Source organism: Lyngbya confervoides BDU141951, assembly GCF_000817775.3.
Lineage (GTDB): Bacteria > Cyanobacteriota > Cyanobacteriia > Thermosynechococcales > Thermosynechococcaceae > Lyngbya > Lyngbya confervoides.
Genome location: NZ_JTHE03000100.1, coordinates 1 through 57,671, shown reverse-complemented (window position 1 = coordinate 57,671; position 57,671 = coordinate 1). Strand labels below are relative to the sequence as shown.

At 54.3% G+C, this 57,671-nt stretch carries 45 protein-coding genes and 1 pseudogene (1 of these 46 running past the window's edge); 25 read left to right on the top strand and 21 right to left on the bottom strand.

The features are described 5' to 3' along the window. The 3 genes from QQ91_RS17085 to QQ91_RS17075 all read left to right on the top strand — a co-directional run. Nucleotides 1-247 carry the 3' portion of a glycoside hydrolase family 13 protein gene (locus QQ91_RS17085; RefSeq protein ID WP_166276442.1) on the top strand. The gene continues 1,250 nt to the left of window position 1, outside the view, so only the last 247 of its 1,497 coding nucleotides appear in the window; the start codon falls outside the window, past its left edge; the stop codon is at nt 245-247. A gap of 140 nt (nt 248-387) precedes the next feature. Further along, complete coding sequence (locus tag QQ91_RS17080) at nt 388-2,004, top strand: CHAT domain-containing protein (RefSeq protein WP_166276439.1); 1,617 nt, start codon at nt 388-390, stop codon at nt 2,002-2,004. Nucleotides 2,005-2,208: 204 nt separating this feature from the next. Next, nucleotides 2,209-7,458 (top strand): DUF7379 domain-containing protein, encoded by a 5,250-nt coding sequence (locus QQ91_RS17075; protein WP_201277160.1) that lies wholly within the window; start codon nt 2,209-2,211, stop codon nt 7,456-7,458. Here QQ91_RS17075 and QQ91_RS17070 read toward each other — a convergent pair. After that, nucleotides 7,448-8,056 carry a LysE family translocator gene (locus tag QQ91_RS17070; protein ID WP_201277159.1) on the bottom strand — a complete coding sequence of 203 codons (609 nt, stop codon included), beginning with the start codon at nt 8,054-8,056 and terminating at the stop codon, nt 7,448-7,450. The genes QQ91_RS17075 and QQ91_RS17070 overlap by 11 nt on opposite strands. A 157-nt stretch (nt 8,057-8,213) precedes the next feature. Here QQ91_RS17070 and QQ91_RS17065 point away from each other — a divergent pair, with 157 nt between their 5' ends. Further along, the gene (locus QQ91_RS17065) at nt 8,214-10,307 is read left to right on the top strand and encodes an FAD-dependent oxidoreductase (RefSeq protein ID WP_166276430.1); all 2,094 of its coding nucleotides are present in this window, start codon (nt 8,214-8,216) and stop codon (nt 10,305-10,307) included. Nucleotides 10,308-10,487: 180 nt separating this feature from the next. Here the strand turns inward: QQ91_RS17065 and QQ91_RS17060 are convergent, their stop codons facing one another. Then, nucleotides 10,488-10,925 carry an RrF2 family transcriptional regulator gene (locus QQ91_RS17060; RefSeq protein WP_166276426.1) on the bottom strand — a complete coding sequence of 146 codons (438 nt, stop codon included), beginning with the start codon at nt 10,923-10,925 and terminating at the stop codon, nt 10,488-10,490. A 116-nt stretch (nt 10,926-11,041) separates the two neighbouring features. On the opposite strand from QQ91_RS17060, the gene pyk reads away from it, so the two are divergent. After that, nucleotides 11,042-12,811, top strand: a complete 1,770-nt coding sequence (pyk, locus tag QQ91_RS17055) for a pyruvate kinase (RefSeq protein WP_166276423.1) — start codon at nt 11,042-11,044, stop codon at nt 12,809-12,811. A 108-nt stretch (nt 12,812-12,919) separates the two neighbouring features. Beyond that, the gene (gene leuC / locus QQ91_RS17050) at nt 12,920-14,323 is read left to right on the top strand and encodes a 3-isopropylmalate dehydratase large subunit (protein WP_166276420.1); all 1,404 of its coding nucleotides are present in this window, start codon (nt 12,920-12,922) and stop codon (nt 14,321-14,323) included. A gap of 70 nt (nt 14,324-14,393) precedes the next feature. On the opposite strand, the gene QQ91_RS17045 is transcribed toward leuC, so the two are convergent. Both QQ91_RS17045 and QQ91_RS17040 read right to left on the bottom strand, forming a co-directional pair. Continuing rightward, the gene (locus QQ91_RS17045) at nt 14,394-15,911 is read right to left on the bottom strand and encodes a family 10 glycosylhydrolase (protein WP_166276417.1); all 1,518 of its coding nucleotides are present in this window, start codon (nt 15,909-15,911) and stop codon (nt 14,394-14,396) included. Between the two features lie 319 nt (nt 15,912-16,230). Next, entirely contained in the window at nt 16,231-16,608 is a 378-nt protein-coding gene (locus QQ91_RS17040) for a tetratricopeptide repeat protein (RefSeq protein WP_166276414.1), read from the bottom strand. A gap of 180 nt (nt 16,609-16,788) precedes the next feature. On the opposite strand from QQ91_RS17040, the gene fghA reads away from it, so the two are divergent. Further along, complete coding sequence (fghA, locus tag QQ91_RS17035) at nt 16,789-17,664, top strand: S-formylglutathione hydrolase (RefSeq protein ID WP_166276411.1); 876 nt, start codon at nt 16,789-16,791, stop codon at nt 17,662-17,664. A 142-nt stretch (nt 17,665-17,806) separates the two neighbouring features. Beyond that, entirely contained in the window at nt 17,807-18,409 is a 603-nt protein-coding gene (locus QQ91_RS17030; RefSeq protein WP_166276408.1) for a phycobiliprotein lyase, read from the top strand. A 6-nt stretch (nt 18,410-18,415) separates the two neighbouring features. On the opposite strand, the gene QQ91_RS17025 is transcribed toward QQ91_RS17030, so the two are convergent. The 4 genes from QQ91_RS17025 to QQ91_RS17010 all read right to left on the bottom strand — a co-directional run bounded on the left by QQ91_RS17025 (nt 18,416) and on the right by QQ91_RS17010 (nt 22,290). After that, on the bottom strand, nt 18,416-19,378 hold the full coding sequence (locus tag QQ91_RS17025; RefSeq protein ID WP_166276405.1) for a cation diffusion facilitator family transporter: 963 nt from the start codon (nt 19,376-19,378) through the stop codon (nt 18,416-18,418). A 22-nt stretch (nt 19,379-19,400) separates the two neighbouring features. Continuing rightward, the gene (locus QQ91_RS17020) at nt 19,401-20,294 is read right to left on the bottom strand and encodes a hypothetical protein (protein WP_166276403.1); all 894 of its coding nucleotides are present in this window, start codon (nt 20,292-20,294) and stop codon (nt 19,401-19,403) included. 283 nt (nt 20,295-20,577) lie between these two features. Continuing rightward, nucleotides 20,578-20,694: a photosystem II reaction center protein I gene (locus QQ91_RS17015; RefSeq protein WP_166276400.1), complete on the bottom strand. Its 117-nt coding sequence runs from the start codon at nt 20,692-20,694 to the stop codon at nt 20,578-20,580. A 138-nt stretch (nt 20,695-20,832) separates the two neighbouring features. Continuing rightward, complete coding sequence (locus tag QQ91_RS17010; RefSeq protein ID WP_166276397.1) at nt 20,833-22,290, bottom strand: hypothetical protein; 1,458 nt, start codon at nt 22,288-22,290, stop codon at nt 20,833-20,835. A 131-nt stretch (nt 22,291-22,421) separates the two neighbouring features. Here QQ91_RS17010 and QQ91_RS17005 point away from each other — a divergent pair, with 131 nt between their 5' ends. After that, nucleotides 22,422-22,841, top strand: a complete 420-nt coding sequence (locus QQ91_RS17005) for a secondary thiamine-phosphate synthase enzyme YjbQ (RefSeq protein WP_166276394.1) — start codon at nt 22,422-22,424, stop codon at nt 22,839-22,841. A 69-nt stretch (nt 22,842-22,910) separates the two neighbouring features. Here the strand turns inward: QQ91_RS17005 and QQ91_RS17000 are convergent, their stop codons facing one another. Next, nucleotides 22,911-23,372 (bottom strand): universal stress protein, encoded by a 462-nt coding sequence (locus QQ91_RS17000; RefSeq protein WP_166276391.1) that lies wholly within the window; start codon nt 23,370-23,372, stop codon nt 22,911-22,913. 9 nt (nt 23,373-23,381) lie between these two features. Further along, nucleotides 23,382-24,683 (bottom strand): histidinol dehydrogenase, encoded by a 1,302-nt coding sequence (hisD, locus tag QQ91_RS16995; RefSeq protein WP_166276388.1) that lies wholly within the window; start codon nt 24,681-24,683, stop codon nt 23,382-23,384. A 294-nt stretch (nt 24,684-24,977) separates the two neighbouring features. On the opposite strand from hisD, the gene rpsT reads away from it, so the two are divergent. From rpsT to trmFO, 6 genes are all read left to right on the top strand, one after another. Beyond that, nucleotides 24,978-25,274: a 30S ribosomal protein S20 gene (rpsT, locus tag QQ91_RS16990; protein WP_166276385.1), complete on the top strand. Its 297-nt coding sequence runs from the start codon at nt 24,978-24,980 to the stop codon at nt 25,272-25,274. A gap of 11 nt (nt 25,275-25,285) precedes the next feature. Further along, nucleotides 25,286-26,071 (top strand): TatD family hydrolase, encoded by a 786-nt coding sequence (locus tag QQ91_RS16985; protein ID WP_166276382.1) that lies wholly within the window; start codon nt 25,286-25,288, stop codon nt 26,069-26,071. 160 nt (nt 26,072-26,231) lie between these two features. Further along, nucleotides 26,232-29,531: a DNA-directed RNA polymerase subunit beta gene (gene rpoB / locus QQ91_RS16980; RefSeq protein ID WP_166276379.1), complete on the top strand. Its 3,300-nt coding sequence runs from the start codon at nt 26,232-26,234 to the stop codon at nt 29,529-29,531. Nucleotides 29,532-29,674: 143 nt separating this feature from the next. Then, nucleotides 29,675-31,546, top strand: a complete 1,872-nt coding sequence (locus QQ91_RS16975) for a DNA-directed RNA polymerase subunit gamma (protein WP_166276376.1) — start codon at nt 29,675-29,677, stop codon at nt 31,544-31,546. A 22-nt stretch (nt 31,547-31,568) separates the two neighbouring features. Beyond that, nucleotides 31,569-35,690, top strand: coding sequence for a DNA-directed RNA polymerase subunit beta' (locus QQ91_RS16970; protein WP_166276373.1), 4,122 nt, complete (start codon nt 31,569-31,571; stop codon nt 35,688-35,690). A gap of 228 nt (nt 35,691-35,918) precedes the next feature. Beyond that, nucleotides 35,919-37,301, top strand: a complete 1,383-nt coding sequence (gene trmFO, locus QQ91_RS16965; RefSeq protein WP_166276370.1) for an FADH(2)-oxidizing methylenetetrahydrofolate--tRNA-(uracil(54)-C(5))-methyltransferase TrmFO — start codon at nt 35,919-35,921, stop codon at nt 37,299-37,301. Between the two features lie 126 nt (nt 37,302-37,427). On the opposite strand, the gene QQ91_RS16960 is transcribed toward trmFO, so the two are convergent. Then, nucleotides 37,428-37,610 (bottom strand): RNA-binding protein, encoded by a 183-nt coding sequence (locus QQ91_RS16960; RefSeq protein ID WP_166276367.1) that lies wholly within the window; start codon nt 37,608-37,610, stop codon nt 37,428-37,430. Nucleotides 37,611-37,682: 72 nt separating this feature from the next. Here QQ91_RS16960 and QQ91_RS16955 point away from each other — a divergent pair, with 72 nt between their 5' ends. Continuing rightward, nucleotides 37,683-37,823, top strand: a complete 141-nt coding sequence (locus QQ91_RS16955; protein ID WP_166276364.1) for a hypothetical protein — start codon at nt 37,683-37,685, stop codon at nt 37,821-37,823. Between the two features lie 16 nt (nt 37,824-37,839). Beyond that, the gene (locus tag QQ91_RS16950) at nt 37,840-38,286 is read left to right on the top strand and encodes a YraN family protein (protein WP_166276361.1); all 447 of its coding nucleotides are present in this window, start codon (nt 37,840-37,842) and stop codon (nt 38,284-38,286) included. Nucleotides 38,287-38,425: 139 nt separating this feature from the next. On the opposite strand, the gene QQ91_RS16945 is transcribed toward QQ91_RS16950, so the two are convergent. After that, nucleotides 38,426-38,806 (bottom strand): hypothetical protein, encoded by a 381-nt coding sequence (locus QQ91_RS16945; protein ID WP_166276358.1) that lies wholly within the window; start codon nt 38,804-38,806, stop codon nt 38,426-38,428. A gap of 149 nt (nt 38,807-38,955) precedes the next feature. Beyond that, on the bottom strand, nt 38,956-40,431 hold the full coding sequence (glgA, locus tag QQ91_RS16940) for a glycogen synthase GlgA (RefSeq protein ID WP_166276355.1): 1,476 nt from the start codon (nt 40,429-40,431) through the stop codon (nt 38,956-38,958). A 386-nt stretch (nt 40,432-40,817) separates the two neighbouring features. Here glgA and rpmF point away from each other — a divergent pair, with 386 nt between their 5' ends. The 3 genes from rpmF to QQ91_RS16925 all read left to right on the top strand — a co-directional run bounded on the left by rpmF (nt 40,818) and on the right by QQ91_RS16925 (nt 43,204). Then, nucleotides 40,818-40,994 (top strand): 50S ribosomal protein L32, encoded by a 177-nt coding sequence (gene rpmF, locus QQ91_RS16935; RefSeq protein WP_166276352.1) that lies wholly within the window; start codon nt 40,818-40,820, stop codon nt 40,992-40,994. A 157-nt stretch (nt 40,995-41,151) separates the two neighbouring features. Then, nucleotides 41,152-42,618: an FAD-linked oxidase C-terminal domain-containing protein gene (locus QQ91_RS16930; RefSeq protein WP_166276349.1), complete on the top strand. Its 1,467-nt coding sequence runs from the start codon at nt 41,152-41,154 to the stop codon at nt 42,616-42,618. Between the two features lie 325 nt (nt 42,619-42,943). Further along, a complete protein-coding gene (locus QQ91_RS16925; RefSeq protein WP_166276346.1) occupies nt 42,944-43,204 on the top strand; it encodes an acetyltransferase in 261 nt (86 codons plus the stop codon). A gap of 34 nt (nt 43,205-43,238) precedes the next feature. Here the strand turns inward: QQ91_RS16925 and QQ91_RS16920 are convergent, their stop codons facing one another. The 3 genes from QQ91_RS16920 to QQ91_RS16910 form a co-directional block, all read right to left on the bottom strand. Then, nucleotides 43,239-43,682, bottom strand: a complete 444-nt coding sequence (locus QQ91_RS16920) for a cupin domain-containing protein (RefSeq protein WP_166276343.1) — start codon at nt 43,680-43,682, stop codon at nt 43,239-43,241. 148 nt (nt 43,683-43,830) lie between these two features. Next, entirely contained in the window at nt 43,831-44,850 is a 1,020-nt protein-coding gene (cydB, locus tag QQ91_RS16915; RefSeq protein ID WP_166276340.1) for a cytochrome d ubiquinol oxidase subunit II, read from the bottom strand. A gap of 26 nt (nt 44,851-44,876) precedes the next feature. Then, nucleotides 44,877-46,313 carry a cytochrome ubiquinol oxidase subunit I gene (locus tag QQ91_RS16910; protein WP_166276337.1) on the bottom strand — a complete coding sequence of 479 codons (1,437 nt, stop codon included), beginning with the start codon at nt 46,311-46,313 and terminating at the stop codon, nt 44,877-44,879. A gap of 380 nt (nt 46,314-46,693) precedes the next feature. Here QQ91_RS16910 and ureG point away from each other — a divergent pair, with 380 nt between their 5' ends. The 5 genes from ureG (at nt 46,694) to urtD (ending at nt 51,998) form a co-directional block, all read left to right on the top strand. Further along, nucleotides 46,694-47,296 carry an urease accessory protein UreG gene (ureG, locus tag QQ91_RS16905; protein WP_166276334.1) on the top strand — a complete coding sequence of 201 codons (603 nt, stop codon included), beginning with the start codon at nt 46,694-46,696 and terminating at the stop codon, nt 47,294-47,296. A gap of 225 nt (nt 47,297-47,521) precedes the next feature. Continuing rightward, entirely contained in the window at nt 47,522-48,832 is a 1,311-nt protein-coding gene (gene urtA / locus QQ91_RS16900) for an urea ABC transporter substrate-binding protein (protein WP_166276331.1), read from the top strand. A gap of 78 nt (nt 48,833-48,910) precedes the next feature. Beyond that, nucleotides 48,911-50,065 (top strand): urea ABC transporter permease subunit UrtB, encoded by a 1,155-nt coding sequence (urtB, locus tag QQ91_RS16895; protein ID WP_166276328.1) that lies wholly within the window; start codon nt 48,911-48,913, stop codon nt 50,063-50,065. A gap of 15 nt (nt 50,066-50,080) precedes the next feature. Beyond that, on the top strand, nt 50,081-51,277 hold the full coding sequence (gene urtC / locus QQ91_RS16890) for an urea ABC transporter permease subunit UrtC (protein WP_166276326.1): 1,197 nt from the start codon (nt 50,081-50,083) through the stop codon (nt 51,275-51,277). Continuing rightward, nucleotides 51,237-51,998, top strand: coding sequence for an urea ABC transporter ATP-binding protein UrtD (gene urtD / locus QQ91_RS16885; RefSeq protein ID WP_166276323.1), 762 nt, complete (start codon nt 51,237-51,239; stop codon nt 51,996-51,998). Before urtC ends, urtD begins: the two co-directional genes overlap by 41 nt. A 501-nt stretch (nt 51,999-52,499) precedes the next feature. Here the strand turns inward: urtD and QQ91_RS16880 are convergent. The 5 genes and pseudogenes from QQ91_RS16880 to ccmP all read right to left on the bottom strand — a co-directional run bounded on the left by QQ91_RS16880 (nt 52,500) and on the right by ccmP (nt 57,452). Then, a pseudogene (locus tag QQ91_RS16880) lies at nt 52,500-53,741 on the bottom strand (RNA-guided endonuclease InsQ/TnpB family protein). Nucleotides 53,742-53,818: 77 nt separating this feature from the next. Then, nucleotides 53,819-54,547: a Crp/Fnr family transcriptional regulator gene (locus QQ91_RS16875; RefSeq protein ID WP_166276320.1), complete on the bottom strand. Its 729-nt coding sequence runs from the start codon at nt 54,545-54,547 to the stop codon at nt 53,819-53,821. 272 nt (nt 54,548-54,819) lie between these two features. Beyond that, entirely contained in the window at nt 54,820-55,758 is a 939-nt protein-coding gene (locus QQ91_RS16870) for an NAD-dependent epimerase/dehydratase family protein (RefSeq protein WP_166276317.1), read from the bottom strand. Nucleotides 55,759-55,960: 202 nt separating this feature from the next. Beyond that, entirely contained in the window at nt 55,961-56,806 is an 846-nt protein-coding gene (locus tag QQ91_RS16865) for a pentapeptide repeat-containing protein (protein WP_166276314.1), read from the bottom strand. Between the two features lie 4 nt (nt 56,807-56,810). Further along, the gene (ccmP, locus tag QQ91_RS16860) at nt 56,811-57,452 is read right to left on the bottom strand and encodes a beta-carboxysome protein CcmP (protein ID WP_166276311.1); all 642 of its coding nucleotides are present in this window, start codon (nt 57,450-57,452) and stop codon (nt 56,811-56,813) included. Nucleotides 57,453-57,671: the final 219 nt, after the last annotated feature.

Sequence of the window (57,671 nt, the reverse complement as noted above, 5' to 3'; positions counted from 1 at the left end):
GCAAGAGGCTGGAGCCTACGGGTTTGTGCGACACCAGGGCGATCAACGACTGCTGGTGCTGGTCAATAGCGCTCTCCAGCCCCATCAGGGGATCTGCCTTCTAAGCCTGGGGATCGAGATTCATGAGGTGAAGATTCTGTGGGGTCATGTTGATTTCACGTTGCAGGAGAATGCACTGCATTTCCACCTGCCCGCCAGATCTGGAGCGGTTTTGGTCCTGATCTGGACAGACTGTGCAGACACTTAGCCTCGCTCTCGCCTGGGGCCTGATCGTAATCACCCTCTCTGAGGGATCTAGATCATCGTTGGTGCGACTTGTTTGCCCTATTCTCCTCCTAGAGACTAGACCCGTGCGGCAATTTTGAGAATCGCGATCGCAGGTGAGTTATGAGAAAAGTAGGGCAATTACTGACCTTTGGTTTAATCCTGGCAATGATGCCATCCTCCATCGCTCAGGCTCAGTTTGGCTTTGGTCTTTTTGGGCCTTCTCGATCTCCTAACAATCCCTCGGGGGGGCGCAATTCCGTAGGCCAAACCACCAGGACGGATCCAAACGAGCGATCGCGACCCAATGGGGTCAACCCCTTTGGGATCTTTCAAACCATCCTTGAGGCTCAGCCAAACCAGGGGCCTCGCCAGCTTTCTCCCCGAGAGGACTTTGAACAGGCCTTCTATGGGGGAACGCCCGCTCAAGCGGTGGAAAAATTTGAGCAATTACAGCGCCGTACCTTTGCCGATCAGCTTGAAATCCAGATTCCAGATGGATTTTTGTCCGCTGAATCCATTGCCCGACAGCTGGGGATTTTATCCCGGCTAACCGGTCGTCGCACCGCCGTATTGTACCTGGCCAACCTGGAGCGCACCGACCAGATTGGCCGAATGCTGGTGCTTCCCCAAACCCAACCCTTGGCAGGCACAGGGACGCCCGTGGCCTCTCGGGGCACAATTCCTTTCTCCCTTGCCCAGTCGACTCAATCTCCCGTTATTCGTCAGATTGCCGCAGACGTGAATCCTAAGCAGTTTCATACCGTGGCTGCGCAGTTCCGCCGTCAGATTAGCGATCCCACCCTGGTGGAGTCCCTGGGCTATCGCTCCTCGGCCCAGCAGCTCTATGGCTGGCTGGTGGCTCCCCTGGCTTCGCAGCTGCGCGCCCATCAAATAGATACCGTGTTATTTTCCCTTGATGATGGTTTGCGGTCCTTACCTGTGGCGGCGCTGCACGATGGTCAGAGGTTTTTGATTGAGACCCACAGCGTAGCCCTGATTCCAAGTTTTGGACTAACCGACTCGGGTCTGAGATCCCACCTGATCCAGAAGCCGCTCCTGGCCATGGGAATTTCCAAGGAGCATCAGGGGCTCTCGGCGCTACCCGCGGTGCCCCTGGAACTCTCAGCGCTATCTCAGCGTTGGCAGGCCCATCAAGCGATTACTCTCGATGAGTCCTCCACCGTGAAAAACCTGCGAGATCTGAATCGGCAACGACATTATGGCGTGATTCATTTGGCTACCCATGCGCAGTTCAATCCCGGCGATATTAATAACTCCTATATTCAACTGTGGAATGAACGTCTAAAGCTGAAGAAGCTCAATCAGCTTGCCCGAGAGTTGTCCTGGGGTCAAGCTCCTGCGGTGGAACTGCTGGTGATGAGTGCCTGCGAAACCGCCTTAGGCAGTCGCGAGGCAGAACTTGGCTTTGCAGGCGCGGCGCTACTTGCTGAGGTGAAATCCACTGCTGCCAGTCTTTGGCGAGTGAATGATCAAGGTACCCTGGGGCTGATGAATGAATTTTATGCAGCCCTGCAGACCTCTCCCACTAAGGCGGAAGCGTTGCGGACTGCTCAGCTAGCCATGCTCAGGGAAGAAATTTTTATCCAGGCAGGTCAGCTGCGATCGCGGGGAACTCAGGGAATGGATCTGCCCTTGGAGGCGGGTCTGGCGGGTGATTTGAACTTCCGCCACCCCTACTACTGGTCGGGTTATACCATCGTGGGAAACTGGAATTAATCTTGGTTTTCTCTGAAGTGGTAATGAATCTATCCTTCGAGCCAGGGAGGACCCATCGGCAACGAAAAAAAGCGATCTGTTCGGTTTAAACAATCGTTAAGGCGCAGATGTCTGCCGTGAAATCGTGGTCTGATGACTGTGAGTTCATGGTGCCTTGATCTGGCCTGGGTGCCGTTGCTGGGGGGTAGGGTTTACGAGATGTCGATGCAACACATTAGAATTCCTGGGGGTCTCCTCATGGATGCGGTGCTGTCGGCACCGTTGGGCGCCCTAGTCGGGAACGTGATAGAAGGAGAGATAACCACAGTCGCAGTCAGCGCAACTCGTCAAGATGCTGCTGTCACAATCCAGGCTGAACCTGATGCGGTGCTAGAGCTGCACTGGTCTGGAGATATTGTGGAGCTGGTGCGAGTTGATCAGCTAGCGCAGCGTTATCCTAAGCTTCGCCGTGCCGATAATACCTTATTGTTGCCGCTGTACAGGACCACGCAGCCCACTCGCGGCAGTCGAGAAATTACCCTGGAGCGGGTTCAGAAAATTCGGGTGGCCGAGCGAATCCGCCGCACGATGACTGAACCCTCAGCCGGTCCATCTGTCCGGTCCTTGATGACTGAGGTGATTCAGCCCCTTGAATTTGCAAGTATGCCCGCCCCAGGATTGGTCCATTTAGATCCCGACGGCAATGTTGCGGCCAGGGTCAAGGACGCTGAGTTGCAAGCGGACTCTCCTTACCTCATTTTTATTCATGGCCCCTTCAGCTCCACCGCTGGATCTTTTCAGCACCTATTTTCCTCTGAAGATTGGCCAAGGCTTAGGGCGCAATACTCCCTGGATCATCTATTAGCCTTAGATCACCATACCCTCTCCCAAAGTCCTGCTGCCAATGCGGTCCAGCTTGCCGCTGCCCTTCCTCCCGGCGCAGCGGTGCATTTGTTGACCTATTCCCGTGGCGGATTAATTGGAGATCTCCTCTGTCGCTATCCCTGGTCAAGTCCGCAAGAAAGTCGCGAAATACAGGAGTTTTTTGCTGATCCGGCCTATCAAACCGTGCGTGAAGAGCTGGAGCAGTTGCGCCAGATCCTTGATCGAAAACAGATTCAAATTAAGCGCTATGTGCGTGTTGCGGCTCCTGCTGCTGGAACAATGTTAGCGTCAAAGCCCTTAGATCTTTATCTCAATATAATGCTGAGCGCGGTGGGAAAGCTTTCGGGGCCTGCGGCGCCTGGATATGATTTTCTCAAGGCGATCGCCCTGGCCGTCATTGCCACAGGCACCCAAGCCGAAATGTTGCCTGGGCTTGAGGCCATGATGCCCCACGGAAAAAAAGGGTTTGCTCCGTTTCTGAACTGCGCCGATCCTCGTGGAAATGAACTGGCGGTGATTGCGGGAGAGTTGCAGGGGAGTGGCCTATTGACCCCGGTGAAGGATTTTTTCTCCGGGCTATACTCCTGGCAAGAGAACGATTTATTGGTCGACAGTCGGTCCATGTTTCGTGGCGTTCCCCGAAATGCTGCCTGGGGATACTATGCCCGCGGACCGCAGGCTGATCATTTCCACTATTTCGCAGAACCAGAGACCCGCAGACCGATGCTGGACTGGCTGATCTTAAAGGACTCGTCCCGGTTTGAGACGCTTCAGCCGATCAAGACCTTGGAGGCCGATGGGGGGGTACCGGTGATTGCTGCTCCAGACTGTCAGCCCCTGGATAATTTGCCGGTTGTGTTTCTGCTACCGGGAATGATGGGAACTCATCTGGCGATCGCCCATCGGCGGCAATGGCTTCATCTTCCCAGTTTAGCCTGGGGAGGCTTGGCCTTAAACCTGGCCCTAGACCGGACCGGCATTGAGCCAGAGGGGTTGGTAGAAGGCGTTTACGATCAGCTAGAGGCCAGACTGATCCGGGAATACGAGGTGATTCGCTTTGGATTTGACTGGCGATTATCCATGCGGCACGCCGCCCATCACCTTGCCCAGCAGATTCAGGCGCAGTTCTGCTCTCACCCTCGTCCCGTTTACCTTTTGGCCCACTCCATGGGAGGACTGATTGCCCGCACCCTCTGGGTGGACCATGCGCCAGTGTGGCATGAACTGATCCGGCGAGGGGGGCGCTTGGTCCTCTTGGGCACGCCTAATTATGGATCCTATGTTCCTGCCCAGCTGTTCACTGCCCAGCACCCCATGATGCATCTCCTCGCCGCGACGGATCTCAAAAATTCCCGGAAAGAGCTGACGCAGGTGCTGCGATCCTTTCCTGGCTTGGTGGAACTGTTGCCTTACAAGGATGACCACGATCTTTTAAACACGGCTCGATGGCAGGAACTGGCGGCTGATTATGCCCCGGAGGAGTCGCTGCTCCAACAGGCCCGAGACTTTCGGCAACGGCTTAATGAGGCCGTTGATCCAGATCATATGGTTTATGTGGCTGGGATTGCCCCTACAACCCCCTGTCGGATGGATCACAGGGCAACCTTAGTGATCTTTGGCTCCACCAGACTGGGGGACGGAACGGTGCCCTGGTCCCTAGGTCTGATCGAGGGAGTGCAGACCTATTATGTTGATGCCGAACATGGACAGATTCCTAATTATCTGGCTGCCCATGGGGGGGTGTTGGATCTACTGGCCCAGGGCAAAACTCGGCAGTTGACCACAGATCCTCCTCCCCTAAGGCGAGAAACCCGCGATATTTTGGCCCCGCTGGAGTTGGAGAACCCGGCGGTAGAATTACGTCTCTATCCCAATCCCCAGGACTTAATGGAGACCCTGGTGGGACATCCGTCTACCCCCCAGCCTGTCCCGCCGACCCTAGCCCTGGAGATCACTAATGCCGATGTCTGCGATGCTAAACATGCAGTAATCGTGGGCCATTATATTGGTGACCCCATTGTCAGCGTAGAATCTGTTCTCGATCAGGCAATGGAGGGAACGCTGTCGCGAGATTTAAGATTGGGCTGTTATCCGGGTGCCCACGGAACGGTCCGGATTTATCCGCCTTCTCCTCGCCTCCCGAGGGGGGTGATTGTGATTGGTTTGGGAGAGGTGGGCGACTTGCAGCGACTGGAATTGGAGGGGAACTTGACCCGATCCCTGCTGGACTATGCCCTACAGCAGTTGCCCTCCGAGGGGGAACCCCTGCAGGAGGTTAGGGTGAGTTCATTATTAATCGGGAGTTATGGGGGATCGAAAATTACGCTAGAAGATAGCGTGATGGCGCTGGTGGAGGCGGCTTTGGCGGCTAACCAGGCCCTGGAAACCCAGCACCTGGGCGATCGCGTCCGGATTGCAGGAATTGAAATTATGGAGCTGTTTCGAGACATTGCCACTGCGGCCTGTCACTTCGCCCAAACCCTTCCCCAACGCTATGAAGGCCGAGTGAGCGTCGCGTCTGAATTGCGGATTAGAGCGAGCTCTCGCCGGAGCCGACCCTATTCTCCCTACGCCATGGGCTGGAGCCGACGCATTCGCATTAAAAAAAATGGAACGGGGCTGCATTTTGAAGTCACGACGGATGTGGCCCGCAGTGAGCCCTTTGTGCGTCCGATTCAGTGGTCACTGCTGGACGGAATGTTGGAGAAGGCCATTCAGAATGATCGAGAGGCTTCTTCAGTGCTTTATCAGTATCTCTTACCCTATCAGCTCATTGAAAACGTTCAGCAAACCTCCGATCTGGTGTTGGGCCTAGATCCTGACGTTGCCCATATTCCCTGGGAACTTCTCAATCCTGCTGAGAATGCGCCCCGTCGTGCCTCGCCCTTGGGCGTTAAGGTGGGGATTTTACGATCGCTGACTACCCAAAATCGGCGGATAAATCCTCGTCGATCCGCAGGACGACGCGCCCTCGTCATTGGTAATCCTGCCCAGGTGGACCCGACGTTGCCGGGAGCGCGGAAGGAAGCCGTCGCGGTTTCCAAGCAGCTTTTGGCCTGTGATTTACAAGTGGAATCACTGATTGACGCCCCCTCAGATGAGATTTTTCGGGCCCTGTATCGCCATGAGTACGACATTATTCACATTGCCGCCCATGGTCAGTTTAGTGACGACGGGTCTCGCTCAGGTGTGCTGTTGGAGAAAGGACGCTTTCTGACTGCCAGCGAATTTGAGAATCTGAGGGCTGTGCCGTCCCTTGTTTTTTTAAACTGCTGTCACCTGGGACAAATGGAGACCGCCAGTGGATCTCCGCGCTTGGGGACAATCGGCCGATTGGCGGCCAGCGTTGCCGAGCAGTTGATTCGCATGGGTGTAGGTGTGGTGGTGGCTGCGGGTTGGGCCATTGGCGATGATGCTGCGATCCGTTTTGCAACGGTGCTCTATCAACGGCTGCTAGAGGGGGATAACTTGATGGCTGCGGTGCGCGACGCCAGGGCACAAACCCATAAGGCTGGCGGCGTTGAGGACTTGACCTGGGGAGCGTATCAGGTGTATGGCGATCCGGGCTATACCCTCTACTGGGTGGACCGTCGCCAGGGTGCTGGTCCGGCAGATGCACGTTCCTTCGTGTCTCGCCATGAATTTGCAGAGTATCTGCTTGATTTTGTGCCGCAGTCAGGCAGAATGATGCAGGCCGATCGTCACGCCTGGCAAGAGCGGCTTGGATCCCTGGGAGATAGCCTGTCTGAGTCCTGGAAACAGGATGGGGCCATTGCCGGTGCCTTTGGCCGTGCCTACGGGGAGTTAGGTGACTACGCGGAGGCCATTGACTGGTATGAGCAGGCTCTCAAATGTTCAAATGCTCCGCTGGGCGCGATTGAACAGCTGGCTCACCTGGAGATCTGCCTGGCAGAGCAGCAGTGGGCCAACTTGACCCCAGAGGATCGAAGGCAGCGGTTGCAAACTCCGGATGCGGGGCCTTTCTCCCTATTTTTGCGCGCGATCCAGCGCTTAGAAGCCATCCTTGAAATTCAGCCCTCTGCAGAGCGCTACAGCCTCGTGGGGGCCATTCATCGACGCTGGGCAAGGGTCACGGAAGCATCGGCGCGAAAATCTCACCTTGAAGCGGCCCTTGCGGCCTATCAATTGGCCTGCGATCAGCATCCGCTTCATCTCTACGATCCCCTGCTTCACAAGGTGGGTTTAGAACTATGTCTGGGGAAGCCCAGTGAAGGATTTTTTGAGGAATTAGACCAAATTACAGAAAGTGCAGCGGCTTGCAATGAGGATGGTGTCCCAGTCGTCCTAGCGCAGGTGCAGCTGTTTCGATATTTAAAGACCTCAAGGATAGATAGGATGCCTGACTCAGAGGTGGATGCCGCGGCCCAAGCCTATTTCCAGGCTTGGGTGAGGGGTTCAGGAATGAACTCACGCCTTCAAGAAGATGCCATGGAGAGCCCGGTGGAGGCGCTGGCCATGGTGATGATTGATCCCGAAATGCAGGGAAAAATGCAGAGGTTCCGCCGGTCTCTTGGAACCTTGATTGGCTCAGGAGGACTCGTTGTTCAGTCTTCTTCAATTAAGCCTTGAAGAAGAGCACGACCCCCGTGGCGATCATTAGACTTCCGGCTATCCGCTGCAGGACCTGAGTGAACTGGGAATTTTGACACAGCTGCTGGGCTTTGTTTCCCAGATAGGCATAGATCAGCTTAACGCTACCCACGGCAAGGGCCGCCGTTGCCATCAGAAGGAGGGTATCCAAGGGGGAGACTTGAGTCAGATTGATATAGGCAGGTAAAAACCCAACGTAAAACAGAATGGCCTTTTGATCTGCCAGGGTGAGGAATAAACCACTGCAGAAGCTGGCAAGCCCCTGAGTGTTGATGTCCTTCCCCAATTTTGGGAGAGGGGCCTTTTTTTTCCAGAGGCTGGCGCCAAGGCCGATTAAATAGATGCCCCCGAGATATCGAACCCAGGTGAATTCTGAACCCAAGGTGAGGGCGATCGCCGATAGGCCATACACTGCAACGGAGATCAGGCACAGATCCCCCACAACAATCCCCAAGGTGGTGAGGAGCCCTTGCTTGAATCCCGCCACCGATGCGTGAGCAACCACCAGCAGCACACTCACACTGGGAATGGCCGACAGGATAGCCATGGCGATGAACAGGGCAAGAAGATTTGTCAAGGTTAGACTCATGGGACCGTCACCGGGGGATAACCTGCCAGGGGGAATGACGTAAAAGCTTAAGCCTTACCTTAACTTTGAGATTTGTTTTCGCCAAGCATAGGATAATCGAGAATGCGAATCTTGAACGCTGCTAACCCACAAGAGGGAAAGACCCATGCCAGATGCCCATGGCCTTTGGAACGAAGCGGAGCTGCTTCGCCCATTGGATCAACAAACCTTGAGCGTTCCGGTTTTGGTGGTGGGTGGATCCACCGCAGCCTATGCGGCGACCCTAAGTGCTCTCACCGCCCATGCAACGGTGTGCTGGGTGATGCCAACCCCAGTGGTGGGGGGACAATACACCGCTCAGGGACTGCCTGCTAGCGATGATTCTCCCCTGATGGCACCGGCTTCCCAGCTTCAGGCGCGCTACCGGGATCCAAAGCAACTCCATGACGGAGAACTATTCTGTATTTCTCAAGCTCAGCGGGCTTTCCGCCATCGTCAGCGGCAGATCCAGCCCGTGCAGGGACAGGCGCTGGACAATCCTGGGGGGGGATGGGTGAGCCATTTTGCTGTGACGCCGGTGACAGCGGCAATTGCCCTGAACGAAGCCATTGCCCCCTACGTGCAGTCGAATCAACTAGTGCTAATTGCAGAGGCTGACCCCATTGACCTGCTCATTGAGCAGTTTGGAACGACGCGGCGGCGGGTGAGGGGGGTGGTCTTTCGTAGCCGCCAGACCTCCGCTGAATTTACGGTTCAGGCCGAGGTGGTGATTGAGGGGACCGATCTGGGCGATTTGCTGGAGATCGGAAATATTGAGTCCCGCGTTGGTCAAGAGTCGCGTCAGGAGACCCAGGAAGCGGTTTTGCCTGAGGATCCGCGTCCCCTGTGCCAGCAGGCCTTTACCTTTTGCGCGGTGGTGGAGCGATCGCATCACCGCGCCGCCATTGGAGCGCCGCCAGGCTACGATCAGAGTCCCTGGTTGCAAAGTTCCGAATTCACCGGCACCTTTTGGGCCAACGGAGTCGCCCGGCCCTTCTACCACCCCTATGGCATCTTTCGCTACCGTCGCTTGGGGCGTCTAATCCCGGATTCGCAGGTGCATGTGGGTGATGTGGCCGTACTGAACTGGGGCATGAGTCCGGTTTCGGCCCAGGGGCCGCTGGGCTGCGGCAATGACTTTAAAGATGGGGTGCTGGTGGGGCAAACCCGACAAGATCGGGGGGTGATCTGGCAGCGGGGGCGCGATCGCGCCCAGGCCTATGTACACTACCTTCAAACCCACGATGCTCCTGATCTGGTGGGCCGCGGCGATCTCACCTGGACCGCCGATGGTATTGCCCTGGAGCCCTATATTCGAGAATCGCGTCGTGCCATTGCCCGCACCACCATTCGTCATGAGGATGTTGCCGCTAAATTTTTCCCTGCGCAGGCGCGATCGCGAATCTTTTCAGATAGTGTGGGGATTGGTCATTACCACTACCTAGACTTTCATCCCAACCAATCCCCCGGCCATGTGGATCTAGGGACCGACGGGCAAGATTGTGCCCCCTTCAGTATTCCCCTAGGGGCCTTGATCCCGATTCAAACCGAGGGGCTCATCCTATCGGCGAAAAATATTGGCACCACCCACATTACAAATGCCGCCTATCGGATGCATCCGGTGGAATGGGCCATTGGTGAAGCCGGTGGGTATCTGGCGGCCCTGCTCACCCACTCTGCCGTGGGTGCCCATGAAGTGGCGGATTCGGTTCGCCTGACCCGGCAGCTGCAGGGGCAGCTCACGCGGCAGGGAGTTCCCATCATCTGGTTTAATGATGTGGGCCACGATGATCCCGATTTTGAGGCGATTCAAGTGCTGGCCGCCGCTGGAATTGTTCGCACTGAAAACTATGGCCACTTAAACTTCAATCCTGCCGGAACCGTGAACCGGGCAGTGGTTGCCGTTGCCCTTGTGAATATCCTTGAACTCCCCCTCCTGGCTCCCGAATCTCCCTCCTTTCTGGATGTCCCTACCACCCACTATGCCTACAAAAGTGTGGAAACGCTCAAGGCCCAGGGCATTATTGCGGGGGTCGGCAATCGGCGTTACGCTCCAGACTGGTCCATCACCCGAGCGCACTTTGCCATTTTAATGAGTAAGGTTCAGGCCGGGCATCTCATTGCCCTGTTTACTGACACGCCTCGAGATTCGCGTGTTCTGACGCGTCGCGAACTCTCCAGAACCCTCTATCGACTGCTTCAAATTCAGCTAAATCTCTAGCCTAGGCGATCGCACCGCCATGGGTTGGGTCTGGAATTGCCCTCAGGACTGGGCCAGTTCCCCAGGACGGGGCATGCCAGTCCCGTAAACCCCCAGGCGGATCCTGGCCGGAGGCTCCAAGGGCAATGATCGGATATCGCCTTAGATGGCTCCCGAATCGAAAATTAGCCCGCCTTTACCTCAGATAATAAAGGTGGTTTGATCCCCCTGCGAGGCTTGGCGGCTGCGGGCATCAAAATACAGATCTTCGAGGGTGAGCGTAAAGACAAAGTCTCGCACCTTGCGATTCAGTCTCTCCCACACCAGGGCCGTCACCCAGTCTTCCGCGGCATGTCGGTCAAAATCGCTGAGCATTTCAATCGACTCCCCCACGGCCTCAAGGATAGATCCCAGGGAAATGGCCTGGGGCGGTTTGGCCAGCCGATAGCCGCCCTGGGATCCGCGTACGGAGATCACCAGGTTCGCTCGCCGGAGCTGGATGAGTAGTTTTTCCAGGTAGGGGGCGGGCAGATCCTGGCGCTGGGCGATCGCCCGCACCGAGGCTGGACCGTAGCCGGGCTGCAGGCTGAGATCCAGCATGGCTTTCACGCTATATTGTCCCTTGCGGCTTAACTTCATGGCACTGTCCCTCAGGTCAGGATCGTCCTCAGGGGCTGGAGAAGAGAATATCGGGAAGGAACTGAGGTATTCTGAATGAGGAATAAATTATGTAACACAAAACCTTGGCGGCTTTAATGAGCTTAGTTGATTGTTTATCCTCCCGTCGAACCAAGATTGTTGCAACTGTTGGGCCAGCAATTTGTAACCATGAAAAGTTGAAAGCCGTGATTGAAGCTGGGGCAACGACCCTGCGGCTCAACTTTTCCCATGGTAGCCACGAAGATCACCTGCGGGCCATTAAGCTCATTCGACAAGTCTCCTTTGAACTAAACCAGCCCGTGGCGATTCTGCAGGATTTACAGGGACCGAAGATTCGGCTGGGCAAGTTTGAGGCTGGGCAGATTACCCTGCAAAGAGGGGATACCTTCATTCTGACCAGTCGAGAAGGACTGCCCGGCACCCAGACCCTGAGTTCGGTAACCTATCCCCACTTGGCCGATGAGGTTCCCCTCGGTGCGACTATTTTGCTCGACGATGGCAAAGTTGAAATGCGCGTCGAAAAGGTGGACCTGGCCCAAAAGGACCTGCACTGTCGCGTGATTGTGGGGGGCGTGCTGTCCAATAGCAAGGGCGTTAACTTCCCTGGAGTTTGTCTTTCCGTCAAGGCACTAACGGAAAAGGATCGAGAAGACCTGCTGTTTGGGCTTTCCCAAGGGGTAGACTGGGTGGCCCTGAGCTTTGTGAGAAATCCAGCAGATGTGCTGGAGATTAAGGAACTGATTGCCAAAGCCGGCAAGTCCGTTCCGGTGATCGCCAAAATTGAAAAGCACGAGGCGATCGCTCAGATGGATGAAATCCTGGAGCTGTGCGATGGGGTCATGGTGGCGCGGGGCGATTTGGGCGTCGAAGTTCCAGCAGAGGAAGTTCCCATGCTGCAAAAGCGCCTGATTTATCGAGCCAACTGTTTGGGCATTCCCGTGATTACCGCTACGCAGATGCTCGACAGCATGGTGAATAACCCCAGGCCAACCCGCGCTGAAATTTCCGATGTGGCCAATGCAATCCTAGATGGCACCGATGCCGTGATGCTCTCCAATGAGGCGGCGGTGGGGAAATATCCTGTGGAAGCCGTGGCGACGATGGCTCAAATTGCCACGCGCATTGATCGGGAGCGGGTGAATCAAACTGCGATCCCTGTGGAAGAGCCGAAGCGATCTATTCCCAACGCTATCAGCCATGCAGTGGGGCAGATTGCCGGGCAGCTTAGAGCAAAGGCGATTTTAACCCTGACCAAAACCGGAGCGACGGCCCGCAACGTCGCCAAGTTTCGTCCTAGCATCCAGATATTGGCCGTTACGCCCCATGTGGAGGTGGCTCGACGCCTGCAGCTGGTGTGGGGGGTGCATCCACTCCTGGTGCTGAATTCCGGGTCCACCAACCAAACCATTCAGGCCTCCTTGAATTCTGCCCTTGAGCAAGACTTTGTCAAGGCGGGAGATTTGGTGGTGATTACTGCCGGGACTTTGCAGGGGGTCTCGGGCTCCACCGATCTAGTCAAGGTGGAAATTGTAACCTCGGTCATGGGGAAGGGCTTAGGCATTGGCCACGGGTCCGTAACCGGCCCAGCCCGCATCACCCGTGAGTCCTCTGCTATTCAGCATTTTAACAGTGGTGAAATTTTAATTGCCAATCACACCGATGCCTCCTACATTGGTGCCATGCAGAAAGCGGCGGGCATCATTACCGAGGAAGGGGACATGAACAGCCATGCAGCAGTGCTCGGCTTGCGTCTGGGAATTCCGGTGATCGTGGGGGTTAAGGATGCCACCACGTTGATTCGCAGCGGTACGATTTTGACCATGGACGTGCAGCGTGGCCTGGTCTATTCAGGCCCAAGGCCGTAATCTTTTTTTCTTGCTAGATATCCCCTTGCTAGATATCCCCTTGCTAGACATCCCCTTGCTAGACATCCCCTCGCTAGAATAGAAACCCACTGATTTCGCATTTCATCTATGAGCCAAGGCACCCTCTTCGATAAAGTTTGGGACCTGCATACTGTGCGGGTTTTGCCCTCAGGACAAACCCAACTATTTATTGGACTCCATCTCATTCACGAAGTCACCAGTCCCCAGGCCTTTGCCATGTTGCGCGATCGCCAGTTGCAGGTGCTCATGCCGGAGCGCACGGTGGCCACGGTTGATCACATCGTTCCAACCCAGAATCAGGTCCGCCCCTTCCAAGATCCACTGGCCGAGGAAATGATGCAGGCCCTAGAGGCCAACTGCCAAGAAAACAACATTCGCTTTTATAATCTGCACTCTGGACAGCAAGGGATTGTCCATGTGATTGCCCCGGAGCAGGGCTTGACCCAGCCCGGTATGACCATTGCCTGCGGCGATAGTCATACCTCCACCCATGGGGCCTTTGGGGCGATCGCCTTTGGGATTGGCACCAGTCAGGTGCGGGATGTGCTGGCCTCTCAAACCCTGGCCCTCTCTAAGCTCAAGGTGCGGCGGGTTGAGGTCAACGGCCCTCTCCAATCTGGGGTTTATGCCAAGGATGTCATTTTGCATATCATTCGCACTTTGGGGGTAAAGGGAGGAGTTGGCTATGCCTATGAATTTGCGGGCAGTACCATTGCGGCGATGACCATGGAAGAGCGCATGACCCTGTGTAACATGGCCATTGAAGGGGGCGCTCGCTGTGGCTATGTCAATCCCGATGCGGTGACCTTTGACTATCTCCGGGGCCGGGACTTTGCCCCCAAAGCAGCGGATTGGGATCGGGCCGTGAACTGGTGGACCAGTTTGCGCAGTGATCCCGAGGCTATTTATGACGATTGCGTGGTGTTTGATGCAGCGGCGATCGCCCCTACGGTTACCTGGGGAATTACGCCGGGGCAGGGTATTGGGATTGATGAGCCGATTCCGACCCCCGACATGCTGCCGGAATCGGAGCGAGTTCTCGCAGCAGAAGCCTACGAATATATGGATCTTCAGCCGGGATCGCCTATTCAAGGCACGCCCGTGGACGTGTGCTTCATTGGCAGCTGCACGAATGGTCGGATTAGTGATTTGCGGGAAGCGGCCCACATTGCCAGGGGTAAGCAGGTGGCTCCCGATGTAAAAGCTTTTGTGGTGCCAGGATCGGAGCGGGTCAAGCAGCAGGCGGAGGCGGAGGGCTTGGATCAAGTGTTTCGTGCTGCCGGATTTGAATGGCGGGAACCCGGCTGTTCCATGTGTTTGGCCATGAATCCCGATAAGCTAGAAGGTCGCCAGATCAGTGCCTCCTCTTCAAATCGCAACTTTAAAGGCCGTCAAGGATCAGCCTCGGGTCGGACCCTGCTCATGAGTCCGGCAATGGTGGCAGCGGCCGCGATTACCGGCTGCGTCACCGATGTGCGCCATTTAGCCTGATCCAATGCCTTGTTCATGGCATTCCCGGACCTAGCCGTGATCTGTCCCAACGGACTTGCCCAAGATCGCGCTAACCCGCGCTGGTAAAGTTAACTTTGCAGTCCCGGCGGGCGTTAGCAAATTCCGGGTCTTGCCAGGAAAAGTCAAAGTGGCTAATGGACTGGACTTCTGGAGTTGCGCGCCGAATGGCATCCATCTGGATCTCTAAGGAAGGGCGATTAAAGGCAGGACGCCCCCAGGCTCCGGCGATCGCAGGGGTAATGGTTTTATCTGGATGGGTCTTACGCACCCGATCCACCTGACTGGTGATGCAGGAGACGCCATCGGGACAGAGTCCGTAGGCCATCGGGTGCCATTCCAAGTTTTTAGAAAATCGGTCCCAAGGCTGCATACGCGAATCATACCCTTGACCCACGGCTTGGTTGGCATCCGGGAAAAATACAGCCCCTGGGACAATACCCTGGCGCTGGGCTTGCACCGCCGCCCGGTGCAGAAAATCAATAATGCCTTGGTAGGCATGGGCTACGCTTAGTAGCCACAGATCCCAACGTAGCTTCGCGGCTCGATCCTCCGGGGGAGTGTTTTTAGAAATTCCATTCACGCTGCGTCCTTGCCAGAGGGCAACGTCCTCATTTGGGAAAAGCTGATCCAGCTTCACTACATCCTGGGGCAAAATTGTCCCCGTTTTGAGGTAGTGATTAATCACGGTACGGCCCTTTTGATTTAAACCTCGATTAATCAGCACCGCGCGGGAGGCGTCCCCAAAAATCCAGAGGTCGCGGGCTTGGCTGGCGACCGATGCGCCGCCACTCTGTTTGGGATAGCGTATGTAGTCGAATAAAACCCCCTTGGGGCGGCGCTGGAGGACTGCCTGAAGCAAATTGGCATAGTCCTGCTGGGCAAGGGGACTATAAGGATCTGCAAAGGTCTTATTGGTATCTCCACTGTTGGGGTTACTGGCCGATCCCAGGCTCAAACTGGTTTGGCCCCGACCGTTTCGGGCAACTGCGCTTTGGCGATCGGGTCGCGTCCCGTATTGATAGCCATAGTTTAAGCTAAACAACCAGGCATAGGGTTCCATCCCCCGCTCGCGAGCTTTTTGGATTGCTTCATCCAAGAGATCTCGATTGGCGTATTCAGGCGATCGCACCACCGAGGTCCAGGGGGTTGGGTTCTGGCCAGGAGGCAGTAAAACCTGGCCGCTATAGAACACTTCGATATAGACCTGGTTGTAGCCCCGGCTCACCAGCCGATCGAGGAGGCTATCGAGAACCCCCGGCTTGAGATCGCATTCATACAGCCTGAGCCAGATGGCCTGATTCTTTAGCCAGGATTGCTGTCGGCATTGAAGAAGTTCATTTCGGTGTTTGGCCACCATGGCCTTATAGCTTATTTGGGCCTGGCGATCGCCCTGCAACCCTGCAGCAAGATAGCGCTCTTTTTGGCGCATGGTTTCCGCGGGCAGCTGGCAAAAGTCCTGGGTTTGTCCCAGGACTGGCTTGGAGGAAAAGGGGATCCACAGCTGGCTAAGAAGGCTAAGGCTAAGAAGTAAGGGAGAGGAAGTCTTAAGGAATTGGGGAAGGGTCATGGAGCGGAACAGCACCTGGAATAAAACTCAGAAAAACACTCCGGGGTAAACACCGTTGGTAGGGTCCCAACAGTGGAGGCCTGGACGGAAAAACTAGACCACAGGTGTGGAAACCGGGGAAAAATTCTAACTAATCCCATCCTAGGGCGGCAAGATATCCTTGGGCTGATTCGCTGCCCATATACCTGGCAAACTCACCTTAGGTGACGTCTGAAACTAGGTCAGGTTCCGGCGTGCAAGATCCCTGTGTACCTGCAACTGTGGCTGGCTCAGGGGGGTAGGAAATCCAGGGTTTGAGGGGGTTAGGGCTGTGGGGGGGTTAGGGCTTGAGGGGACCTTGACTCCCTATTTTTTGATTGAGGTCTGCCAGCAGCGCCGAATATTCGGCTTCCTGAGGCTGCTGTTTGCGCAATCGTTCCAAGATTTCCCTGGCGCTCACCCAATCTGCTTGGGCGAGGTACAGGTTCAGCAATTCCCTTAGGGCGGTTGGGTTTTGAGGCTCTCGCGCCAAGACCAGCTTGTAGCCTGCTTCAAGTTGGGCAAGCTCAGCAGGCTGAGGTGCCGCCTCACGGGCCGATTGTCCCATCGGGGGTTTAGCTAAGAACATCGCGACCACGGATTGCCCCATGCCAATGGCAAAGAAGGCCCCCGCCATCAACGTGAGAGCCCGACGGAGAGAGGGAGTCTTGAAGAACATAGATGGTTTTTCGTACACTTTTACGGATCAGTGGACCCCTGAGGGCGTGACTTCTCTATAGATTGCCCCAGGGACTGCCCAAGCTCGCAAGGGGCAGATCACTGATACTGATAGCGGCTATCCATGACGGAATTGGACTGGCCTTTTTGACCCACTGTTTATAGGAGCACAAGACCCATCATGAGTCCCTTTGATCCGGGGGCGATCGCCTCCCTACAAACCCATCACTGCTTTGGCGGGACGGTGGGATTTTATGAACATGACTCTAGAGTTTGCGGCTGTCCCATGCGGTTTTCGCTCTACGCGCCCCCTCAGATGCAGCAGGGGCCAAGGCCAGTGCTGTACTTTCTGTCGGGGTTAACCTGCACGGAGGAAAACTTTATGGTCAAGGCCGGAGCGCAGCGCTTCGCAGCGGAACTGGGATTGTGTCTAGTGGTGCCGGATACTAGTCCGCGCCACACAGGAATTCCTGATGAAGATACAGACTGGGTGTATGGATCCGGGGCCGGCTTTTACCTGAATGCGACCCAAGATCCTTGGAAGCGCCACTATCAAATGTATAGCTATGTAGTCGAGGAACTGCCGATCCTGCTTGCTCAAGCGTTTGCCGTGGACTTGGACCGCCAGGGGATCATGGGGCATTCCATGGGCGGACATGGCGCCTTGGTCATTGGGCTGCGCAACGGCGATCGCTACCGATCTATCTCGGCCCTGGCCCCCATTTGCCACCCCATAGCCAGCGACTGGACCCGGCCAGCCTTTGAGCGCTATCTAGGCGATACGGTGGCCGCCTGGAAGGACTATGATGCAACAGAACTTCTCAAGCGCTATGTGGATCCTCGTCCCCTGCTGGTGGATCAGGGACTGAGCGATCCCTTTCTCCAGGATCTGATGCCCCAATCCCTGGCCCAGGCCTGTGCAGAGACAGGGCGATCGCTCACGCTACGTCAGCATCCAGACTATGATCACAGCTACTACTTCATTGCTAGTTTGATTGAGGATCACTTGCGTCACCATGCCCAGTTTTTATGTCCTGGGTCTCTGGACAGCCCCTAGACCAATTCGCGTTAGAATACTGTCTTGGGGAAAGCATATTTCTCCGCGAAGTTCCTTGGCATGAACGCTTTTCGTCATTACAAGGTCGACCTTCGTGCTTCTATTGACTCGTGTTTCTATTGACTCTAGGAAAAGCGTTGGCATGGATATTCAGGAGTTTTTTCAACTCTGTGAAGGGCAGTGGGTTTCACAGCGCACCGAACATCACATTCTTCAAGAAAAAACCGATGTGGCGCGTGCCGACCTTTGGATGGAGTGCCTCAGTGCTGAGAGTTCTCCGGTGATTGAAGCCTGTAAACAGTCGAACTTGCCTGCGGACCAGGCCATTTGTGGTCTGGAAGTGACCTGGAAGGCGACCCTCTCTAATGGTCGCACTCAAATCGGGACAACCTTACTGGTCCCAGTTCTAGATCCGCAGGCGCCCCACCAGGGGCGGCTAATTAGCCAGTCCCAGCAGGGCGCCGTTCGCCTTGGCACCTTTACCCTGGGGCAAGATGAGGTGATGACTCTGGTCCAAACTCAGGACCATGGCACCTTGAGCGAGCGAATTTGGTTTGCCAGTCCCAACTTAAGAATTCGCAGTAGCACCCTTACCCATGATCAGGGCACTTCGGAGGCTAACTTTTGTTCGGAAATTCGCCGCATGGGTTCCCTTCAGCCCAAACCTGACGCCCACGAAGCTCAGAAAAGTCCTCTGCTAGCCTGGCAAGAACGTTATCAACAACAGCAGCAGCTTTCACCCTAATCGGGGCTAGGTCAGATCTGCAGAATCTTCATAGGGTTCTCCCTTTAACCATTGCTCATCTCCGGTAAAGCAAATATCAATGTCGGTGTGGGGATGGGCTGCTTGGATGACCTGGGTAAACCGCTCTCGGATTTGATCCAGGTCTGGTACATGGGTGAGTTTATACTGTCCTGGAACTAAAACTTGTACAGAAACGCAGAGGACACGACCGATTTGAGCCATTTGTACCTCGGTTTGACAAATGGGATAGTCCTCGCAGACCTGCTGGAGCTTGCTGCGGATAGCTGTTTCTAGTTCAGGGTCCGGTGCGCCGGCGAGAAGCTGATTAACGCCCTCCAAGACGGTCCGCACGGGAATGGGCACCACGACCAGGGCAAGCACCGTCACCAACAGCGGATCAATATAGGGCACCAAGAACACCCAGGCGGTGCCACTCATCATCCAGCCTAGTCCAAAGGCGATCGCAATCGCGCCGCTAATGAGCGTATCAATTCTCCAGTCCCGTGCATCTACCGCTAGCAGGGGAGACTGCAGCCGATGCGCGAACCGACTCAAGGTTAAACCCATGGCAGCACAAATGACCGTCGAGAGTAGCGCAAACACAAAAGCGCTGCCAACTTCCAGGGGGCGTCCGCCATAGATCAGGGCTTCCACTGCACTCACCAGGGCGAACAGCGTCACACTCAGGACAATAATCCCCTTAATGGTATTAATCAGGGGTTCAAAGCCATAATAGCCAAATTGATATTGGGGGCTTCTGCCGCGCTCCAGTAGATCGGCCACTTTTAAGGTGAGCAAGCTCATGCTCAGGGTAACCAAGGAGTAAAAGCCATCTAACATGATGGCCCCAGATCGGGACCCAAAGGCAAAGGCAAAGGCCAGGATCGTTGCCCCCAGGGATCCAAAGAGGGATAGTCGCAGCGCAAACTTTTCCCCGCCAGCTTCAGGGGCGGTTAAGTCAACAGGCATGATGGTTTTCAGCTTGCAAGGGTTAGGAACGCTGCTGCACCATTGCCGTTAATTTTGAATAAAATCCAGAGGGGCCAGATTGGGGAACAAATTGATGAATTGGATTGATCCTCAGGCTGGATTCTGGGGGAAGCAAAAGCGGCTTGGGAGCTAAGGGTTCCGAAATAGGAAGATGCTTCGATTCTAGGTCATTCGTCTCGGGAAAAGTGGAGGAGGCTAAATCCGGAGCAACGGAATTTTTTTCGAAATCCGCAGGTTCTGGAAAAAGTCCTCCTGCCTGCGAGGGGCATTCTTGCTGTGGGGCACGGGAGTGTTTTGCTTCCTGGGAGGGGGGCAAAACGGGTTCATCCCACTCCTGCCCGAAGGAAGATCCCAGGGTTTCAGGGGAAGATTCTAGGGGGGCTGGCAAGGTGGTGTTGCCTGCGGGACGGGTGGGAGAAAAATCTTCAGGATTCAGGCTTTCAGAGTCATTGGCAGCAGGGGAATCCACCGACTCAATCTCAGCATTCCCCGGCTCAATGCGATCGCCCAAGGCCTGGAGCCGCGCGAGAACGTGGCGACGAGATCGATAGGAGTCTGACTGTGAAGATTGCTCCATCGGTCGCTGACGGACCGGGGGTGCCGCCGAAAAATCCTGGGGAAGATTATGGGAGACCAGGCGCTCAAAATCGTGGGTGAAATGATAGCAAGGTTCTCCGCGCCGCTGCCATAGCGCTAAAATTTGCTCGACGGAGATCGCCTTGTAGCGTCCTTGATAGAGGGATTCCACCAGGGCTAACTTGACCCAATTTAGCGGAAATCGCTTGAGCCACACCTCTAGATTCTTCTCGTGGGACCGTTGACCAGATTCGAAGCTATAGAGCTTCAGCAAATTTACAATTGCTGAAACGGCTGTCTCTTGATTTTTTCTAGTCATAGGACGAAGCACCCAATGCAATATAAGGGCCCAGGCATAATTAAGATCCCAGTTCTAAGTGTAAATGTCCCCCGAATTTCCCCAAGGACATATTAATCGAAGACTCTAATTAAAGAAACGCCCAGCACTGGATTTTGTGGAGTTTAGTGCTGCCCCCTCTAACCCAGCACGGTGGCAAGGAACCTGAACCCTTCACCAAAAAAGAGTCCTCAAAACTTAAGGACTCTTTCTTCAATACCGTTCAGAATTGATAAATGCTCAAAAAAAGAACTGTTTTTTGCTCTTATTCAAGATCCTTTCGACCGGGGTTCCGAGACGGGTCGCTGGATAGGAACCCAAAAACAAACAGGGTTAGGAAAAATATCACAACGATGTAAACAACGATTTTGAGTGTTTCCATTACTTGATCTCTATAGAAAACAGCATTTAATGAGGTCGCCTCAATATCATATCGAACTCTTGGTGCAGATTAAAATATCTGAAGTCAACTTTTGGGGGTTGGGCCAAACCGATGGTGTCTGGGGACTTGATGGCAAGACTAGGGGATGAATTTTGGGCGAAGCCGTTGGTAGAAGCTTACCAATCCCAGGCTCAGTGCTCCCACCAGAGACCACAGGAGCCCCACCGTGGTTTCAAGGTGGAGGACCCAGGTATCTAGCCCCTGTAAAATCCGCTCTAGCAGATGGGGATCGTATCCCATAAATTCTGCTTCAACATCGATTTCGGGTCCATGGACCGAATAGCGGATTTTAGCGTGGGTGGTTTGTCCGCTGGGGATGGCTTGACTCACGGGGGCGGAAGGGCGATGTTGAACCGGTTGGGTGACGAGACCCTGTCGACCTGCAAAGCCCCGCGGCATCATACCCTGAATGTCATTCCAGTTTGGTTTGGCCTTCATGCGACCGGGATCGGCCCACTCGGAGGGGAAGGAGGGTTGCTGTGCTGCGGGGGCCGGGGGAGAGGTAGGGGCCGCGATCGCCGGTAGGGTCAGGGCGGGAAGGGCCGCCATTGCTCCGAATAGAGTCTTAAGCCCTATCTTGAACCCTGTCTTGAGCCCTATCTTGAACCCTGTCTTGAGCCCTCTGCGATCGCCAGACCTACTGGCCTGGGGGAGGGAGAGGGGGGCAGCTTCTCCTATTTTCCCCGGCACCATTCCGAAGCCGTCAGGTAAAGGGGGCAGTCGGAAGGGCGTCTTGGCGCTGTGGACTTCTAGAAGTGGCCTGAGGGGAGGAATTGGCAATGGTAGGGACTGGGCGTGATCCCGGATTGCACTACCCAGCCTGGCAACTGCTTTGGGAAGGGTCGTGAGAATCCGGAGAGGACGGGCGAATCGCTGGGCCTGACGTCGGCGTCGATAAAGGCTGGCCACCTCCCACAGGATGCGTCGGTAGAGCCGGGATTGCTGATCGGGGCTGAGGATGTCCAACAGGTGCTGATCGGCGGTGACTAGGACCAGCGTGCGTGTGCTCAGCAGAGAGGCAATCCCCTGCAAGAGGGGCTGGGTTTCAACGCGCAGGTTGGAGGGCTGGGCCGAGATCATTCCTTTGACTGGAAGCTTGAAGGGCCGCCCTCGCCTCAGACGGCGAGCGATGGCCTTGAAGGCCGTGATGCCTGCTTGGAGGCGGGACTGAGATTGGGGGAAGTCCAGGGTCACTTGCCTCTGAAACGGAGGGGCGCCTTGGGGGGGCGTGAGGGAGATGGCCTCCATAACCCGCAGCACTGGGATGTCGCTGTCTAGCCCGGCAAGGGGTCTTTCCCCGGATTGAACGGCTGCCCCGAGGAATCCGGCCCCGGAGTGCAGCGCCTGCCCAAAGGACAGGGCCGCTTGCCGTCCTGCCTGGAAGAGGCTGCGCAGGGCTAGAAAACAGAGTTGCGCTCCCCAAGTCAGTTGGTTTTTTCCTTGACGCAATAGGTGTCCGGTGCGATCGCGAAGCCGATGGGACTGGCACTGGACGAACTGAAAGAGTTGGCTACTGTATCGAGAATGGGAAGTCATCGTCGCAAATCCTTACAAGCAGAGGCCAGCACATCCAGGAAGAGTCACTGCACGTTACGATCAGCAACCGGGGACTCTACCTTGGCCCCATTGTACGACTGAATTCTTGATCCATCGCCATCGAAGATCCTATGTCCTGTCAAAATCATTGTTTGCCCATCGCGACAAGAGGCAAGTCCTTGATCAATATTACTGGGGAGATCAAAAGGCTGGTCAGCGCCTCTGGAATTCGAGAGGGGCTGTGTCATCTCTTTATTCGCCACACCTCGGCTAGCCTGATTATTCAGGAAAATGCAGATCCCGACGTGCTGCGTGACCTGGAAACCTTCTTTGCTAACTTGGTTCCCGAAAACCCTGCCCTCTATCGACATCGCATGGAGGGGCCAGATGATATGCCTGCCCATATTCGCTCTGTTCTGACCCAAACTTCAACCGCTGTTCCCATTGCGAATCGGCAACTGGTTCTGGGAACTTGGCAGGGCATCTACCTGTGGGAACATCGCGACCGGGGGTCTGAACGGGAGGTTTATGTGCACCTGAGCGGAGAATAGGGCGGGGGCAGTCTTAAACTCTCAACGGTCTAGAGCTCTTAACGGTCTAGAGCTCTTAACGGTCTAGACTCAAGATTCTATAGATTCAAGACTGTGAGGCTTGACGACCATCACTGTGCAGGGAGCCTCGCTGACCACCTGGCTGCTCACCGAACCCTGTAAAATTCGATTGACGCCTCGTAATCCACGATTGCCTAACACGACCAGGCTTGCCCGATGGATGTGGGCCAGCCGCACAATTTCTTCTACGGGATCGCCGGAGACGACCTCAATTTCTGAAGCGCAAGGAAACTGCGACTGTAGCGTTGCTAGAATCCGTTCTACCCTGCGAATCCCATCCACGTGGGGTTCGGAATGGGGCCGGTCCATTTCCAGATCTACATCCTTCTCCCCAACGCAAACCACGTGGGTCAAAACCACCTTACTGTCTGGTTCAAGCTGGAGGCTCTGGACCGAAGCAATTACCTGCTGCGTCAAATCATCCGCTAAATCGCTGCTGGCCAGGGCCACCAGCACTGTTTCAAAGACCATTAAGTCCTCCTAGGATGAACGCTGAATCCGCAGACGCACAGAATCTCGGTGGGACGGCAGTCCTTCGGCGTCTGCCAAAATTTGAATGGCATCGGCAACTTCCGATAGGGCTTCGGCGGAATACTGAATTAAGCTCGAGTGCTTCATAAAGGTTTCCACTCCTAGAGCCGAAGCATATCGGGCGGCACCTGAGGTGGGTAGCGTGTGGTTGGGACCTGCTAGATAGTCGCCCACGGCTTCTGGGGTATTAGCTCCCAGAAAAATGGCACCGGCGTGGCGAATAGACTCCAGGAGATCCCAGGGGTTTGCCACCTCTAACTCTAGGTGTTCAGGAGCAAAGGCATTGGATAGCTCTGCTGCTTGCTCCAGGGTTTCGACCACAATCACTAAACCGTAATGGGCAATGGACTTTTCCGTCAAGACTCGTCGGGGGTGGTGCTCGAGTTGCCGATTGACCTCGAGGACCACTTTCTGTGCCAGGGTAGCATCGGGGGTGATCAACAGAGCTGCTGCCAGGGGATCGTGTTCTGCCTGGGCCAAGAGGTCCACGGCCACGTGGGAGGGATTGGCCGTTGAGTCAGCAATGATGAGCACCTCGGAGGGACCGGCTAGGGAATCGATGCCCACGGTTCCGTAAACGAGCTTCTTGGCCAGGGTGACATAGATATTGCCTGGCCCGCTAATGATGTCTACCTTGGGGATGGTTTCTGTGCCGTAGGCCAGGGCCGCGATCGCCTGCGCTCCACCGACGCGGTATATCTCTTCAACTCCTGCTTCCTGGGCGGCAACGAGAACCGCGGGATTAATCGATTTGTCTGGGCCAGGTGGGGTAACCATCACTCGTCGGGGCACGCCCGCAACCAGGGCCGGAATGGCATTCATCAGCACAGTGCTGGGATAAGCTGCGCGTCCCCCAGGCACATAGAGCCCAGCTCGGTCAACCGGGGTAAAGCGTTTGCCTAAAACCACATCCTGGCCTGGAAACTGAACCCAGCTTTTGGGCTTGCGCTGCTGATGAAAGGCTTCAATTTGTCGACGCGCCAGCCGAATGGCATCGAGCAGATCCTTGGGCACCTGCTGATAGGCAATATCTAGTTCTGCGGCACTAACCCTCAGATCTTCAGGCGTGAGCGTTTGCTGATCAAACTCAGCTGTATAGGAGAGGACCGCGCTGTCTCCATTCCGTTTGACGAATTGCAGCACCTCACGAACCGTTGCCTCTTTGTGAATAACTTGATCATCGTGGGTGCGGTTGCAGATCCGCTGGATCTCCGCCTCTGCTTCACTGATTTGGGTGATGATTCGCAACATAGAATCTGTGGGAACGGTTATCGTTGGAGCACTGTTGAATCCTAGTGAATTCTAAACGAATTTCTGGGATGGCTGCGGCTTGCCTTAGGGGCGCGCTCAGTTGGGTTGGCGCTGCTGTCCCCATCCTATCTGAATCATTTAGGATCTGTTCAGGGGGGAGGCCATGGTTCTGATCTGAAAATCGTAAAATCGGGCAAATCGTGGACTTGCCAGCCTAAATGATAAATCGCGTGATATACTTACTATTTGGGATTTTCCTGACTCACCGAAAACTTTCCATTATCGTCGTAAACCGTGGCTAATTCTAAGTCTGCACTCAAGCGAATCCAGATTGCTGAACGTAATCGCCTTCACAACAAAGCATACAAATCTTCCATCAAAACTTTGACCAAACGCTACCTGGAAGCCCTAGACAGCTATGCCTCCGATCCATCGCCTGACCAAAAGCAGGTGCTGCAGTCGGCTCTGTCCGCGGCCTTTAGTAAAATTGACAAAGCGGTTAAGCGAGGGGTTCTCCATCGCAACACGGGGGCGCGGCGTAAAGCCCGTCTGTCTAGGTTACTCAAGCAACAGGTGGAGTCCGCGGCATAGGCAAGGCTTCCATGCAGTTGATTGATACCCATGTTCATATCAACTTTGATGATTTTCAAATCGATCTTGATGAGGTGGCCGACCGATGGCGATCGCGGGGCATTATCCGACTCATCCATTCCTGCGTTGAGCCAGGAGAATTCCCTAAAATTCAGGAGCTGGCTCAACGGTTTTCAGAGCTCTACTTTGCGGTTGGGCTGCATCCCCTTGATGTTCAGCAATGGCATGCTGGGTTAGAGGAGGAAATTGAGTCCCTGGCCCAATCCGATGCCAAGGTGGTTGCCATTGGAGAAACGGGATTGGATTTGTTCAAGGCTGATAATCTTGAGGCTCAAAGGGCAGCCTTTCTGGCTCAGTTATCCATTGCCCGACGTTTGAAGCTGCCCGTTATTATTCACTGTCGAGAGGCGGCCCGACCCATGGCAGAGTTGATTCGTCAAGACTGGGATGTCCATGGCCCTGTGGCGGGGGTGATGCACTGTTGGGGAGGGAGCCCCGAAGAAACCGCTTGGTTTCTAGATCTGGGGTTTTATATAAGCTTTAGCGGGACTGTGACCTTTAAGAATGCCAAGCAGATCCATGCCTCAGCTAACGGGGTTCCTGCCGACCGGTTGTTATTGGAAACGGATTGTCCCTTTCTCAGTCCCGTCCCCAAGCGAGGCGTCCGTCGAAATGAGCCTGCCAATGTTTACTATGTGGCTGAGCGAGTCGCCTCCTTGAGAGGCGTGCCCCTTGAGGTGTTGGCGCAGCAAACCACTGCCAACGCCTGTCGTCTATTTCAACTGCCTGCTGTTTAAATTCTGATTTATTTTTTCTTCAGAACCCACTGTCCAATGTTTCTGGCCTCTGAGACTTCAGTTTGTTGAAATTGCCTGCTTTCCCTGACTTTTCTGGGGAAGTGGGCAATTGCTAACGGAATTGAAGGTTCCAAGCCAGCGTGACCTCTAGAGGAGACGCATGACTAACTCAACTTACACTCAACCTGCTTTCACTCTGCCCGACCTGGTCGAGATTCAGCGGGAGAGTTTCCGATGGTTTTTGGAAGAGGGCCTCATTGAGGAGCTGCAGAGCTTTTCTCCCATTACCGACTATACCGGGAAAATCGAGCTGCACTTTCTAGCCCACAATTATAAGCTGAAGCGGCCAAAGTACGATGTTGATGAAGCCAAGCGCCGTGATAGCACCTACTCGGTGCAGATGTATGTTCCGACTCGCTTGATTAACAAGGAAACGGGCGAAATCAAGGAGCAAGAGGTTTTTATTGGCGACCTCCCCTTGATGACGGATCGAGGCACCTTCATTATCAATGGTGCTGAGCGCGTGATCGTCAATCAGATTGTGCGGAGTCCTGGGGTTTATTACAAGTCTGAAACAGACAAGAATGGGCGTAGAACCTACAACGCCAGCTTGATTCCCAATCGTGGAGCCTGGTTGAAGTTTGAGAACGACAAAAATGATCTGGTTTGGGTTCGTATCGATAAGACCCGCAAGCTTTCGGCCCAGGTTTTGTTGAAGGCCTTGGGCCTGAGCGATGGCGAAATTTTCGATCGCTTGCGTCACCCCGAATACTATCAGAAAACCATCGATAAAGAGGGGCAGTTTGGAGAGGAAGAGGCACTGCTGGAGCTTTACCGGAAGTTGCGTCCGGGTGAGCCTCCAACGGTGTCGGGGGGGCAGCAACTCCTGGAATCGCGCTTTTTTGATCCAAAACGCTACGACCTGGGCAAGGTGGGGCGCTACAAGCTCAATCGCAAACTCAACTTAAACACGCCTGAATCAACTCGTGTGCTGACGCCGGAAGATATTTTGGCCGCCATTGATTACCTAATTAACCTGGAGTTTGACATTGGCTCGGTGGATGATATTGACCATTTGGGCAATCGCCGGGTGCGATCGGTGGGAGAGCTCCTGCAGAATCAGGTGCGAGTGGGTCTCAACCGCCTGGAGCGAATCATCAAGGAGCGCATGACTGTATCCGACGTGGAGTCTCTAACGCCGGCCTCCCTGGTGAATCCAAAACCCTTGGTGGCCGCTATTAAGGAATTCTTTGGCTCCAGCCAGCTCTCCCAATTTATGGATCAAACCAATCCCCTAGCGGAGCTGACTCACAAGCGTCGTTTGAGCGCTCTGGGGCCTGGAGGTTTGACCCGAGAACGAGCGGGTTTTGCGGTCCGCGATATCCACCCCAGTCACTATGGGCGGATTTGTCCTATTGAAACGCCTGAGGGGCCAAACGCCGGTTTGATTGGGTCTCTGGCAACCCACGCTCGGGTAAATCCCTACGGATTTATTGCAACCCCCTTTTACCCAGTGAAAAATGGCATAGTACAGCGAGATCAGCCTCCTGTCTATATGACAGCAGATGAAGAAGATGATCTGCGCGTGGCGCCAGGAGATATTCCCACCGATGAGGAGGGGCACATTCTGGGCGATATTGTTCCGGTTCGCTATCGTCAGGACTTTACCACCACCTCTCCCACCGAAGTGGATTATGTGGCGGTTTCGCCGGTGCAGATTATTTCGGTGGCCACCTCCTTGATTCCTTTCCTAGAGCACGATGATGCGAACCGAGCCCTGATGGGATCTAACATGCAGCGTCAGGCTGTCCCGCTGCTCAAGCCCACTCGTCCCCTAGTGGGCACCGGGCTGGAGGCTCAGGCTGCCAGAGATTCTGGAATGGTTGTGATCAGCCATACTGATGGAGAGGTGACCTCGGTATCAGCGGATGTGGTCTACGTTTGCGATGACCAGGGGATGCTCCATGAATATCCCATTCAGAAATATCAGCGTTCTAACCAAGATACCTGCTTAAACCAGCGCCCCATCGTGTTTCCTGGCGATCGCGTCCAGGCTGGCCAGATTATTGCCGATGGTTCAGCCACCGAGGGGGGGGAGTTGGCCCTGGGACAAAACATCCTGGTGGCCTATATGCCCTGGGAAGGATACAACTACGAAGATGCCATCCTGGTGAGTGAGCGGCTGGTTCGTGACGATGTGTACACCTCTATCCATATTGAAAAATATGAAATTGAGGCTCGGCAGACCAAGTTAGGGCCGGAGGAAATTACCCGCGAAATTCCCAACGTTGGGGAAGATTCTCTGCGTCAACTGGATGAGAACGGCATCATCCGGGTAGGGGCCTGGGTGGAGGCTGGCGATATCTTAATTGGAAAGGTGACCCCCAAGGGGGAATCGGACCAGCCGCCGGAAGAAAAGCTGCTGCGTGCCATCTTTGGTGAAAAGGCCCGAGACGTGCGAGATAATTCCCTGCGGGTTCCCAATGGTGAGAAAGGTCGGGTGGTGGATGTTCGTGTCTTTACCCGCGAGCAAGGAGATGAACTTCCGCCGGGCGCCAATATGGTGGTCCGAGTTTACGTTGCCCAGAAGCGCAAGATTCAGGTGGGCGATAAGATGGCCGGTCGTCACGGCAACAAAGGGATTATCTCCAAAATCCTGCCGGTGGAGGACATGCCCTACCTGGCGGATGGAACCCCCCTGGATATTGTGCTGAATCCTCTAGGGGTGCCGTCTCGCATGAACGTGGGTCAGGTGTTTGAATGCCTGTTGGGTTGGGCTGGTCACAACCTTGGCCTTCGCTTTAAGGTGACTCCCTTTGACGAGATGCACGGGGAGGAAGCCTCCCGCCTGAGTGTCCACGGTAAGCTGGCAGAGGGATCTAGCCAAAGGGATCGAGACTGGACATACAATCCCAATAATCCCGGCAAACTTCAAATTTTTGACGGGCGGACAGGGGAACCCTTTGATCAGGACGTGACCGTCGGGAAAGCCTATATGTTAAAGCTGGTTCACCTGGTGGACGACAAAATTCATGCTCGCTCCACAGGCCCCTACTCCCTGGTTACCCAGCAGCCCCTTGGCGGCAAGGCCCAGCAGGGAGGACAGCGCTTTGGCGAAATGGAGGTTTGGGCCTTGGAGGCCTTTGGTGCGGCCTACATTCTCCAAGAGTTACTCACGGTTAAATCGGACGATATGCAGGGTCGTAATGAAGCCCTCAACGCCATTGTGAAGGGTCAGGCCATCCCGCGTCCGGGAACCCCTGAGTCCTTTAAGGTGCTCATGCGAGAGCTGCAGTCTCTGTGCCTGGACATTGCAGTCCACAAGATTGAAACCGAAGACGATGGCACCAGCCGCGATGTGGAAGTTGATCTCATGGCTGATGTTAGCCACCGCCGCACGCCCTCTCGCCCCACCTATGAATCTTTAAACCGGATGGAAGTTGAGGAGGCTGAAGCCTGACGGCTATCGGCCCCAGAGCCCTAACCCAGAACAATAAGGGATGTCCCCTGGCCCTCTAGGCCAGGGCAACCCCCTGGAGGATTGAGGTTTTCCCGCGGTTCTCCGCATGAACAATTGAGCAATATCAAAGAGAGTGTGAAGCGATGCCGAAGCTAGAGCAGCGATTCGATTACGTCAAAATTGGGTTGGCTTCCCCCGACCGGATTCGTCAATGGGGAGAGCGCACGCTGCCCAATGGTCAGGTGGTGGGTGAGGTGACCAAGCCCGAGACGATTAACTACCGGACTCTCAAGCCCGAAATGGATGGGTTGTTTTGTGAGCGAATCTTTGGTCCAGCGAAGGATTGGGAATGTCACTGCGGCAAATATAAGCGAGTTCGGCACCGGGGCATCGTCTGTGAACGCTGTGGGGTTGAGGTGACCGAGTCCCGGGTGCGCCGTCATCGCATGGGATATATTAAACTGGCTGCTCCGGTTACCCATGTCTGGTATCTCAAGGGCATTCCAAGCTACATGGCAACCCTTCTAGATATGCCTCTGCGCGATGTGGAGCAGGTGGTTTATTTTAATGCCTACGTGGTCCTGAACCCCGGGAACCACGATGGGTTGTCCTATAAGCAGCTCCTGACTGAAGATCAGTGGATGGAGATTGAGGACCAAATTTACAGTGACGATACCACCTTGATGGATATTGAGGTGGGTATTGGTGCGGAAGCGGTTCAGCAGCTTCTGGTCGATATTGATCTGGAGGCCGAGGCCGAACAACTGCGGGAGGAAATCTCTACGGCCAAAGGTCAAAAGCGGGCCAAGCTCATTAAGCGGTTGCGGGTGATTGACAACTTTGTGGGGACAGGTGCCCGGCCAGAATGGATGGTGTTGAGCTATATTCCGGTCATTCCCCCAGACCTTCGTCCTATGGTGCAGCTCGACGGGGGCCGGTTTGCCACATCCGACCTGAACGATCTCTATCGGCGGGTGATTAACCGCAACAATCGTTTGGCCCGTCTTCAAGAGATTTTGGCTCCTGAGATTATTGTGCGCAATGAAAAGCGCATGCTGCAAGAGGCGGTGGATGCGTTGATTGACAACGGTCGCCGCGGTCGCACTGTGGTAGGGGCCAACAATCGTCCTCTTAAGTCGCTCTCTGACATTATTGAGGGTAAACAGGGGCGATTTCGCCAAAACCTCCTAGGGAAGCGAGTGGACTACTCTGGTCGATCGGTCATTGTGGTGGGGCCTAAATTAAAAATCCACCAGTGTGGCCTGCCTAAGGAAATGGCTATTGAGCTGTTTCAACCCTTTGTGATCCATCGGCTCATTCGCCAGAACTTGGTGAACAACATCAAGGCGGCCAAGCGACTCATTCAGCGTAATGATCCGGTGATCTGGGATGTGTTGGAAGAAGTGATTAAGGGGCACCCGGTCATGCTTAACCGGGCGCCTACTCTCCACCGTCTGGGGATTCAAGCCTTTGAACCGATTCTGGTGGAGGGACGCGCCATTCAGCTGCATCCCCTGGTTTGTCCGGCCTTCAACGCGGACTTTGATGGTGACCAAATGGCGGTGCACGTTCCCCTCTCGATTGAAGCCCAGTCGGAGGCGCGGCTGCTGATGCTGGCCTCTAATAACATCATGTCTCCTGCCACCGGACGCCCCATTGTGACGCCGAGTCAGGACATGGTGTTGGGATGTTACTATCTGACGGCTGAGAACCCAGGGAAGCAGCGAGGGTCCGGTTATTACTTTGCCAATCTTGAAGATGCCATAGTGGCCTTTGAGCAGGGGCTGGTGGATCTTCATGCCTACGTGTGGGTTCGTCATGATGGCCCTGTGGAGGATGACGACGCCGGGTTGGATCCGGAGGTGGAAACCTTTGCCGATGGATCTCGGGTTGAAACCTATCCCCATCGGAGATTGCGTTTAAACGCGCAGGGTGTGCTGCTGTCGCAGTATTTGCGAACAACCCCCGGACGGATTATTTACAACAAAACCATTCAAAACTCGTTGGCTAGTTAAGTTGCAGGAGAGTTAGAGACCCATGACTGAATTCGCACCCGCTGCAAAAACTGATAAGGCTCCCCCAGTTTTCTGCAACCGTATTGTCAATAAAGGAGCGCTAAAGGATCTGATTTCCTGGGCCTTTAGTAATTATGGCACCGCGCGTACGGCGGAAATGGCGGACAATTTAAAGGATTTAGGTTTTCGCTATGCCACCCGTGCCGGTGTTTCAATTAGTGTCGATGACCTGGTGATTCCCCCAAGCAAGCGGAAGCTACTGGAATCGGCTGAGGAAGAAATTCGCGTGACCGAGGATCGCTACACCCGCGGTGAAATTACGGAGGTGGAGCGTTTCCAAAAGGTGATTGACACCTGGAATGGCACCAGTGAGGAATTAAAAGATGAGGTGGTGCGAAACTTCCGTCAAAACAATCCCCTCAACTCGGTATACATGATGGCGTTCTCGGGGGCGAGAGGCAATCTCTCCCAGGTGCGTCAGCTGGTGGGGATGCGCGGTTTGATGGCTAATCCTCAGGGTGAAATTATTGACCTGCCCATTAAAACTAATTTTCGGGAAGGGCTCACGGTTACGGAATACATTATCTCCTCCTATGGAGCACGTAAGGGGCTGGTGGATACGGCTCTGCGGACGGCCGACTCGGGTTATCTTACCCGTCGTCTGGTGGATGTCTCCCAGGATGTCATTATCCGGGAGGCGGACTGTGGGACCACGCGGGGAATTCCCATTCGCAATATGACCGATGGCGATCGCGTCTTAATTCCCTTGGCCAAACGGCTGCTGGGGCGGGTGCCCTTGGAGGACATCTTACATCCTGAGACAGGGGAAGTGCTTCTTGTCAAGAATCAGCCCCTCTCTGAAGAGGATACCAAGCTCATTGCAGCAGCGGGGGTAGAAGAGGTGGTGGTGCGATCGCCCCTTACCTGTGAAGCAGCCCGGTCCGTGTGTCAATGTTGCTATGGCTGGAGTTTGGCCCATGCCCACACCGTCGATATTGGGGAAGCCGTGGGCATCATTGCTGCCCAGTCCATTGGTGAGCCCGGAACGCAGTTGACCATGCGCACCTTCCACACCGGGGGGGTCTTTACTTCGGAGGTGGCCAGGCAAATCCGTGCGCCCTTTGAGGGCAAGATTAAATATCCCAAGAACATTCGCCTGCGTCCGTTTCGGACCCGCCACGGCGAGGATGCCCAGGTTGCCGAGGCAAATTCTAAGCTAACCCTGGAGGGCAAAGGTGAAAAGGAAACCTTTGAGATTACCCAGGGTTCAACCCTGCTGGCAGCGGAGGGAGAAACGGTCAAAAAGGGCCAAATGCTAGCAGAGGTGGCGGCCACGGGTCGAAACGTTCAAAAGACTACGGAAAAAGCTACCAAGGATGTGGCCTCTGATTTGGCGGGTCAGGTGCAATTTTCTAACCTGGTGCCAGAGGAGAAGCGCGATCGCCAGGGCAATACCACCCGTATTGCCACGCGCGGCGGTCTCATCTGGGTGCTTTCCGGGGAAGTCTACAACCTACCTCCCGGCGCAGAGCCGATGGTGAAAAATGGGGATGTGATTCAAACCGAAGATATCCTTGCCGAAACCAAATTGGTTACGGAGCATGGGGGGGTGGTTCGCCTCGCAGAACCGGTAATGCCCAAAGGGGCGCGAGAAGTGGAAATTATTACCGCTTCGGTGCTGTTGGATAAGGCCACGGTTCGCCAGGAAAGTCACCAGGGAAGCGATCAATACATCATTGAAGCCCATCAAGGACAGCGCTTCCTGCTCAAGGCTGCGCCCGGAACGAAGGTGGCAAACAATCAAGTGGTCGCTGAGCTCATTGATGATCAATACCGCACCAACTCGGGTGGCATTATCAAATATTCTGGCATTGAAGTAGCCAAGAAAGGGAAGGCGAAGCAAGGATACGAGGTGCTGCAGGGAGGCACAATTCTTTGGATTCCTGAAGAATCCCATGAAGTGAATAAGGACAGCTCCCTGCTCATTGTGGAGGATGGCCAGTACATTGAAGCTGGCACGGAGGTGGTCAAGGATATCTTCAGCCAGTCTGCTGGTATTGTCGAAGTCACCCAGAAAAATGACATCCTGCGTGAGGTGGTTGTTAAACCAGGAGATGTCCATCTCGTCGATGATCCCGAGGCCCTTCTGGCGAAAAACGAGACCCTAGTTCATCCTGGTGAGGAGCCAGTGCCTGGAGTCACGGTTTCAGAGCTGCGCTATCTAGAATGTGTGGAAACTCCAGAGGGATATGCTGCACTTTTGCGGCCTGTAATAGAGTACAAAGTTCCTGACGAACCCTCGGTGCCCTCCCAGGACTCCGTCAATGAAGAGGGCCGATCCATTAGCTTGCGCGCGGTGCAGCGGCTTCCTTACAAGGACGGGGAACGGGTGAAGTCCGTTGACGGTCTAGACTTGGTTCGGACGCAGCTGGTGCTCGAAATTCATACCGATGCACCCCAGCTTGCCGCAGACATTGAGCTAATGCCCGATGATGCGGATGAGGACTGCACCACCTTTAAGCTGCAGCTGGTCATTCTGGAATCCCTGGTATTGCGGCGTGATATCGCCGCTGATCAAACCCAGGGCAGCACCCAAACCAAGCTGTTGGTGAAAGATGGAGATGTCATTGAGCCTGGCTCAGTGGTGGCCCGCACCGGCATTATTGCGAAGCAGGGGGGCCTTGTGCAAGGGATTCGTCAGGATGGAGAAGCGGTGCGCCGCATTTTGGTGGTGACCTCTGAAGACTCCCTCTCGATGGATCTACAGGGGCAAACCGCCCAGGTTCAACTGGGCCAATTGCTTAGAGCTGGCGATGCGATTGCGGAGGGCATCAGCACTGAAGAGTCGGGTCAGGTGATGGCCCTTGAAAACGGGCAGGTGACCCTTCGAATTGCACGACCCTATCTGGTTTCCCCCGGTGCGGTGCTGCAAATTGAAGATGGGGATCTGGTGCAGCGTGGGGACAACCTGGCCCTGTTGGTTTTCGAGCGAGCCAAGACCGGCGATATCATTCAGGGATTGCCTCGAATTGAAGAGCTGCTGGAGGCTCGGAAGCCGAAGGAGATGTGTATTCTTGCCCAGCGATCGGGAACGGCTCAGGTCATCTACAACGAGGATGACTCCATTGAGATTAAGGTGGTTGAAGATGATGGCACCATTCAAGACTACCCCCTGATTCCCGGCAAAAGCCCGATCGTGATTGATGGGCAGCGCGTTGAAGCGGGCGAAGCCCTCACCGATGGTCCCCTCAATCCCCATGATATTCTGGCCATCTCTTTCCAGGTTTACCGGGCAGAGTTGGGAGATTATCAGGCGGCCTTGCTGAGTTTACAAAAGGTGCAAACCTTCCTGGTCAATGGCGTACAGTCGGTTTATCAGTCCCAGGGGATTGATATTTCCGATAAGCACATTGAAGTGGTGGTGCGTCAGATGACCTCGAAGGTGCGCATTGACGATGGGGGAGACACCTCAATGCTTCCTGGAGAGCTCATTGACCTCTACCAGGTGGAGCAGGTGAACGAGGCCATGTCCATTACCGGCGCCTCCCCGGCGGAATATACACCGGTGCTGTTGGGAATCACCAAGGCATCCTTGAACACCGACAGCTTTATCTCGGCGGCTAGCTTCCAGGAAACCACACGCGTGCTCACTGAAGCGGCCATTGAAGGGAAGTCTGATTACCTGCGTGGTCTCAAGGAAAACGTGATTATTGGACGTCTGATTCCTGCGGGAACCGGGTTTAATACCTATGACGAGTCCACGGGACTGGGCGACATGGGCGGGAGCTACGATGGGGGCGGATTTGGGGAAAGCCCGGATGTGATTGATGATCGTACGGCCCGGAATTACAGTATGGAAAGTGCGATGGGGAATGGCGATTCCCTGCCGGCATTGGCCAGTGAGGATTTGCTGGCGGATCCTCTGCCCGGGATGGCTCCTCCTGCTCAGCTGAATCGGACGGGTCACCCCGACGACTATGCGTTGATTGACGATCAGGTGGCCAGTCAACTTCAGGAAACCTTAGAAGGTGCCCCTGATTATCCCGATCATGGCGAAGCTTCCTCCATTTTGGATGAAGATGGAAACCCCATGCCGATGCCCATCATGGATCGCGATATGGATCCCGATGAGGAGGATTTTTAGGAGGGCCTATCGTCCCCCGTGCCCTATGCCGGGAGATAATAGGTGAGTCAATTCAGCGGTTCGATGCTGCGCCTCCACAGGAAGCCGCGTCCGTTGGCGCGGTAGCTCACGCCTCAGGGCATCCAAGATTCAGCGAGGGGGATCCTTGGTCGATCCAGGGGCCATACAAACGAGACTCTTTCTATGATGAAAGGGTCTTGTTTTCATTTGTCGATTCAGTAAGAGGTCATGACTTTGCAGAAAAAGGTGCAGGTAATTGGCGGTGGCTTGGCGGGTACGGAAGCAGCCTGGCAAATTGCCCAGGCCGGAGTTGCGGTTATTCTGCACGAAATGCGACCGCTACATACTAGTCCCGCACACCATAGCGACCATCTGGCTGAACTGGTGTGCAGCAATTCCTTTGGGGCGCAGGCCAGCGATCGCGCTGCTGGCTTGCTGCACGAAGAGCTGCGTCAGCTCGGCTCCATCGTGATTCGCAAAGCCGACGAACATCAAGTGCCTGCCGGAGGGGCTCTGGCGGTGGATCGTGGCGCCTTTAGTCAAGATTTGACCCGGACCCTAGCGGCCCATCCCCTGATTGAACTGCGTCGGGGAGAAGTGCAGTGCATTCCCGAGTCAGGGGTGGTGGTTTTGGCCACCGGGCCGCTCACCAGTCCGGTGCTGTCCGATCAGCTGCGAGGCCTCACGGGCCTGGATTATTTAAGCTTCTTTGATGCTGCTAGTCCCATAGTGATGGGGGAGTCCATTAATCGAGAGATTGCCTTTCTCGCATCGCGCTACGATCGCGGGGAAGCCGCTTACCTGAACTGTCCGATGACACGCGGGCAATACTTGGCGTTTTGGCAATCCCTCTGTGAGGCGGAGCAGGCGGAGCTCAAGGATTTTGATCGGGAGTCGGCTCGCTTCTTTGAAGGCTGCTTACCCGTGGAGGAGCAAGCCCGGCGGGGAGAAGACACTCTGCGCTATGGTCCCCTGAAGCCAGTGGGGATCTTTGATGCCCGCCGGGGTGATTGGCGATCCCCCGAAAATCAAGGGGATCGTCCCTATGCAGTGGTGCAGCTGCGGCAGGAGGATAAGGCTGGGCAGCTTTGGAATATGGTGGGCTTTCAAACCAATCTGCGCTGGGGCGAACAAAAGCGGGTGTTTCGAATGATTCCAGGTCTGGAAACTGCCGAGTTTGTTCGACTGGGGGTTATGCACCGCAACACTTTTCTGAATGCTCCTCAACTGCTCTACAACACTCTGCAATTTAAGCAGCGCTCCACCTTACTGGGGGCAGGGCAGCTCATTGGCACGGAAGGATACACGGCCGCTGCCGCTGGAGGCTGGCTCGCAGGAACTAACGCAGCGCGAATAGCCCTGGGGCTTGATCCGGTGGTGCTTCCCCCAGAGTTGATGAGTGGTGCCCTCTTTGAATTTATTAGCAGCGCCTCTCCCCGGCATTTTCAGCCCATGCCGCCGAATTTTGGGATTATCCCTACCCTCCCCCAAAAAATTCGGAACAAGCGCGATCGCTATGGCGCTTACCGCGATCGCGCCCTAGCCCGTTTGACCACCTGGAAATCTGAAGTAGTTGGCCCAGGGATTCAAGGACCCATCGCAGTGTTCTAAGGAGACTTGTGGGAAAAGCCAGGTGAGTTCTGGCTGATTGGCTTGGAGTTTGGTCTGGAGTCTGGGTGGGCTGGAAGCATGGACTGGGGAATCCTTCCTCCAGCCGATGCTCCAAACCAGTTTGCCTTAGCTGTCTTGGGCAGAGGGCGCCTGACCGACCTGCCGCTCTAGGGAGGCAATGGCTGCATTTGTTGCTGCCAGTCGAGTTTCCAGGCTATCCCGCACCCATTTCAGAAAATCAAGCTGCGCCAGGCGGGCTTTCTGACGGCTCTCAGCATCACAGCAGTTCGAAAAACAAAAGGGAAACATAGCTAACCTTCCAACTAAAAGCCATCCACCATCCCTATGCTAGAAGGATTTCTCACAAAAAGGGGAGGGGGAGTGAAAAAAGCTGAGGGGCGGATTAGATTTTCTGCCAAGGGTCTTGAAGGTCTCCTGCGATCGCAGTTGTCATCCATCGCGACCTATATCTATGGCGATCTATGGCGATTAAGTATCTCTGGCGATCAAGGGCGATTGTAATCGCTACTCTAGAGGTATGGAAAATTCTGCTATTCAACCCCCTGGGGTGGGCCAAATTGGTGAAAAACTGGTGGCGCAATGGCTCAGAGGTCAGGGATCTAGGGTATTGGCTGAACGCTGGCGCTGTCGATGGGGAGAACTAGATCTCGTGGTCAAGTGTCCCGCGTCCGGCGGCGGTTTTGAAATAGCCTTTGTAGAGGTCAAGACCCGGCGACAACAAAACTGGGATCTCCAGGGATTGCTGGCCGTCACCCCCCAGAAGCAAAGAAAGCTGCGACACGCTGCCCAGCTATTTTTGGCCGATTTTCCAGACCTGATGCAGATGCCGGGGCGATTTGATGTGGCGCTGGTGCAAATTGCTCGACCCGACATGGTGCCTCGAGACTTGGCTCCTGGCAGCTGGGTTGACTTTGGACCTGATCGCCTTTTCCTGTTTGATTATCTCAGTGCGGCCTTCGAGTAGGGTGTAAAGGCGGAGGATTCCCGGGGGACCTTGTCATGGTTCTGCGATCTTTGCCCAGATTCGTCAAAAACGCTCAACCCGCCTCGGATCGAGAAAGAAGCCGGCACTGTCCCCCTAAGCGGTGAACACTGAGAACAGGTCACTCGTCCATTGCCTGGGCCGTCACATCCACCACCTCTACATCAATCGTGCCTGGGGTTGCCACCCGCTGGAATTGACGATCCTTCACTTCCAGGACTTCGTTACAGCTGGGGCAGCGAGTGGGAGAAACGCTCAATCCTGTGAGTTGAAATCCGCAGACCGGGCAAGGGGCCTGGATCACGTTTCGACTGAGCCACCACCGCCCTATGATCAGCAAGATCATGGGTGCCAGGAGCAGCAACAGGATCAGGAACACAAAGGACTTGACGAGCCAACCTAAACCCAGAGTTCCCAAGAGCCAGATGATTCCAAATGTCAAAATCCAGGGGCGTAACGCTTGGAAGCTTGCCCGGAAGGATTGGGAATCAAATGCGCGCATGGAGGCACCCCCTGAGTCGGTGTGGGATTGACGAACTTCTCCATTCTACCCGCTGGGTACTGGCGATTTGTGGCCCTCGGGGAGAGCGATCGCCCCTGGACAATATTTCTCCCAATTTCCATTCTGACAAGGGCGGGACTCACCCAATGCTAGGGATGCCGAATAAATTCGTAGAGCGCCAGATATTGATCGGCAGGCTTATTCCAGGAATAGTCGTAGGCCATACCCTGCTGGGCTAACTGTTGGAATTTTTCGGGCACTTGATAATACAGATCCAAGGCCCGGTCGAGGGCGGTTTCCAGGGCATAGTTGTCCTGCTGGTAGAACACGAATCCGTTGCGCTCGTTGGGACTGCGGGCTTCATCATAGTCATAGTCAAAGACCGTGTTGACCAGCCCTCCCACCCCGCGTACCACGGGGACCGTTCCGTAGCGGAGGGCAATTACCTGGGTCAGGCCACAGGGTTCGTAGTTACTAGGAACAACCACGATGTCTGCCCCAGCGTAAATGAGATGGGCCAGCTCCTCATTAAAGCTCAGTTCAAGGTGGCAGTCAGGATTATCATTCAGGTGATTTTTTTCATGCCAGAACCAGGAATGAATCGAGGTTTCGGTGGCCGATCCCAAGAGCACAAACTGGGCTCCGCGATTGAGAGCATGGTAGATGGCGTGATGGACCAGGTGCACCCCTTTCTGGTTGTCCAGGCGTCCCACATAGCAAACAAGGGGTTTGTCCTCGTCTCGCAGCAGCAAACGATCTCGCAGCGCCTGCTTATTCACGCTTTTCTTTTCAAAGGTTTCCGGGGAGTAGTGCTGGGGGATAAAGGTGTCGGCGGCGGGGTTCCACATATCGTAGCTGATGCCATTGAGAATGCCCGAAAATTTCCCCTGATGCTGGTGGATGGTGCCCCCTAACCCACAGCCCACGTCGGTGTTATGGGCTTCCCAGGCATGGTGGGGAGACACGGTGTTGAAGGCATTGGAATAGACAATGCCGCCCTTCATAAAGTTGAGGCCAAAGGGGTTGAAATTGTCCTGGAGTCGGTCGGGATGGAAGTAATATTCAGGACGATTGAGCCCTGTGGCCCAGAGAATGTTGGTTCCAGCAATGCCTTGATGCTTGAAGTTATGAATGGTGTAGCAAATCCGCTGGGTATCCATGCCCTGAAATTTATAGATCTCGTAAAGTAGAACCGGGACCAGACCGGTTTGCCAATCGTGACAGTGGATGACGTCTGGTCGCTTATTGGCCTTGAGTAAAAATTCCAGGGCTGCTTTGCTGAAGAAGGCGAAGCGCATGTGGTCATCTAACGCGCCGTAATAGGTACCGCGATTGAAAAAGTTCTCTTCACAGTGCGGCTCGATGAAGAAACACAGCTGTCCATGCACCCAGCCACAGTGAACGGTGCAGTTGATGACGCCCCCATTCCAGGGCACCCACAGATCTCGGTAGGCTTCGTGCAGCCCCCAGATTTGGTCGTAGCGCATACAGTCATACTTGGGCAAAATTACCTCGACACAGTGCCCTTTTTTCTCCACCTCACGACTTAACCCGTAGACCACATCGCCCAAACCTCCCGCTTTAATGACAGGTGCGCATTCAGAGGCAATTTGAACGATGTACATGGGAACTCCTTAGGAAAAATTGCGTTAAATCAATGTCCCTGGGCTATGGTGGACCCTGGACCATTTTAAAGATTGGCGAAGGCGATCTCCCCCAAACCCCGTCCTAGTCATAATATTCGCTTGAGCGATGAAAAGTTTATAGAGAAAGGATTTGAGACGATAACCTCGTGGAAAAATTTCACCCAATTATCTTTGGATTATCAACTTTTGTAAAGAGATGCCGACATTTCCTGATCCCCCCTCGGAAGAGGTGGAGGGTTTGAGAGCGGACCCTCTGCTCCCCTCGACTATCCGTCCGACCCATCTGACCATCGCGTTTTCCGTAATGCCGATGCAAGCGTGGTACCATTGAAAGGTTGTGCATTCATTAATGTTGGCAAGAAGCAATGGCTGTCCCTAAGAAGAAAACCTCCAAATCTAAGCGTGATTCACGACGGTCGCACTGGAAGCGCCAGGCGCAATTTGAGGCGCAAAAGGCATTGTCAATTGGGAAGTCTGTGCTGACTGGACGTGCCGAAGGCTTTTATTACCCCACCGATGAGGATGAAGATGAGGACGAGTAACCGCTGGGGTTATTCGCCAGATGAATCGGGAGCGGCAATAGCTGGCTCCTTTTTTTGGGTGACGGTTTGAGTGACGATTCTTTATGATTGAACTTGCGATACCTTAGGAATAAACTGGGCGCCCCAGCTTATGGCGTTCCTCAATGGCTTGGAATTTATGGTTGCACCTTCATCCAGGAATTGGACTGACCTCATCCGGCAGTGCGCAGCAATTGTCGGTGAAGATGGAGTGATCAGCAGCGCCGAAGAGCGCTCGGTGTACGAATGCGACGGCCTAGCCAGCTATCGGCAGATGCCTGGACTGGTGGTATTGCCCCGCACCACAGAACAGGTGGCCGCGCTGGTTCAACTGTGCGATCGCGAGTTAATCCCCTTTGTTGCCCGAGGATCGGGAACCGGCCTTTCTGGGGGAGCGCTGCCTACTCCCGACTGCATGCTGATCGTCACGGCTCGCATGAATCAAATCCTGGAAGTGGATTTAGAGAATCAGCGGGTGCGCGTTCAGCCGGGGGTCATTAATGCCTGGGTGACCCAGGCGGTGGCAGACGCGGGATACTACTATGCGCCCGATCCCTCCAGTCAAATCATTTGTTCCATCGGGGGAAATATTGCCGAGAATTCCGGGGGAGTCCACTGTCTCAAGTATGGGGTAACCAACAACCATGTCTTGAGCATGACCTTTGTTCTCCCCAATGGTGCGGTGATGGAGACTGGCAGAAAAGTGCCGGAACTTCCAGGCTATGACCTGACCGGGCTACTGGTGGGCTCGGAAGGGACCTTAGGGATTGCCACTGAAATAACCCTGCGGATTCTTAAAGCGCCGGAAGCTGTGGAGGTATTGCTGGCGGACTTTACCACCATTGAGGCGGCGGGACAAACTGTGGCTGACATCATCCAGGCTGGGATCATTCCGGCCGGGATGGAGATTATGGATAACCTCAGCATCAATGCGGTGGAGGATGTGGTTCAAACCAACTGCTATCCCCGCGACGCTGGGGCGGTCCTGATTATTGAACTGGATGGATTGCAAGAAGAAGTGGTAGCCAGTCGCCAGCGCGTGGGCGCTATTTGTGATCAGAACGGTGCCCGGCAGGTCACCGTTGCCACGGACCTTCAGGAGCGTTTGCGCCTGTGGAAAGGGCGAAAAGCGGCCTTTGCCGCTGCGGGCAAGCTCAGTCCCAACTATTTTGTTCAAGACGGCGTCATTCCGCGCACGAAGCTGGCCACAGTACTGGGGGAAATTGAGGCCCTGGGACAGCAGTTTGGCTACCAAATTGCCAATGTTTTCCATGCTGGTGACGGGAACCTGCATCCACTGATTCTGTATGATGAGTCGGTGCCAGGATCGCTGCAAGCCGTAGAAGCCCTGGGAGGAGAAATCCTTAAGCTCTGCGTTCGTTCAGGTGGGAGCATCTCTGGAGAGCATGGCATTGGATCGGACAAGAAATGCTTTATGCCGGATATGTTCAGTGCCTTGGATTTAGAATCGATGCTCTGGGTCAGACAGGCCTTTGACCCGAAAACCCTTGCAAATCCAGAGAAAGTGTTTCCTACGCCGCGCACCTGTGGAGAGGGAGCCCATGCCCATCTGTCCGTAGAAGTGGGTGATGCGCAACTGTTCTAGCCCAACCAGAAGGTTGAAGATTCCCCTTTTGCTGCGAGCGTGAACCGGGCGATAGAGGCGCGTCTTTGGTCAGGGTAAGGCTCCAGGGAGAAGGATGAGCTTCCCTGGAATGCCCAAGGGGGCCTAAATTTTTACTACAGACCCCCACCCTTAAGGGTTTCTAATGTCACAATGGAAGAGACTCTGAGGGGGCTCTTTCAAGCGCTGGGGTCAGGGTATTTACGGGACGCTACGAATATTGAGACTAAAGTCTACAGCGGCTCCCGATCGTTGAATGATCGGGAGAGTCTCTCGCTAAAATCATTGCGAATGGAGGACAAAACCCATGTTCTTAAAGCATCAACCAAGCGGCAATCTAGTTGAAATTCTAGCGGTTCAGGATCTCATGGATCCCTTTAAGCGCACTGTGCTGGGCCGGTTCCATGCCGGGGAAGAGCTACAGGATGATGAAACCTTTACCAAATCACACCTGATCTTTCCGTCCCAGGAACCCCTGCCGCAGTGCTGGCTTGATGCCGAATACCGAGATCATCTTCAATCCCAAAACCAGGAGAAGCAAGCGAACTCCGTCGCTGTTATGGGTTAACCTACGGGCACTGCTTGTACCCAAGGGGGAGGCCTTACCCCCCCGCAACCTGCTCCAGCGGCTGTTCCATGATTGTGCGAATCTTTTGCATATCGTAGGGAAAGGGTGTCTTCAACGGGCGGTAGTCACGTTCGTGGGGGGTTCCATGCCGGATCACGGCGTTGACCACTAGGCAAGGATCGCTGGAGAGGTTCACCGCCCCGTGGGGCACCCCCGGTGGAATGGTGACCACCTGAGGGGAATCCTGGTTGAGGGGGATGTATTGATACTGGCGATTTTGCAGCACCACAAGCACCAGTTGGCCACTCACCACCAACAGTTGATCGGTTTGAAAGTGGTGCACAAATAGGTCATCAGCGGTGCCAGCGTCTACCTTGACCAGCATGGTTTCGTTACTCGATTGGGGCGTGTAAAACTGAGCCATGCCGCTAGACGTGGATTCGAGTGACTTAATCTGAATCTGACGAGAGAGCCCCATGGCGATCGCCTCCAACACAAATTTAGGAAAACATTACTTGTATCTTAGCGAGACGATATTAAAAGATGTGAAAAATATGATACAAAGTTGCCAATTTGTGCATTGCCGAGGCAAAGCGGTCCTGGCAGGGCCGCTTTGCCCTGAGATTTCAGCTGTCTGGGGCATCGGCCTCCCCTACAATTTTTCCCCGGAACACCACGTAGTTATAGATTGTGTAGGCTAGCAGAATGGGGATGAGGAAGCCCACAAAGATAATCATGAAAACCATGGAGCTAGGATCTGCGGCTGCCTGGTAGATGGTGATGGTGGGGGGAATGATGTAGGGGAAAATTAGGAATCCCAGCCCCAGGAACGATAAAACAAAGAGCAGAACAGTCCAGATAAAGGGCATGGTTTCCTGTTGTCGGTTAAGACTGCGGTACAGCAGGGTGACCAGCAATAACCCCAGTAGGGGGATGATTAGAAACAGATAGAGCAGGGGAGGGGCAAACAGGCGTGGCCGAATGGCCGGGGAAAAAATAGGGGTACTCACGGTAATGAAAGCAGCCCCGAGAAATGTGGTGATTGTGGCAAGCTTCGCGGTGCGGTAATGGGTTTGTTGCAGCGCTCCGCTGGTTTTCATCACCAGGTAGGTGGACCCCACCAGGACGTAGGCCTGAATCAGTGTTAAGGCCACCAAAATCGATCGCCAAGTCAGCCAGTCAAAGGCGCCTCCGGTAAAGTGCCCATTTCCGTCCACGGTAATACCCTCAAAAATAGATCCCAGGGCAAATCCCTGACCGAGGGCGGCTAAGAAGCTGCCGGCACCAAAAGCCAGATTCCAGGTCACCTTATTGCGAGAATTTTCCCGAAATTCAAAGGAGACGGCCCGAAAAATCAACCCCACCACCATGATGACGGCGGGCAGATACAGGGCATTGAGGATGGTCGCGTAGGCGAGGGGGAAGGCGCCAAACAGGGATCCGCCCATTAACACCAGCCAGGTTTCGTTGGCATCCCATACGTTTCCCAGGCTGGTCATGAGGATGCTGCGTCGTTCTTCACTAGATGCTGTTAGGGAAAGGATTCCCACCCCTAAATCAAAGCCATCTAACAAGATATAGAGAAATAGAAACAGTCCCAGGATGGCAAACCAGAGCTGCGGGAGAAAATAGTCTAGGGTTTCCATGGTGCATTTCTACGGCTTGTGTGTTCCTACTGTTGCGCTTCGGCTGGACGGCTGTCGGGTTCATGGCTCAGGGGTTTTGCGCCCAGAAATGTTGCTGATTTTGGAAGGGGAACCGCCAGGTTCGGACCTTCAACGATAATGCGCCGGGCAAAAAACAGGGTGGTAAAGAAGAACACGGTATACATTGCCGTCAGACCCCCCAGAGAAAATAGAATCTCCCCTGGCGGGAGTACAGAGGCGGCTTGGGCGGTCCGAATCTGGCCGTAGACGAGCCAGGGCTGACGACCGACGCAACGCACAATCCATCCAGATTCTACGGCCAGATAGCCCATGGGTCCTGCAAAGATCCAGGACCACAGCAGCCACGGCTGTTGGGCAATGGCGTCCACTCGAAGCTTGCCGCGCAACCATTGCAAAATTGAAAAGCCCATTAGGGCGACAAAGAAAAAGCCAATCCCCACCATTAACCGAAAGGAGTAGAAAATCAGGCCCACCATGGCCGGACGATCCTGGGGAGCCCATTCCTTCAGTCCTAAAACTGGCTCGGAGAGTTTAGGTTTAAATTCCAAGACGAGACCCAAGGCTTGTGGAATCTTAACCGACCACTTGTTCGACTCCGTTGCGTTATCTGGGAGCGCCAGCAGATTCCAGTCAGCCGTGGCGCCAGCGGGGATCGTTTCCCACTGAGCCTCCATGGCCGCTAGCTTGGTGGGCTGGTAATGATAGACTTGCTCCGCGCTCAGATGGCCCACAAACACCTGTAGGGGGGCAATCAATAGCACAGCGACTAAAACAATCTTGAGCGATCGCAGAAAAAATTCTGGGTGCCGGTTTTTGAGCAAATACCAGGCGCTAATCCCCCCAATCACAAACAGCGAGGTTTCCAGCGTGGCAAAAAACATGTGAAGAAAGCTTTTGACCATGAAGGGGTTAGCGATGGCCTGGAAGAAGTCATGGACCACGAATTTTCCGTTGATAAACTCACCCCCGGCTGGGGTTTGCACCCAGGAGTTGGCCGAAAGAATCCAAAAAGTTGAAAGATTTGCGCCAATGGCCACCAGAATGGTGGCTAGATAATGCATGGCGGCGGGAACGCGATCCCAGCCAAAGAGCATGATCCCCAGGAAGCTTGCTTCCAACATAAAGGCCATGGTGCTCTCAAACCCTAGGACGGTCCCAAAAAAGTCGCCCACTGCCTCCGAAAAGGGCGCCCAATTGAGTCCAAACTGAAAAGCCATCGGCAATCCGGTGGCGACGCCAATCCCAAAGTTGAGCACGTAGAGCTTAGCCCAGAATCGAGCATGGCGGTAATAGTCAGGATTTTTAGTTTTTAGCCAGAGACCTTCGACAATTACCAGGAAAATCGCCATTCCTGTGGTCAAAATAGGCCAAAGCATGTGAAAAATGGCCGTTACCGCAAACTGGGTTCGTGATAAGGCCACTGAATCTGAAAAAAAGGACATCGCAGCTATACCGGATATGAAATGCAGAATGAATCACCATTTATTCTGCTGACAATCTAGCGAATTTGCCCCGATAAAACTGCTGTCCTCCACACAGTTAGGTGGAGGGATCCCCAGGCGGGGCAATCTTCCGCTGGTTTGGGTCTGCCATCTCAGCACTATTCATGCTTCCCTCTCCTCAATCCAGACTTGGATGGCATTCAATGGCTAGGTTAGAGGGACTTTTCCGGAATGAGGGCCAGAATCCGTTTGTTTTAAGCTACTCTTCCCCAGAGGCCTCTCCCTTAGAGGTTGTCGACACTCTAGCGCTGGTTTGGAGAAAGCCAGGTACTATTTGGAGAAGTGTGTGAAATTGTCCAGGAGACCTTGAGGTGGGAGCCATGAAGCGAGTGCTGCGGGTGGGAATTGCCGGTCCGGTGGGATCGGGCAAAACGGCTTTAGTGGATGCCCTGTGCAAAGCGCTGCGCGATCGCTATCAAATTGCGGTGGTCACCAACGATATCTATACCCAGGAAGATGCCCAGTTTCTCGCCCGTTCCCAGGCCTTAACTCGCGATCGCATTGTGGGCGTTGAAACTGGGGGCTGCCCCCACACCGCCATCCGCGAAGACGCCTCAATGAACCTGGCCGCCATTGAGGAACTAGAGCTTCAATTCCAAGATTTAGACCTGGTACTGGTGGAAAGCGGTGGCGATAACCTAGCTTCCACCTTTAGCCCAGAGCTGGTGGATCTGACGATTTACGTCATTGATGTGGCCGCCGGAGATAAGATCCCGCGTAAAGGGGGACCGGGAATCACCAAGTCAGATTTGCTGGTGATCAATAAGATCGACCTTGCCCCCCACGTGGGCGCTAGTCTAGAGATAATGGAGCGCGACGCCAAGACCATGCGTGGGGATGGTCCCTTTTGTTTTACGAATCTTAAAACACAGCAGGGGTTAGCCACCGTGCTGCAGTTTATCGAGCGAGATCTCCTCCCCTAGCCGCCCCCCTAGCCCCCAGAGAGAGGGAAGGATGGCATTGCAATCTTCATCAGGGGAAGCGATCGCCCTTCCCTCAGGACCTTTTCCCTCAGGAAAATGTATACCTGGACACATTTTTATGTATCAGGATGTACAGTTTTAATTTATTGCTGGTCGTAGGATGCTCTGTATTTAACACGGGTGTCCATTATTTTACGGCACTAACCTTAAGGAGAGGAGTTGCGAATGTCGAAGCAATTTAGGAGACGAGAATTCCTAATTATGGGATCCGCGGTGGCGGGAAGCATGCTGCTGAAATCCTGTAGCGGCGCGCCAGAATCTACGAGTTCCACGGATTCTGCTAGTCCGTCTGCTTCTAGTGGAGACACGATCAAGGTTGGGATTTTGCATTCCTTGACCGGGACCATGGCCATTTCCGAAAAAAGCGTTGTTGATGCAGAACTGCTGGCCATTGAAGAAATTAATAATGCCGGAGGCGTTCTGGGGAAAACGATTGAGCCGATCACTGAAGATGGAGCTTCCGACTGGCCGGTATTTAATGAAAAGGCCAAGAAGTTGATTGATCAAGATAAGGTGGCGACGATTTTTGGCTGCTGGACTTCTGCGAGCCGTAAGCAGGTCTTACCCACCTTTGAATCTAAGGATCATATGCTTTGGTATCCGGTCCAGTATGAAGGACAGGAATGCTCTAAGAATATTTTCTACACCGGAGCAGCACCGAATCAGCAGATTGAGCCTTCTGTGACTTGGCTCCTGGAGAAATATCCTGGCAAGGAGTTTTTCCTGGTTGGCTCTGACTATGTATTTCCCCGCACGGCTAACACCATTATTAAAGCCCAGCTTGAGGCAAGTGGGGGGAAGGTTGTGGGCGAAGACTACCTACCCCTCGGAGACAAGGAAGTCACCCCGATTATTTCTAAAATCAAGCAGGCGCTCCCGAACGGCGGAGTGATCTATAACACCCTCAATGGAGATAGCAACGTATCCTTCTTCAAGCAGCTTCAGGGAGCGGGGATGGGACCGGATCAATATCCCACCATGTCTGTCAGCATTGCAGAGGAGGAGGTTCAGGCCATTGGCGTTGACTTTTTAAAGGGACATTACGCCGCCTGGAACTACTTTCAAACTGTGGATACCCCCGAGAGTAAAAAGTTCGTCGAGGCTTTCAAGGCGAAGTACGGCCAGGACCGAGTGGTAAACGACCCCATGGAGGCGGCCTATATCATGGTCCATATCTGGAAGCAGGCTGTGGAAAAAGCCGGTACGGCGGACGATCTCGATCAGGTGCGAGCCGCGGCTGTTGGGCAAACCTTTGCCGCTCCCGAAGGGACGGTGACCATGAATGCGAATCATCATTTGTCAAAGGTGGTTCGCATTGGTCAAGTGCGTGATGATGGTCTATTTGAAATCATCTACTCTACACCGGAGGCTGTTGCTCCTCTACCTTGGAATCAGTTTGTGGCCGACACCAAGGGGTATCAGTGTGACTGGACCCGAACGGATGTTGAAAATCCCGGTAAGTTTAAGCAGGCTTAAGGTTTTAAAGGATTTTCAAAGATTGGGTGGGGGCAGATTTTGCCCCCACTGTTCACTTGAATTTAGGGAGTGTGGGGATTGACTCAGCTGATTGAATCATTGCTCGGTGGTATTAGTATCGGTTCGGTGCTGTTGCTCTCAGCGCTGGGTCTGGCGATTGTCTTTGGCCTCATGGGTGTGATTAACATGGCCCATGGCGAATTGATGATGATTGGTGCCTATACAACCTTTGTGGTTCAGAATGGCCTCAAAGAAACGCCCTTTGCCGATCTATACATCTTCTTTGCCCTGATTGTGGCCTTTGGCATTACGGCATTGCTGGGACTTTTGCTGGAGCGAAGCGTGGTGCGATTTCTCTACGGTCGTCCCCTGGAAACGCTCTTGGCCACCTGGGGGGTTAGTTTGATTTTGCAGCAGTTTGTGCGAAGCGTGAGCTGGCAGTTCATGGCCGCCCTGGGCCTCTTTTGCCTGGTCTTTTTTGGGGGATGGGCTGTGCTTGATCGCCTCAACCAAATGCAGCGCTTTAAACGCTGGATTTTGACGATATGGGTTCCGATGAGTGCGGCGATCGCCCTGTCTCTGGCTGGGGTGATGGGAAATCAGTTTCAGCTTGCGGTTACCCAGCCTTGGTTTGGTACGCAAGGGGTGGATGTGACTGCCCCCCAATGGCTCCGAGGCGGTCTGCCGATTCTTCAGGGATACCAACTCCCCTTCAGTCGACTGTTTATCATTGTGCTAGCTGGGGTCTGTATTGCCGGAATTTTTGCATTCCTGAATCGCACGAACTGGGGACTAAAGATTCGTGCTGTTACGCAGAATCGAAACATGAGCGCTTGCCTGGGAATTCCTACCCGCACGGTGGATGCCCTAACCTTTGCCCTGGGATCGGGATTGGCTGGCGTGGCGGGCTGCGGGGTCGCCCTGCTGGGATCGGTAAGTTCGAACACTGGCCAGGCTTATATTGTGGATACCTTCATGGTGGTGGTAGTGGGCGGAGTTGGCAAACTAGTGGGGAGCATTGTTGCTGCCTTGACCATTGGAATTTTGCAGTATGCCATTGGGTCTAATACCTTTGGAAATCTGTTGGGCTTCAATGATGCCATTACGGGGTTCTTTGAATTCTTTGCCACCTCCAGCATGGCGAAGGTCTTTATCTTTGCCTTGATTGTTGTATTTCTACAGTTTCGTCCGGCGGGGCTTTTTCCCCAGAAGGGACGAACTGTGGATGCATAGTGCAGGAATAGATCTATGATATTTCGCTTGATCTCTGCTCGGTCGATGGTGCGTCGTCGTCAGGTTTGGATTGAAGTTGGGTTGGTCATTGCTGTTGCTCTGCTGATCTGGTTTGGTTTGCCCCAGGTTCTCACCGCGGTTGGGCAGGGATCTCGGGTGAACCAGCTGGGCCGTTTTCTATCTTTAGCCATTGTTGCTCTTGGAATTGACCTGATCTGGGGCTATACAGGTATGCTCAGCCTAGGCCACGGCATTTTCTTTGCGCTGGGGGGCTATGTTGTGGCAATGCATCTGTTGCAGCAGCCCCAGACCTTGGGGGATGCTCCCCGCGTGCCAGAGTTTTTTAGCCTCTACGGTGTTGAGGATCTTCCCCGTTTCTGGGAGCCGTTTCAATCCTTCCCGTTTGCGATGGTGGCGATCGCCGCTATCCCAGCGATTATTGCAGCGGTTCTAGGCTACCTGGTATTTCGAAGCCGGATTAAAGGGGTTTATTTCTCGATTTTGACACAGGCCTCGCTGATTGTCTTTTTCAATTTTTTTAACGGCCAGCAGAAACTGATCAATGGGACGAACGGCCTTACCACCTCGACCACCTATTGGCTTGGTGAGCAGGTCGGTTCTACGGAGGTGCAGCAGTTTTTTCTAGGGTTAACGGTGGTTGTGCTGGCGATCGCCTACGGGCTCTGTCGCTGGCTGGTGCAGGGGCGTCTCGGTAAGCTACTCATTGCCATTCGGGACGATGAAAGTCGGCTGCGGTTCTCTGGCTATAATCCCACCGGATTTAAAGTACTGGTCTTTGCCATATCAGCGGCTTTGGCGGGGATTGCGGGGGCGCTCTACACGGTCCAGTCCGGCAGTGTCACGCCTAAGTTTATGGATGTTCCCTTTTCCATTGAAATGGTGATTTGGGTTGCCGTTGGGGGACGAGGCACTTTAGTGGGAGCTGTCTTGGGGGCCATTCTGGTAAATTTTGCTAAAACGCTTCTCAGCGAGCAGTTTCCAGAGATCTGGTTATTTTTCCAGGGCGCGCTCTTTTTGTTGGTTGTGACCATTCTCTCCGATGGAATTGTGGGCTGGTTGCGAGTGGAGGGGCAAAATCTGTGGCGCTATCTGTTAGGGAAAACCAACCTGAATACCTATCCAAGTTTAGAAACGGATCCAGATGTAACCTATGAACGCGAAACTCTTGGAAATCAGCAATCTGACCGTTAGCTTTGACGGTTTCAAGGCAATTAATGATCTGAATTTTTCCATGCTGCCGGGAGAGCTGCGTGTGGTCATTGGTCCCAATGGAGCGGGAAAAACCACCTTCATGGATGTGATTACTGGGAAAACGAAACCTACCCAGGGAACCGTCAAGTTCAAGGGGAAAAACCTGTTGCCCTACGCTGAACACGAAATTGCCCGATTTGGAATTGGCCGAAAGTTTCAGACGCCGCGCGTGTATCTTAATCTATCGACCCGCGAAAATTTGGCGGTTTCAGGCGCACGAAACAAATCGGTTTGGGCGGCGATCCTGGGTCAATCTACCAAGGCTGAGCGTCACTCTGTGGCCGGGTTGCTGGCCACCATTGGCCTGGAAGCCAAGGCAGACATCCCCGCCGGACTGCTCTCTCATGGTGAAAAGCAGCGTCTGGAAATTGGGATGCTGGTTGCCCAATCTCCGGATTTACTCCTGGTGGATGAACCTGTTGCCGGGTTGACGGATGAAGAAACGGTGAATGTGGGAGAACTGCTCCTGGCCCTTGCTGCGGACCATTCCATTCTGGTGATTGAGCACGATATGGAATTTGTGCGACAAATTGCCCGCCAGGTCACGGTTTTGCACCAGGGATCGGTTCTGTGTGAGGGAACGATGGACCAGGTGCAAAGCGATCCCAGGGTCATTGAGGTCTATCTGGGGCAAACAGAGTCAGAGGTTATGAAGGAGTAAAGGATGGCGCATCTGCTAATCCGAATGAGAAATCTATCGTTTTTGGCCAGTTTTGATGCGCTGTATTTGATGTGGGGCAAATGGCATAACAGTGGGGTTCGCTGCGGATCTATCATTGGCAATGATAATAGACCTTTTCCCGGATGCACCAGGGCGATCGCTTCTTCAGCTGTCTTGCCTTACCCCTTCGGGACCTGACCCTCTGGACTCTTTAGAAATCTGGACTCTCTAGAAATAAAAAGTCCCGCCTGCGAAGATCTTCTCTCTAGGGCAGCCGCACTGCTCAAGAAAATCAACAAAACATGACAGGCTCTAAATGCGCTGTCCAGCCTGACTTTGCCGGTTGCCCCCCCCCTTTTCAGTGGAGTTTCACAAGGGAGGATTCAAGGGGAGCGATGCAACGGTTGCATAGTTTTTATTTGATTGGTACATCATTGTGCGTCTAAACGGGGATGGTTCTGCCAAGCTAAACATATCCACGAGAGCGGCGAACAGTATGGATTACCAAGCAAAGCGAAATACTGACATCCAGGAAGGTAACCCCTCGGGCAGCCCCATTGCTTTAGATGATTTTGATCGGTGGGCAAATGCCGTGAGGCAGCAGATGCTGGATTGTTTGCAGAAGCGACAACGGCGTTGACATCCTCTCCCTCTGACCTGTCGGGTACAGAGAGAGATTCCTGGGGTCGCCCCAAAGGTTTCCTGCTTCAGTGCCAGTTGACTAGAATTCATGACTGAACTCCCTGTCACCCCGACTCCACAGGCATTTTCTATTCCCCGTTGCCCACGGCTACAGATCACTGGCGCTGCTGCAACATCCCTCGGCTTAGTTGAGCCACAACTAGGGCACTGATGCACTCTCACGCTCAAGTCTTGTTTGACTGCGGCACCACAATCAGGACAGTTCTGACTCGTCCCTCTTGGGGCAACCTTGCCGTAATACACCTCTCGCTTGAAGCACACCCCAGGCAGGATTTGATGAGTGAACTGCCCCAATCCTGCATCCAACGTAGTTCGCTGACCCTTTTTGCTTCGTCTTAAGCCTACGTTGCAGCAATTTCAGCTTGCGGTGTAAGTCATTGAAAAAGCGAGGTCGCTTCACTGGTTCCCCATCGGAAGTTGAGAGAAAATATTCCAGCCCGACATCAATCCCGACCGGATGGCCATGAGGCATTGTGCTAGGAATATCGACCTCAGACTGAAGACTCAGCGTGACGAAATACCCCGATGCCTTACGGACGATGCGGGCTTGTTTGACCTCAAACAGGTCGGGGATGCACCGTGACCAGCGCACGTTTACCAAACCCAGTTGCGGCAGCTTCATCCCTTCCTCGCTGATGCAGGTCTTGAGCATCTGAGGGAACCCAAAGGAGCGCATCCGATTCGGCTTTTTGAACCGAGGGAAGCCAGATCGTTTCAATCGCCACGACTCCCAAGTGCCATTGAGCCTCCTGAGAACTTGCTGAAGCATCTGAGCATTCACGGTCTTGAGCCTAGGGAAGTTAGCCTCGCAGTCAACCGCTTTGCCTGAACGTGGTAATTCGGGAAGGGCGCATCCGTTGGCAGGATAAACGCTTGCTGAATCGAACAAGCATTCACGGGTGACTTGCGAGAATTGAGCCAGTCTTTGCGCTCCCGCAGCGCAAAGTTCCAGATATTGCGGCACAGATCCAGAATGTGCCCAATCTCTGAAATCTGCTCGGCAGTCGGCTCTAACCTGAATTCCCAGGTCATATTTAGCATGTCTACTTCATATGACAAAACTGTGTAGATTGATCTCTTTATAGACTTCAGAGCCTCGCAATGATCCTCACAGATCCCTACTCTGTGCGAATTTCTTCACCATCCAGGGGTTGCCCCCATCGTTGCAGTCGATGACGGTCTCGGACTAGGACCTCTGCCCCCTTGACCTCAATCAGTCCTTCCTGGCTCAGCCGATAGAAGGCCCGTGAGAGGGTGGCTGGGATGGTCCCTAATGTGGCTGCGAGCTGGCTCTTCGTCAGCTCTAAACGAATAACCGATCTGAGAGAATCGCTAGCTTGGACGCAACCGTCAGCGCTTTGCTTAAGCAGATAAGAGGCCAGACGTTGCGAAACATCTTTGAAGGACAACTCCTCAATCACGCCGGTGAGATGACGGGTATGTTGCGACAGGCTAGTGAGCATATTAATGGCGATTTCAGGACATTCCCGCAGCAGCTGTAGGAAGGCCTGACGGGGGAAAAAGATCATGGTTGTGGATTCCAGGGTGGCTGCAGAGGCTGGAAACGGTTTGCCATCCAGAGCGGCCACCTCTGCAAAATTTTCTCCCGGTCCAAAAATATTGAGAATCTGCTCACGCCCTGTGCTGGAGACCTTAAATATTTTCACCCGCCCCGTCTGCACAATGTAAAACCCCAAGGCATCATGGCCCTGTCGAAAAATCAGATCCCCTTTCTGGAAGGTTTGGGGATGGGAAATTCGAAGTAACGATGAACATTGGGAGGTGGAGAGATTCCGAAACAGGAGCGTTGACTGTAGCCAACGACCCAGATCTGGGTCGTGAAACATTGTTTTGGAGGTATGAGAACAGGAATGGGACCGCTTTTCATCATCCTAGCGTCCAAGCATTGGTCAATGCTGCTGGATCAATGTACCCGTTGATACCCTTGCGGAAGATCTGGCGGAAGATCTGCTGGACCCCTTCAAACAACTGGGTTTGTGAAGACCTGCGGGCAGCGGGAGATCGGCCACAACCCCAGGAAGACCCCTGGTAGGAGCATGCAATTTTTCTGACTGACCTGATTTTGTTCTCTTGGTTGTGCTGTTCTAGCCGTGCTGTTCTAGCTGTGCTGTTCGAGAATCATCTCGTCCAAACTAAAATCGATGTCAGCGCTGTCCCGGCCACTGGCGAGATAATCCTGCTGAAATGAATCCTGCAGCCCTGCGATCAAATCGTAGCTTGGGGTCCAGTTCAGCTGGCTTTGGGCCTTATGAATATCGGCAAAGAAGTGCTGCAATCGCAGTGGAAATGCCTTGCGCTTGCCAAAGTCAAAGTCCTTGGGGTTGTAATAAACCAGATTCAGTTGTTCCGGAGACTTTCCCGCAGCGATGGCACAGGCTTTTGCTAACCCGCTGTAAGTGATCGCGCGATCGCCGCTCACATTGTAAACTTCCCCAATGGCCCTTGTGTTTCCTAGAACCTGGGTCATGGCCATGGCTAAATCCTGAACGTGACCCAGCTGGGTTAAATGTTCGCCATGTCCAGGAATTGGAATCGGGCGATGGCGCACAATTCGATCAAAAAACCAGGCTTCCAAATCGTTGTAGTTTTGGGGGCCGTAGATGTAGGTGGGGCGAAGGGCGGTGAAGGGAATCTGCTGCTGGGCCAGATAGGCTTCCGTTTCCCCCTTGCCCCGGTGGCGACTGTGGGGATCGAGGGGATCTCCTTCCCGATGGGGCATCTGGTCTGATTTTAAGTAGACCCCGGCGGAACTCATGTAAACGAAATGCTGCACCCTGTCGCGGTAGAGGTCGGCTAGGGGTTGAGTGTCGGAGAGCTGACGACCATTGTTGTCAAAAATGGCATCGAAGGATTCTGGCTCTAGCAGCGAGCGAACTTGATCGCCATCGGTGCGATCGCCATGGATTTGCCGGAGGCCTTCCACTGGGGCGGGCCGGTTTCCCCGATTAAACAGCACTACCTCGTGTCCCTGCTGCACCAGAAGTTTTGTGAGAGAAACGCCGATAAATCGAGTTCCTCCCATCACTAAGATTCGCATTGTTGGTCTCCTACCCCATCACTATCCAAGGGCAATGCTCTGCAAACGCACTGCGCTCCTCATCATAGGATCAAATGCAGGCCAAAGATCCGGGTCATCTTTCTGGGGCCGAGCCATCGGTTAAGGTTGGACACTGCTGTTTGGGGTGCCTGGCTGTGATAAATTTTGCCATCTTTAGGAATTGAGAAAATTGAGAAGCTTCCTAGAAGGTGGACCCGGCTAGGGCTGAACCCTTAAATCGCGCCATTTCCACCTCAGCTTGCGAAAAGTTTGCTCCCTGCAGGTGGCAGTCCTGAAAATTGGTGCCGTGACATCTAGCGCCTTTGAATATTGCTTGGCGCAAGTCAGCCCCTGCAAAGTTGCTTTTTCCTAGGGTGCTCCAGCTAAAGTCCACCGCCTGAGCGATCAAGCCCCTGAGATTGGCATCGAAAAGATAGGTTTTAGGACAGCAAGCTCCTGACAGGTTGGCCCCTTCGAAGTTGACTTCATAGAGATGGGTGCCCACCAGGATCGCCTCCCGCAGTTCCGCTGCGGCCAGATTGGCATGGGCCAAGTTGGCCCCGCTCAGGTCCGCGCCCTCCAGATGAGCCTGGGTTAATCGGGTTCGGTGCAGATCTGCCTCCCGTAAATTAGCGCCCTTGAGGTTCACCCTTGCAAAGGAGGCGCCTCGTAGATCCGCCTCCTGGAGAACACATCCTTCCCAGTCTCCCCCGGTGGCGATCGCATTGCGCAGGTCCGCCTGCCGGAGGGAGCAGCCCTGAAGCTGGGCCTGATCCAGCTGGGCCTCCACCAGCACCGTTTGGTTCAGTTGCCCTCTCTCTAGAATGGCACCTCGCAGATCGCAGCCCTTCAAGTTGCCTTTGCTTAAGCGCACAGCGGTCAAGTTGGCCCCCTGCAGATTGGCCCCCGACAGGTCATAGCGCTGTAAATTTAGGTGCGTTAGCAGCGCCCCCCGCAGATCGGGCCTCGTCTGGGGATGCTGGCGGCGCCAATATTGCCAGGCAATCGCGCCTTTACGCAGATAATGAAGATGTTCTGGATCGGCCATGGTCTTACTCCCTTGCTCCCTGGACCGGCTGCGATCGCCCTGAGACATACTTTAAGGTGTCCTCCACTGCAGCAGCGGCAGTTTTGATATCCTGCTCAGCGCCGCCCAAAAACAACCGTCCGAAGCTCCCCACCGAAGTTACATGCAAAATATTAATAGAGGCCGCCTTTTCTGCCTCGTTTGCAGCCAGAGAGGCATAGGCGGCGGGCTGCACCTCCATAACGTATAGCGATTGTCCGGCCACAATCATCATTCCGCGACAGGTGCGATTGATCAGCTGGGCTTGGTGGGGGTCAATATTGCGAATGATTTGGCTCGACATGAGCTGGGGTTTGAGGCGATCGCCCTGGGTGACGCCCATGGTCTCTAACATGGCCTTGCCAGCAGCGCGCACCTCTGCTTGGCTGCTGGCGTGGATTTCTAATAGTCCATAGAGACGCTCGACAATCTGGACTGCGGGCCGCACCACGGCGGCCTTAAGAGCGATATCGGTCAGCCGGTTAATTTCAATGCCGGGCGAAATTTCAATCCATAGCGACGTATCTCCTGGCAGCGGAAGGAAGCCCACGGCAACTGTCCCCATAAACGCGGCATGTTGTGGCTGTAAGTTGTCAAGGTAAACATAGCTGCGTAGTTCAACGCCCAAAACCGGTGGTCTCCATCTGTCTAAGGTTGCTCAAGGACAATTGTGCCCTGAGATATTATCCCTGGCCCTGATGCGGAAGACCAGCAAAACGGATCAGATCCCTTCATCAGTTTTCTCCGAGAAACCCCGATCCTCTTAGGTCGGGGAGGGATAGGAGCGGGGCGTTAGCCCCACACAATTGACGCATCTCACAAAGTTTAGATATAATTGTGAGATACA

What these genes read in the sequence shown, in the direction of transcription:
- ureG (WP_166276334.1), top strand. Translation starts at nt 46,694, where the DNA reads ATGAAGCGAGTGCTGCGGGTGGGAATTGCCGGTCCGGTGGGATCGGGC.
- QQ91_RS16910 (WP_166276337.1), bottom strand. Translation starts at nt 46,313, where the DNA reads ATGTCCTTTTTTTCAGATTCAGTGGCCTTATCACGAACCCAGTTTGCG.
- glgA (WP_166276355.1), bottom strand. Translation starts at nt 40,431, where the DNA reads ATGTACATCGTTCAAATTGCCTCTGAATGCGCACCTGTCATTAAAGCG.
- trmFO (WP_166276370.1), top strand. Translation starts at nt 35,919, where the DNA reads ATGACTTTGCAGAAAAAGGTGCAGGTAATTGGCGGTGGCTTGGCGGGT.
- QQ91_RS17005 (WP_166276394.1), top strand. Translation starts at nt 22,422, where the DNA reads ATGTCCTGTCAAAATCATTGTTTGCCCATCGCGACAAGAGGCAAGTCC.
- QQ91_RS17045 (WP_166276417.1), bottom strand. Translation starts at nt 15,911, where the DNA reads ATGACCCTTCCCCAATTCCTTAAGACTTCCTCTCCCTTACTTCTTAGC.
- QQ91_RS16985 (WP_166276382.1), top strand. Translation starts at nt 25,286, where the DNA reads ATGCAGTTGATTGATACCCATGTTCATATCAACTTTGATGATTTTCAA.
- QQ91_RS17040 (WP_166276414.1), bottom strand. Translation starts at nt 16,608, where the DNA reads ATGTTCTTCAAGACTCCCTCTCTCCGTCGGGCTCTCACGTTGATGGCG.
- QQ91_RS17060 (WP_166276426.1), bottom strand. Translation starts at nt 10,925, where the DNA reads ATGAAGTTAAGCCGCAAGGGACAATATAGCGTGAAAGCCATGCTGGAT.
- QQ91_RS16950 (WP_166276361.1), top strand. Translation starts at nt 37,840, where the DNA reads ATGGAAAATTCTGCTATTCAACCCCCTGGGGTGGGCCAAATTGGTGAA.
- leuC (WP_166276420.1), top strand. Translation starts at nt 12,920, where the DNA reads ATGAGCCAAGGCACCCTCTTCGATAAAGTTTGGGACCTGCATACTGTG.
- QQ91_RS17080 (WP_166276439.1), top strand. Translation starts at nt 388, where the DNA reads ATGAGAAAAGTAGGGCAATTACTGACCTTTGGTTTAATCCTGGCAATG.
- QQ91_RS16930 (WP_166276349.1), top strand. Translation starts at nt 41,152, where the DNA reads ATGGTTGCACCTTCATCCAGGAATTGGACTGACCTCATCCGGCAGTGC.
- QQ91_RS16970 (WP_166276373.1), top strand. Translation starts at nt 31,569, where the DNA reads ATGACTGAATTCGCACCCGCTGCAAAAACTGATAAGGCTCCCCCAGTT.
- urtC (WP_166276326.1), top strand. Translation starts at nt 50,081, where the DNA reads ATGATATTTCGCTTGATCTCTGCTCGGTCGATGGTGCGTCGTCGTCAG.
- pyk (WP_166276423.1), top strand. Translation starts at nt 11,042, where the DNA reads ATGAGCTTAGTTGATTGTTTATCCTCCCGTCGAACCAAGATTGTTGCA.
- QQ91_RS17065 (WP_166276430.1), top strand. Translation starts at nt 8,214, where the DNA reads ATGCCAGATGCCCATGGCCTTTGGAACGAAGCGGAGCTGCTTCGCCCA.
- QQ91_RS17030 (WP_166276408.1), top strand. Translation starts at nt 17,807, where the DNA reads ATGGATATTCAGGAGTTTTTTCAACTCTGTGAAGGGCAGTGGGTTTCA.
- urtA (WP_166276331.1), top strand. Translation starts at nt 47,522, where the DNA reads ATGTCGAAGCAATTTAGGAGACGAGAATTCCTAATTATGGGATCCGCG.
- QQ91_RS16875 (WP_166276320.1), bottom strand. Translation starts at nt 54,547, where the DNA reads ATGTTTCACGACCCAGATCTGGGTCGTTGGCTACAGTCAACGCTCCTG.
- QQ91_RS16870 (WP_166276317.1), bottom strand. Translation starts at nt 55,758, where the DNA reads ATGCGAATCTTAGTGATGGGAGGAACTCGATTTATCGGCGTTTCTCTC.
- hisD (WP_166276388.1), bottom strand. Translation starts at nt 24,683, where the DNA reads ATGTTGCGAATCATCACCCAAATCAGTGAAGCAGAGGCGGAGATCCAG.
- QQ91_RS16960 (WP_166276367.1), bottom strand. Translation starts at nt 37,610, where the DNA reads ATGTTTCCCTTTTGTTTTTCGAACTGCTGTGATGCTGAGAGCCGTCAG.
- rpoB (WP_166276379.1), top strand. Translation starts at nt 26,232, where the DNA reads ATGACTAACTCAACTTACACTCAACCTGCTTTCACTCTGCCCGACCTG.
- fghA (WP_166276411.1), top strand. Translation starts at nt 16,789, where the DNA reads ATGAGTCCCTTTGATCCGGGGGCGATCGCCTCCCTACAAACCCATCAC.
- QQ91_RS16920 (WP_166276343.1), bottom strand. Translation starts at nt 43,682, where the DNA reads ATGGGGCTCTCTCGTCAGATTCAGATTAAGTCACTCGAATCCACGTCT.
- QQ91_RS17020 (WP_166276403.1), bottom strand. Translation starts at nt 20,294, where the DNA reads ATGACTAGAAAAAATCAAGAGACAGCCGTTTCAGCAATTGTAAATTTG.
- QQ91_RS17025 (WP_166276405.1), bottom strand. Translation starts at nt 19,378, where the DNA reads ATGCCTGTTGACTTAACCGCCCCTGAAGCTGGCGGGGAAAAGTTTGCG.
- QQ91_RS17015 (WP_166276400.1), bottom strand. Translation starts at nt 20,694, where the DNA reads ATGGAAACACTCAAAATCGTTGTTTACATCGTTGTGATATTTTTCCTA.
- QQ91_RS16975 (WP_166276376.1), top strand. Translation starts at nt 29,675, where the DNA reads ATGCCGAAGCTAGAGCAGCGATTCGATTACGTCAAAATTGGGTTGGCT.
- QQ91_RS17000 (WP_166276391.1), bottom strand. Translation starts at nt 23,372, where the DNA reads ATGGTCTTTGAAACAGTGCTGGTGGCCCTGGCCAGCAGCGATTTAGCG.
- QQ91_RS16945 (WP_166276358.1), bottom strand. Translation starts at nt 38,806, where the DNA reads ATGCGCGCATTTGATTCCCAATCCTTCCGGGCAAGCTTCCAAGCGTTA.
- rpmF (WP_166276352.1), top strand. Translation starts at nt 40,818, where the DNA reads ATGGCTGTCCCTAAGAAGAAAACCTCCAAATCTAAGCGTGATTCACGA.
- QQ91_RS17010 (WP_166276397.1), bottom strand. Translation starts at nt 22,290, where the DNA reads ATGACTTCCCATTCTCGATACAGTAGCCAACTCTTTCAGTTCGTCCAG.
- QQ91_RS16865 (WP_166276314.1), bottom strand. Translation starts at nt 56,806, where the DNA reads ATGGCCGATCCAGAACATCTTCATTATCTGCGTAAAGGCGCGATTGCC.
- cydB (WP_166276340.1), bottom strand. Translation starts at nt 44,850, where the DNA reads ATGGAAACCCTAGACTATTTTCTCCCGCAGCTCTGGTTTGCCATCCTG.
- urtD (WP_166276323.1), top strand. Translation starts at nt 51,237, where the DNA reads ATGAACGCGAAACTCTTGGAAATCAGCAATCTGACCGTTAGCTTTGAC.
- QQ91_RS16925 (WP_166276346.1), top strand. Translation starts at nt 42,944, where the DNA reads ATGTTCTTAAAGCATCAACCAAGCGGCAATCTAGTTGAAATTCTAGCG.
- QQ91_RS17075 (WP_201277160.1), top strand. Translation starts at nt 2,209, where the DNA reads ATGCAACACATTAGAATTCCTGGGGGTCTCCTCATGGATGCGGTGCTG.